This window comes from Bacillus cereus group sp. BceL062 (assembly GCF_051780025.1).
Classification (GTDB): Bacteria; Bacillota; Bacilli; order Bacillales; family Bacillaceae_G; genus Bacillus_A; species Bacillus_A toyonensis.
In genome coordinates, this window is the sequence record NZ_JBPWGY010000008.1 from 115343 (window position 1) to 173013 (window position 57671).

The window sequence follows — 57671 nt, forward strand, 5'->3', positions numbered from 1 at the left end:
AATCTCTGGACTATCACATGGTACGGACGTATGGCTCGGTAATGCAAACGAGTTAATTTATAACGGTACATGTACGCTGAGTGAAGTTATCGGTTGTCGTGATGACATCATGGTATATTTAATCTATCAAGGTTTAGATCCATCATTAGCCTTCAAAATTATGGAGTCGGTTCGTAAAGGTAAAGGTGTACCGGAAGAATGGGAAGAGGACATGAAAAGTAATAATGTACCAGGTTGGTATATTGATTCATGTAAGAAGATTAAATACATGTTCCCTAAAGCCCATGCGGCAGCTTACGTACTTATGGCTGTACGTATCGCATATTTTAAAGTACATTTTGCACTTTTATTCTATGCGGCATACTTTACGGTTCGTGCAGATGACTTTGATGTAGAGGCGATGGCAAAAGGTTCAGCATCTATACGTGTAAAGATTGATGAAATTGCGCAAAAAGGATTAGATGCAGCGCCGAAAGAGAAGAGTTTATTAACGGTACTAGAAATGACACTTGAAATGTGTGAGCGTGGATACTCATTCCAAAAGGTTGATTTATATCGCTCGCATGCAACAGAATTCATTATTGATGGAGACTCATTAATTCCTCCATTTAATGCGGTGCCTGGTCTTGGTACAAACGCAGCTTTAAGTATCGTAGAAGCTCGTAAAAATGGAGATTTCTTATCAAAAGAAGATTTACAGCAGCGCAGTAAGGTTTCTAAAACGATTATTGAGTATTTAGATAGTCAAGGTTGCTTAGGTGATCTACCTGATCAAAACCAATTATCACTGTTCTAGCAGGTAGGAAAAGTCTTTGCAAATCAGTATTTGCTATGGTATACTATTAACCGAGATAACCATGTCATGTATATTGTGTGAAAAAAAGAGTGGGGAAACCCACTCTTTCGTGTTACTATCTACGTTTTATTGATGTAGAGAGGTAAGAAATTTCTGTCGTATATACATATTTTGTTACAAGTTTTACTTCTTAAATTTGGTAATACTAAGACAGATATTCCCTGCTTAACGGCAGGGGCTTTTGTTAGCTAACGAGAAAGAATAAGATAGACCGTTTTTATGGACGGAATCTTTTCTTGTAAATGGTACATGGCGGCAGGAAGGAGGCTGTTTATGGATAAGAAAGTCACAGAAGTTGTAGAAGCATTTGCGCAGCCGATCGTTGAAGAGTTAAATCTTGAACTTGTAGATGTAGAGTATGTGAAAGAAGGACAGGACTGGTTCTTACGCGTATTCATCGATTCTGAAAAGGGAGTCGACATTGAAGAATGCGGTGCGGTAAGTGAACGTTTAAGCGAAGCTTTAGATAAAGAGGATCCAATTCCTCATCTTTACTTTTTGGATGTATCATCTCCTGGAGCAGAACGCCCATTAAAGAAAGAGAAAGACTTCCAGCAAGCGGTAGGAAAACAAGTGGCAATTAAAACATATGAGCCGATTGATGGTGAAAAAATGTTTGAAGGAAAGCTACTTTCCTACGATGGTACTACAATTACACTATTATTAACAATTAAAACACGTAAAAAAGAAATCCAAATTCCAATGGATAAAGTTGCAAATGCGCGACTTGCTGTTACGTTTTAGTTAGAAGGGGGATCTTCATGAGCACTGAGTTGTTAGATGCCTTGCTCGTATTAGAGTCAGAAAAAGGAATTAGCAAAGATATTATTATTGATGCGATTGAAGCAGCATTAATCTCTGCTTATAAACGCAATTTTAACCAAGCACAAAACGTTCGTGTGAGCTTTAACCCAGAAGTGGGAACAATTCAAGTTTTAGCACGTAAAGACGTTGTTGATAATGTGTTTGATCCACGTCTTGAAATTTCTGTTGAAGAAGCAAGACAAATTAATCCAAACTATCAAGATGGTGACGTACTAGAAATTGAAGTAACACCAAAAGATTTCGGTCGCATTGCAGCACAAACTGCAAAACAGGTTGTAACACAACGAGTGCGTGAAGCAGAGCGTGGTGTTATTTACTCTGAGTTTAGTGACCGTGAAGAAGACATCATGGTTGGTATTGTACAACGTCAAGATGCTCGTTTCATCTATGTAAGCTTAGGGAAAGTAGAAGCTTTATTACCTGTAAGTGAGCAAATGCCAAACGAACAATACAAACCACATGATCGCATTCGCGTATTCATTACGAAAGTAGAAAAAACAACGAAGGGACCACAAATTTACGTATCACGTACACATCCTGGTCTTTTAAAACGTTTATTCGAAATGGAAGTTCCTGAGATTTATGATGGAACTGTTGAAATCCGTTCTGTGGCACGTGAAGCAGGCGATCGTTCTAAAATTTCTGTACATGCAGAGAACATTGATGTTGATCCAGTAGGCTCTTGTGTAGGACCGAAAGGACAACGTGTACAACGCATTGTAGATGAATTAAAAGGTGAAAAGATTGACATCGTTCGCTGGTCAAATGATCCAGTAGAATATGTTGCAAATGCTTTAAGCCCATCACAAGTTGTTAAAGTACTTGTAGATGAAGAAGAAAAAGCAACAACTGTTGTTGTTCCAGACCACCAACTTTCATTAGCTATCGGTAAGCGTGGACAAAACGCACGTCTTGCAGCTAAATTAACAGGTTGGAAAATTGATATTAAGAGTGAGTCTGATGCGAAACAACTAGGTATTGTAACAGAAGAAGATAGCGTAATCGCATTCGGATTCGATTCAGTTGAAGACGAAATCGAATAGAGGTGATGAGTATGAGCAATCGAAAAGTTCCGTTACGAAAATGTGTTGCAACGCAAGAAATGAAATCAAAACGAGAGCTCGTTCGCATTGTTCGTTCCAAAGAGGGAGAAGTGTCCATTGATTTAACTGGAAAGAAATCAGGACGAGGTGCTTATTTATCAAAAGATAAAGAAAGTATTCTTCAAGCTCAAAAGAAAAATGTTTTGGAACATCATCTAAAAGCGAAAATCGACGGTTCTCTATACGAAGAGCTTCTTGAGCTTGTTGAGAAGGAGTCGAAATAAGTGTCCGATTGGAAATCGTTTTTAGGACTAGCAAACCGGGCTCGGAAAATTATTTCGGGTGAAGAACTTGTTTTAAAAGAAGTACGAAGTGGCAAAGCAAAGCTTGTGTTGCTATCTGAAGATGCGTCAGTGAATACAACAAAACGCATGACGGATAAAACGACGTATTACAACGTACCAATGAGAAAGGTCGAAAATCGACAACAATTAGGGCATGCGATTGGGAGAGATGAGCGAGTCGTTGTAGCTGTGTTAGATGAAGGCTTTGCGAAAAAGCTGCGTAGCATGCTCGATACAAATTACCGGGGGTGAAGGTATGAGTAAAATTCGAGTGCATGAATATGCAAAACAACATAATATCTCAAGTAAAGATCTTATGACAAAACTAAAAGAAATGAATATCGAGGTTTCGAATCATATGACAATGTTAGACGATGAAGTAGTAAACAAATTAGATAATGAGTACCAAGAAGAAAAACCTTCTGTTGCAGATGAGTTTGAAGTAGAAGAGAAAGTTGTTCGCAGTAAAAAGAACAGTAATAAGAAGAAGAAAAAAGGCAAAGATAACGAAGACAAGCGTCAAGATAACTTTGCTGGAAGACAACAAACGCAAATTGTAGAAACACCAGATAAAATTACTTTCTCTGGAAGCCTTACAGTGGGTGAGCTTGCTAAAAAATTAAGCAAAGAGCCGTCTGAAATTATTAAGAAGCTCTTCATGCTAGGAATTATGGCAACAATTAACCAAGACTTAGATAAAGATACAATTGAGTTAATTGCTACTGATTACGGTATTGAAGTAGAAGAAGAAGTAGTTGTAAGTGAAACTGAATTCGAAACATTCATCGATGAGCAAGATGATGAAGAAAACTTAAAAGAGCGTCCAGCTGTTGTTACAATTATGGGACACGTTGACCATGGTAAAACAACTTTACTTGACTCTATTCGTAATTCAAAAGTAACTGCTGGCGAAGCTGGTGGGATTACTCAGCATATTGGTGCATACCAAGTTGAAGTAAACGATAAGAAAATTACATTCTTAGATACGCCTGGTCACGCAGCATTTACAACGATGCGTGCTCGTGGTGCACAAGTAACGGATATTACAATTCTTGTTGTTGCAGCTGATGACGGTGTTATGCCACAAACAGTGGAAGCAATTAGCCATGCGAAAGCAGCTGGAGTACCAATTATTGTTGCTGTGAATAAAATGGATAAACCAGCGGCAAATCCTGATCGCGTAATGCAAGAATTAACAGAATATGAATTGGTTCCAGAAGCATGGGGCGGAGACACAATTTTCGTACCAATCTCTGCAATTCAAGGCGAGGGAATTGACAACTTGCTAGAAATGATTCTTCTTGTGAGTGAAGTAGAAGAATATAAAGCAAATCCAAATCGCTATGCAACTGGTACTGTAATTGAAGCGCAGCTTGATAAAGGTAAAGGAACTATCGCGACATTACTTGTTCAAAACGGTACACTTCGAGTTGGAGATCCAATTGTTGTTGGAACATCATTCGGTCGTGTTCGTGCAATGGTAAGTGATATTGGTCGTCGAGTAAAAGTTGCTGGTCCATCAACTCCTGTTGAAATTACAGGTTTAAATGAAGTACCACAAGCGGGAGATCGTTTCATGGCATTCGCTGATGAGAAGAAAGCTCGTCAAATCGGTGAATCACGTGCACAAGAAGCGTTAGTTGCTCAACGTGGTGAAAAATCTAAATTAAGCCTTGAAGATTTATTCCAACAAATCCAAGAGGGCGATGTAAAAGAAATTAACTTAATTGTGAAAGCAGACGTACAAGGTTCTGTTGAAGCAATGGCTGCATCACTTCGTAAGATTGATGTTGAAGGCGTAAAAGTAAAAATCATTCACACTGGTGTAGGTGCGATTACAGAATCTGATATTATTTTAGCTTCTGCATCTAATGCAATTGTAATTGGATTTAACGTACGCCCTGATGTGAATGCGAAGCGTACAGCTGAATTAGAGAACGTTGATGTTCGTTTACACCGTATTATCTATAAAGTAATCGAAGAAATCGAATCAGCAATGCAAGGGATGCTGGATCCAGAATTCGAAGAAAAAGTAATCGGTCAAGCGGAAGTACGCCAAACGTTCAAAGTAACAAAAGTTGGAACAATCGCAGGTTGTTACGTAATAGATGGTAAAATCACACGTGATAGTGGCGTTCGTATTATCCGTGATGGCGTAGTAATCTTCGAAGGACAACTTGATACGTTAAAACGTTTCAAAGACGACGTAAAAGAAGTTGCACAAAACTATGAGTGTGGTATTACAATTGAGAGATATAATGATCTTAAAGAAGGGGACATCATTGAAGCATACATTATGGAAGAAGTGAAGCGATGATTATCGCTTCACTCTCATTCGAGTGTATGATTTACGATGTGCATTCTTTAAAAGAGAAACGAGCAATTTTGCAAAGGGTGCTCACTCGTGTGAAGCAGCGTTATAACGTAGCTGTTTCAGAAGTAGGGCATCAAGATGTATGGCAACGTACAGAAATTGCAATTGTTTCCGTATCCTCAAATCGTGTTATCTGTGAAAAAGAAATGAATCGTGTACTTGAGTACATTGATTCATTTCCTGAAATTGAACGTACGATAACACAATTGGAATGGTACTGAATGAGGTGAAGAGTTATGAAATTACGTGCAAACCGTGTAGGCGAGCAAATGAAAAAAGAATTAGGCGACATTATTAGTCGTAAAATTAAAGATCCACGTGTCGGATTTGTTACAGTAACAGATGTGCAAGTGAGTGGAGATTTACAAATCGCTAAAGTGTATATTTCTGTTTTAGGTGACGATGAACAGAAAGAAAGTACATTAAAAGGTTTAGCGAAGGCAAAAGGCTTCATTCGTTCAGAAATAGGCCAACGTATTCGTCTTCGTAAAACACCGGAAATTTCTTTCGAATTTGATGAGTCTATCGGATATGGTCATCGAATTGATACACTTTTACATGAAATTAATAAAGACGGTAAACGTGAAGAATAATGGATAGACATTTGTCTATCCATTTTTTCAATGAAAAATAAGTTTGGATAATTATTATGAAAGAATTATGATGAGGTGAACATATATGGAAGGTGTAGTATTATTACATAAGCCAAAAGGCATGACATCACATGATTGTGTATTTAAATTAAGAAAGATATTACGTGAGAAACGAATTGGTCATACGGGAACATTAGATCCAGATGTAACAGGGGTATTACCGATTTGTGTTGGACGAGCAACGAAGATTGCACAGTTTTTAACGAGTGAAACAAAAACATATGAAGGTGAAGTAACATTAGGATTTTCAACAACAACTGAAGATGCTTCTGGTGAAGTTGTGGAAACGACAAATGTCGATCGTAGTATTACTCGTAAGGAAGTAGAAGGAGTTCTCGCAGCATTAACAGGTACGATTGAACAAACGCCTCCAATGTTTTCAGCTGTAAAAGTTAACGGAAAAAAATTATATGAATATGCAAGAGCGGGACAAGAAGTTGAACGTCCAGTTCGTACCATTACAATTCATGAATTCGTATTACTTGATGACCGTGAAATGTTTGAAGGGGAAAACATTTCATTCCGTTTCCGTGTAACGTGTAGTAAAGGGACATATGTAAGAACGCTAGCAGTAATGATTGGTGAAAAACTAGGTTTTCCATCACACATGTCCCATCTTGTAAGAACGGCATCTGGTGAATTTTTACTAGAAGATTGCATATCATTTGAAGAAATTGAAGAAAACGTGCAAAATGGAACAGTAGAGTCTATCTTCATTTCAATTGATGAAGCGTTAAGTAAATTCCCAAAAATGGTTGTAGATGAAAAGCAAGCAGAAAAAATAAAAAATGGTATGTTCTTAAAGAATGAATTAGAAATAACAGCACCATTCATTACAGTATTTGATAAAAATGACCGTTGCTTAGCAATTTATGAGCATCATCCAAAACACCCTGGTATGCTAAAGCCAATGAAAGTACTTGTGAATAATCAAGAACTAAAGCTATAATGAATTATTGGAAGGATTATTACAGAAAAAGGTGAATTCAAGCGTGAAACTTATTCATTTAACTCATCCACATGAACAAAATAAATTAGAATTACCACCTACTGTAATGGCATTAGGATTTTTTGATGGCATTCATTTAGGGCATCAGTGTGTGATTCGAACTGCGAAACAAATAGCGGATGAACGCGGATATAAAAGTGCAGTTATGACATTTCATCCCCATCCATCTGTTATTTTAGGGAAAAAGGAAGCGCATGTGGAGTATATTACACCGATGCGTGATAAAGAAAAAATAGTCGAAAACTTAGGAATCGATATATTATATGTTATTAAATTTGATGAATCGTTTGCAGGTTTATTGCCACAGCAATTTGTAGATGATTATATTATTGGTTTAAATGTAAAGCATGTAGTAGCAGGGTTTGATTATTCATATGGACGTTTAGGAAAAGGGAAGATGGAGACTTTACCATTTCATGCAAGAGGGGAGTTTACACAAACTGTGATTGAAAAAGTTGAATTTCAAGAAGAGAAGGTAAGTTCTACAGCATTACGAAAGTTAATTCGAAATGGTGAAATGGAACAAATTCCATCTATTTTAGGTAGAGCCTATACAGTGGGAGGAACGGTTGTACATGGCGATAAACGTGGACGACAAATTGGTTTTCCAACCGCTAATGTAGGTTTAAGTGATGAGTATTTATTGCCACCTGTAGGTGTTTATGCAGTGAGATTAAAAGTTCACGATGAATGGTACGATGGTGTATGTAATATTGGATATAAACCAACTTTTAAAGAAAATGAGCGTCAATTATCTATTGAAGTACACTTATTTGAATTCAACAAAGACATATATGATCAAAGTGTTACAGTTGAGTGGCATATGCGTATAAGAGAAGAGAAGAAATTCAATGGTATTGATGAGCTAGTTGAACAAATCGCAAAAGATAAGAAAACAGCACAAGAATATTTTGCGAGTGAAAAGAATATACTTGCTTTTTCAAATGAAAAGTAGTATTCTATGTTATGTACTTTATGACAACCATTGCTTGGCATTGCGACTCACCGACGCTTGCTCGGTAATTGGGGGTTTAATTAATAGGAGGTGAAATAGGATGGCTTTAACACAAGAACGTAAAAATGAAATCATTGCACAATTTAGAACTCATGAGACTGATACTGGTTCTCCAGAGGTTCAAATTGCTGTCCTAACGGAGCAAATTAACACTCTAAACGAGCACTTACGTACTCACAAGAAAGATCATCATTCACGTCGTGGTCTATTAAAGATGGTTGGTAAACGTCGTAACTTACTAACTTACCTTCGTAATAGCGATATCACACGTTACCGTGAATTAATCACAAAGCTTGGCTTACGTCGATAGTCAAAGAAGCGGGAATATTCCCGCTTTTTTGTTAGGTAAAAATATATCTTCTACGCTTTATAGCTTACTTAATTTTCGGCAATACTAGAGGTAGAATATTGTGATATACTATCCATTTACATAGAAGAATTGAATACTTTAAATTGAGAGGGGTACTTAAATGAGTCAAGAAAAGCAAGTCTTCTCGATAGATTTAGCTGGTCGCCAGCTAACAGTTGAAACTGGTCAGCTTGCAAAACAAGCGAACGGGGCAGTATTAGTAAGATATGGCGATACAGCGGTTCTATCTACAGCAACTGCATCAAAAGAGGCTAAAAATGTAGATTTCTTCCCACTTACAGTAAACTATGAAGAGCGTTTATATGCAGTCGGAAAAATTCCAGGCGGTTTTATTAAACGTGAAGGTCGTCCAAGTGAAAAAGCAATTTTGGCAAGTCGTTTAATCGACCGTCCAATTCGTCCGCTTTTCGCAGATGGTTTCCGTAACGAAGTACAAGTTGTCAGCATTGTAATGAGTGTTGATCAAGATTGTTCTTCTGAAATGGCAGCTATGCTTGGTTCTTCATTAGCGTTATCGATTTCAGATATTCCATTTGAAGGCCCAATCGCTGGTGCAACAGTTGGTCGTATTAATGGCGAATTCGTTATTAATCCAACAGTAGAACAGCAAGAACAAAGTGATATTCACCTTGTTGTAGCTGGTACAAAAGACGCAATTAACATGGTTGAAGCAGGAGCAGATCAAGTACCTGAGGAAACAATGTTAGAAGCAATTATGTTTGGACATGAAGAAATTAAACGTCTAATTGCATTCCAAGAAGAGATTGTACAAGCTGTAGGTAAAGCGAAATTAGAAATAAAACTATATGAAGTTGATGCTGATCTTAACCAAGCTGTACGTGAGATGGCTGAGAAGGATATGCATTCTGCAATTCAAGTACATGAGAAACATGCACGTGAAGATGCAATCAACGTAGTGAAAAAGCGTGTAATTGAGCATTACGAAGCTGAGGAAGCTGACGCTGACACATTAGGACAAGTAAATGAGATTTTATATAAAATTGTAAAAGAAGAAGTACGTCGTCTTATTACAGTTGAAAAAATCCGCCCAGATGGCCGTAAAGGTGATGAAATTCGTCCTTTAGCATCAGAGGTTGGTATTTTATCTCGTACACACGGTTCTGGTTTATTCACACGTGGACAAACACAAGCATTAAGTATTTGTACATTAGGCGCTTTAGGCGATGTGCAAATTTTAGATGGTCTTGGTGTAGAAGAATCAAAAAGATTCATGCACCATTACAATTTCCCATCGTTTAGTGTTGGTGAAACAAGACCGATGCGTGGACCAGGTCGTCGTGAAATTGGTCACGGTGCACTAGGAGAACGTGCTCTTGAGCCTGTAATTCCATCTGAAAAAGATTTCCCATATACAGTACGTCTTGTATCTGAAGTGTTAGAATCAAATGGTTCTACTTCACAGGCAAGTATTTGTGGTAGTACTTTAGCAATGATGGATGCTGGTGTTCCACTTAAAGCCCCAGTTGCTGGTATTGCAATGGGTCTAGTTAAATCTGGTGAGCATTACACAATTTTATCTGATATTCAAGGTATGGAAGATCATTTAGGTGATATGGACTTTAAAGTAGCAGGTACAGCACAAGGTGTAACTGCACTGCAAATGGACATTAAAATCGATGGTTTATCTCGTGAAATTTTAGAAGAGGCATTACAACAAGCAAAAGTTGGTCGTGTGCACATTCTAAATCATATGCTATCTGTTATTGCAGAGCCACGTACTGAATTATCAGCTTACGCTCCAAAGATTATTACAATGACAATTAACCCAGATAAAATCCGTGACGTTATTGGACCGAGCGGTAAACAAATTAATAAAATTATTGAAGAAACTGGAGTTAAAATTGACATCGAGCAAGATGGTACAGTATTTATTTCTTCAATAAATCAAGAAATGAATGACAAAGCTAAGAAAATTATCGAAGATATCGTTCGCGAAGTACAAGTAGGTGAAATCTACGAAGGAAAAGTGAAACGTGTTGAGAAATTCGGTGCTTTCGTTGAATTATTCAGCGGTAAAGATGGATTAGTTCACATTTCTGAACTTGCACTTGAGCGTGTAGGTAAAGTAGAAGACGTTGTGAAAATCGGTGATGTAATTACAGTTAAAGTTATCGAGATTGACAAGCAAGGTCGCGTAAATCTATCTAGAAAAGTATTGCTAAAAGAAGAGCAAGAAAAAGAAGCTGCTAAAGAAGAAAACAAACAAGAGCAGCAATAAGTAAAAGCCAGTTCAACTGGCTTTTTTGTTATGTAAAAAACATGATGTACACATATTTTTATGTCAGTATAGGTATAGTTTTCATTATAACGCTCAAATTAACAAAGATAAGAAGAAAAATATTTTTTATTTAGTTAATGGGAGGGTTTATATGAAAGTTCGTATATTGGCATACATATGTGTATTTTTTTTATATGTCAGTTTAGGCTCTTATTCCGTTTTTGCACAGGATAACTTGTATGAAGAAATTCAAAAACATGCAAAACAATATGAGATTGCACCTCAAAATGCGATCATTGATAAGATATGGAAAGCAACACCTGGATATAATGGAAGACAAGTCGATATTGAAGCATCCTATAACAATATGAAGAAGCTAAAGAAATTTGATCAAAAACATCTTGAATTCAAGGAAGTATCACCGAGTGTCCATTTAGCAGATTTATCACCAGCCCCAATTTACAGGGGACATCCAAATAAAAAGATGGTTGGATTAACAATAAATGTGGCATGGGGAAATGAGTATTTGCCTCGTATATTAGAGATATTGAAAAAACATGATGTGAAGGCAACTTTCTTTTTGGAAGGACGTTGGGTGAAAGAAAATTTACGATTTGCAAAAATGATTGTCGATGCAAATCAAGAAGTTGGAAATCACTCTTACACACATCCTAATATGAAAACATTATCGTCTGATGAAATACGAGAACAGTTACAAAAAACAAATCGAATGATAGAAGCAGCCACGAATCAAAAAGTAAGATGGTTTGCCCCGCCTAGTGGAAGTTTTCGAGATGAAGTCGTACAAATTGCAGATGATTTCCAAATGGGAACGATTATGTGGACAGTAGATACAATTGATTGGAAGCGACCAGAGCCAGACGTATTATTGCAGAGAGTAATGAGAAAAATACATTCAGGTGCCATTGTATTAATGCACCCTACTTCATCTACAGCAGAAGCATTAGATACAATGATTACAAAATTGAAGGAACAAGGATATAGAGTGGGGAATATAACAGAATTACTGGATGAAAAACGTGTGGATTAAATACATTTGCATGACATTCATCCTTAAACTTGTTATCATTAAATAATAGCGTTAATTTAGAGAAACTGGTAGTAGGAGGAAAGTTTTTGATTAAAAAATATACTTGTAAAAATGGTGTAAGAATAGTTATGGAGAACATACCAACTGTAAGATCGGTTGCGATTGGTATTTGGATCCATGCAGGATCAAGAAATGAAAATGAAAAAAATAACGGGATTTCCCACTTTTTAGAGCATATGTTCTTTAAAGGGACGGAAACACGTAGTGCGCGCGAAATTGCGGAATCATTTGATAGCATTGGTGGGCAAGTAAATGCTTTTACTTCAAAAGAATATACATGTTACTATGCAAAAGTGTTAGATGAGCATGCTAAATATGCTTTAGATGTTTTAGCAGATATGTTCTTTAATTCAACATTTGATGAGGAAGAACTGAAAAAAGAGAAGAATGTCGTATGTGAAGAAATTAAAATGTACGAAGACGCTCCAGATGATATTGTGCATGATATGTTAACGAAAGCGACATATGAAACGCATCCGCTTGGATATCCTATTTTAGGAACAGAAGAAACGCTTGATACGTTTACAGGTGATACACTACGTCAATATATAAAAGATCATTATACACCTGAAAATGTAGTTGTTTCAGTTGCAGGAAATATTGATGAAGCATTTTTACAAACAGTAGAGCAATATTTCGGTAGTTATGAAGGAACAACAAACCGTGAACAAGTACATAGCCCAATTTTCCATTTTAATAAGGTAGCACGTAAAAAAGAAACAGAACAAGCTCATTTATGTTTAGGATATAAAGGCTTACAAATGGGACACGAAGATATTTATAACTTAATCGTATTAAATAACGTTTTAGGCGGTAGTATGAGTAGCCGTTTATTCCAAGAAGTACGTGAGCAACGTGGGTTAGCTTACTCGGTATTTTCTTACCACTCTTCTTATGAAGATACAGGTATGTTAACACTGTACGGTGGAACAGGTAGCCAACAATTAGATACACTGTATGAAACGATGCAAGAAACACTAGAAACATTGAAAAATACAGGTATTACAGAAAAAGAGCTTATGAATAGTAAAGAGCAATTAAAAGGAAACTTAATGTTAAGTTTAGAAAGTACGAATAGTCGTATGAGCCGTAACGGTAAAAATGAATTGCTGCTTCGTAAGCATCGTTCACTTGATGAGATTATTGAAAGTGTAAACACTGTAACAAAACAAAATGTAGATGAGTTAATCCGCAATATGTTTACGGATGAATTCTCTGCTGCACTTATTAGTCCAGATGGAAAACTTCCAAAAGGAATAAAACTATAATTGATTTTTGTGATGTACTCGAAAATAACCGTATCTCTTTTAAATGAGATACGGTTATTTTTTTTAGACATACAGAATAGGTACTAATAATGGATAACTTAAATTGAAAATTCGGTAGGGGGAGAGTGTATGCGATTAAGTGAATTAAGTGGTAAAGAAATTGTAGATTTAGAAAGAGCGGAAAAAATGGGGATTTTAGGGCATCTAGATTTAGAAATTAATGAGAGCGATGGACAAATACAAGCGCTTATCATACCTGTTACAAAATGGGGAGGTTTTAAAAAAGGACAACAAGAGGTAAGGGTGGAATGGAGAGATGTTAAGAAAGTGGGGCATGACATGATACTTTGTGATATATCTGACCATTCAAATTCGGAGTGAAAGATGGCCATTTCGGCCGTCTTTTTTTTGTATATATAAAGCTGATAAATCATATGTGCTTTTTGTTTTTCAATCACCTCAAACTCGTACATTACATATGATGTGGAGGAAAAAGAAAAAGTAGGCACTTTTCTTATAAATGACAGAAAAAGAAGGTGAATTAGGGAATGTTGACTGAGATGCATATTGCTGTCATAGGAGGAGATGCAAGGCAGCTAGAAGTAATTCGTAAACTAGTTGAATTGGATGCGAAACTTTCATTGATAGGGTTTGATCAGTTGGATCATGGCTTCACAGGGGCAGCAAAAGAAAGTATACAAAATTTAGATTTTACTTCTGTAGATGCAATCATTTTGCCAGTTGCAGGTACAAATGCCAAAGGAGAAGTAGATACTATTTTTTCAAATGAAAAAGTTTCTATAACGAAAGAACAAATTGAAAATACACCAGAACACTTTACTATATATTCAGGTATTGGTACGCCTTACTTGGAAAATCTCGTATCTACTACAAACCGAAAACTTGTTAAATTATTTGATCGTGATGATGTGGCAATCTACAATTCTATTCCGACTGTAGAAGGCACATTAATGATGGTAATTCAACATACCGACTATACAATTCATGGGTCCAATGTAATGGTTTTAGGATTTGGTAGAACAGGGATGAGTGTTGCCAGAGCATTTCAATCATTAGGAGCCCACGTCAAAGTTGGAGCAAGACGATCGGAACATATTGCACGTATTACAGAGATGATGTTTTCTCCTTTTCATATGCAAAACATTGAGAAAGAAGTAGGAAATATGGATATTGTGATTAATACAATTCCACATCTCGTTGTGACAGCGAATGTTATTTCAAAAATGCCAGCTCATACGTTAGTAATTGATTTAGCTTCTAAACCAGGTGGTACCGACTTTAGATACGCAGAAAAAAGAGGAGTTAAAGCGCTATTAGCACCTGGATTGCCAGGGATTGTTGCTCCGAAAACAGCAGGACAAATTTTAGCGAACGTTCTTTCTCAGTTATTAGCAGAAGACGTAATAGCAAGAAAGGAGAATGGGGAATGAATTTAAAAGGGAAAAGAATTGGATTTGGGTTTACAGGTTCACATTGTACGTATGAAGAAGTGATGCCTCATTTAGAGAAATTAATTGCTGAGGGAGCAGAAGTACGTCCCGTTGTTTCTTACACTGTTCAATCAACAAATACGAGATTTGGTGAGGGAGCAGAGTGGATTAAAAAGATTGAAGAAACAACAGGATTTAAAGCAATTAATTCAATCGTTGGCGCAGAACCGCTAGGACCTAAAATTCCATTAGACTGTATGGTAATTGCACCACTAACAGGAAATTCGATGAGTAAATTTGCAAATGCAATGACAGATTCTCCAGTATTAATGGCAGCAAAAGCGACGCTGAGAAATGGTAAGCCTGTCGTATTGGCGGTTTCGACGAATGATGCTTTAGGGCTTAATGGAGTAAATCTAATTACACCAACAAGGTGACGACAAAGCATGAACGCTTATATGTCGCCATCTTGAGGGAGCTTAGGGTAAAGCACAAGTTCGAAATCATCAAGCCTTTGCCACTTTTCCTTTTTATAAACAGCCTTTTCTAAGACCGACTTTAGGAGGCTGTTTTTCTTTTTGGGATCATCTGTTTTAAAGTACAGATCAAGAACATGCTCCACTTGAGGTATTGTATCTTTCTTCACTTTTTCCTTCTTAATTTCTATTTTAATTTCTTTCTTTAAGTTTTCCATCGTGGAAGTAATTTCAGTAATGCGATCAGAAACTACATTCGAACGTTCTAAAAACATATCGACTGTGTAAACACCACGCTCTAATAAATCATGTAAATTATTTTTTTGTTTTTGGACATCCACTAATTCTTTTTTAAGCTTACGTAATGCAGCTTCATTCATTTGAATAACTTGTGTTTCTTTTAATTTGTCATCTTGCTTATGTTTTTCAAAATCAGCTTTATAATTGATGTACCATTCTTTTAATGCCTCGAGTAAACGTTTCTCAATTAATTCCGTATAGCTTGATTTGTTTTCGCAACCGCGATGCTTACAATCCATCGTTTCTTTTCGGTTCTTCGGATAACGTTGGACCATACTATAACCACATTTACTACATTTAATAATACCAGCTAGTGGATTTTTAATTCCATTCGTATTGTAAGGAACGTGATACCTTGAATTTAATTTTTCTTGTACTTGTTCAAACAAGCTTTCGGGTATGATAGGCTCATGTTTTCCATCAGCGATAATCCAATCTGATTTATCTTGTCTTGCACAGCTACGTTTTACAGCATCAGGACGTTTTACTTCTTTTCGTTTTTGCCACGTTACTTTTCCGATGTACACATTGTTTTTTAATATATCCAAGATGCTATAAGGATTCCATTCATTACCTAACTTACTTTTGTAGCCAAGATCATTTAACTTGCTTCTAATTGCATTCGCACCCATATCCTCATTTGCGTACCAATCAAATATCATTCTTACAACAGAGGCTTCTTCTGAATTAATTGTTAAAGTACGTTCTCGTTTATTTAAACGGTGTATATCATATCCGAATGGTGCATGTGTACCAAGGTAATTACCAGCCTCTACACTAGCAACACGACCTCGTTGCATACGACGTGTAATAATCTTTAATTCTTTACGTGCCATAAATGCTTCAAATTCGCTATATTCTTCATCCCACTCATCATTAAGGTCATAAGTCTTCCTAGGCGTCATAATCTTCGTATTCGAGCGTTTAAACGTCTCTAAAATGATTCCTTGCTCTTTCATACCACCACGACCTAAACGGTCCATATCCATGCAAAGAACAACATCATATTTATTATCTTCAATTTCCTCAAGCAGAGCTAACATCTCAGGGCGTTTCACTAAGCTCTCACCAGAAACAATTTCCTCACGGACAGCTAAAACATTTAAGTTCATTTCCTTGGCAATTTTCAGCAGGGTAGTGCGGTGTTTTGCTAATGTTTCGCCTTCGCCGCGTGCCTCGGCTTCGAGGTCAGCACGGGATTTACGTAGGTAGATTGCGGTTTTCATAGCGGGAAAACCTCCTTTGTATTATTAATTATATAAAAAATCATAAGAATAAATATATATTTTTTGAGTTCGGAGTAAAACGTACGTTCGTTTTTTATGTGGAAATAAAAGGCGTGAGGATATCAGCCTTTTATTTTGGCATATATTAGTGATATTAGATAAGGAAAGGTTTTTTAAGGGAAATATTATTGTATAGTAACAAATTTCATAAAGAACGCCTTACGTTTTGCCTTATCATACACGTATGGATCGTTAAACTTTTTGACCCAAGATTTGTCTTCAACTTTTAAATCTTCAATTTTAAAGCCTAAGTATGTATTTAAAGATTTTCTATCTAAGTTGATACTGTATGTTTTGCCCTCAAATGGAACAGCCATTTTTACAGCATCTAAATCTGGAAATTGTCTTAGTAATCTTGCAGGCTCACTTACAAGCATTTTTTCAATAGCATCTCCAGTTGAAAAATATTCTTTATATAGTTTTTCGGGTACACCATTAGGTTTTGCAGAATTATAAGATGCAAAAGAATCATAGTATGTAATTTCTGCTTCTTTTGCATTCAATTTAATATCTTTAATAAAAGTACCGCCCTTAATGTTTTGAGCATAAGCAACAAAAGTATCTTCATTGATTTCTACCTGTTTTGGTTGTTCTTGTTGTGTTGTTTCTTTTTTCTTTGTTTCAGTATCTTTATTGTTTGCAGTTGTTTTTACATTTTCAGTAGAAGTTGCTTCCTTCTTTTCCTGTGGCTTGTAAGTTGAAACTGCTACAATAAGAAAAATGATAGCTAAAATAGAGGCAATACCAGCGAATTTGAAAAACTTTTTGGCATTTTGTTTTTTTCTAATAAGAAAAACAAATGATGTGACTAGTAAAACTAATGCAGCTAAAATTGTTAATAAGCATAATGTTGAAAATAGAGCGTTCATTTTTAGTTCTCCTATTCTTAATTTATGTATTTGATTATTTTAATGTATTAAATGATTTTAAGCGAGAAAAATTTCCTGGAATTCCATAAATTTCTGCTATTTCTCGAATTGAGAGGGTAGTATTTTGATGTTCAGAAACCAATTCATCAGAGAGTAGGAGTTCGACTGCAAATGTATTTGCTTCAATTTCTAATCGATCTACAGAAAATAGAGTTTTATTTCTTAAAAATGGAGTATTTGCTTTGGGGTGTAATAGAGCATGCCCTAATTCATGAGCACACACAAAGCGTTGGGTATTTTCGTCAATTTGATTATTAATATGAATGAATTTAAAACGTTTATATGTGTTGTAAAAACCAAGAGTATTCCCAAGGTCTTCAAACAACACTATAATATTTTTTCGTCTAGCAATTTCAAATGGATTTGTTGTTTCGTGTTTTTCTACGATTTTGAGTGCGTATTCTTTAATGTCCATTTCGTGCTCCATTCAATCTTTTTTGTACTTGTTTGGAGTGAATTTTTGTTTTGCTAGTTGTTTTGCCATTCGCATTGAGTTCTCAAGAGAGATGCGAATCATTTCTTTTGTATGTTCATCAATGGGTTCTCCATCGAACATAAGAGCATCCTCACTATTCTCTAGGTCTTCTAAAGTTTTTTCTAAATCACGTGCAATATCACGTTCTTCTTTGGAAGATAGGGATATTTGGCTTGTTTTATTTAGATAACCAATCTCTTCTAATAATTCATTTTTACTTTTTTTCATCGCTTTAGCAATCTTTTCAATCATTAATAAAGTAGGTTCTACAGGCTTCCCGCTTCGGGGATCTACTCCTTTTTCAAGCTTATTTATATACGAGTGGCTAACATCACAAAGTGTAGCGAAGTCTCTTTGTGAGAGTTTATTTTTTAAACGATAATCTGAAATGGCTTTTCCGAGTGTATTCATATGTACACCTCCTAATATAATATTGTAAACAATAGTTTACAGTAAATCCATAAAGTTTTTGCATTCCATGGTTGACAGTTTTGCGCACTTTGGTTTACAATTAACTCATGAATAAAATCGAGGTGGTGATTGAATGAATCTTTTAGCCCAGACTAGAAAGAATATTGGGATGTCCCAAGAAAAATTAGCAAAAGAAGTTAAGATATCAAGACAATATTTATCAGAGATTGAAAATGAAAAAAAACAACCAAGTGTTATTATTGCAATCAAAATTGCTAAAGTGCTAAATATTAAGGTAGAAGATATTTTTTTTGAATGTGTGTAAACCATAGTGCGCAATAGACTGGGAGAGGGTGAGAAAATGCCATCAACTAATATGGCAGTACCAACAGATCCGTCGCATAAACATATAAAAAGCACTTCAAGAGGTGACACCATGAGCCAACAAGAAGAATATGCGGCGACTTATGAATTTGGAAAAACGAAAGTCCATGTTGTGGCTCCTGAGCCAAAATCACAAAAGGATATTGATAAAATCCGTCAAGCATATTATAAGGCTGGTTGGGCCATCATCAAAGAAATACAAGTGAAAGAAAACATTGAGGAATAGTTCCTCTCTTTTTACATGAAAAATAGACAAGTTACATATGTACTAAATACATTGTAACCATTTGAAAACTAAATATGGAGGCGAACAGATATGGGAACAAGCATATACTGCAATTCAGCAATAGGGGAATTATTACAGAATGCTAGAGAATGTTGTGATAATGTTCAGCTGAAAACGAAGAAAGGGTTATCTAAGTACCTTGGTATTACACATGAAAGATTAACCCGTATTGAATCTGGACTTTCTAAACCAGAATTTGAGCTTGCGATGGATTGGTGCCATGCAACAGGAGCAAAGTTAAATCAACAAGCGATTAAACATATTTATGGTGTTGGATTACCGCCTACCGATCCACGTTTAACTCAAGATGTAAATCTACAATTGATGAACTACATTAAACAAGCTGAAGAGGGAATTGCAGCAGCGAAGGAAATCATGAACTTACAAGTTGCAACCAGGTCATGGAAGTTGGATGAAAAGAAGAAACATGAATACACAGTTCATGCAAAAGAAATCTTCGATACAATCCAAGCTACGCAATGTGTAGTACAAGCTCTTGAACAAGTACACTTTGGCATTATGGAACAAATACAAAGAAGTTGGTTGCAAAAGGCTATGGCGGAGAACGTTATTATTCAATCGGTGGATAGCTTAATGACCTTAACAAAGGCGCTGTAAAGGAGGAAGGAAAATGACAGTAGATTATAAGAAACCAAGTTTAAGAGAATATAAGGAACTAATACGCTATGACGCAAAGCTAACTGGTGAAATTAAAATAGCAGAATTACTTAATGAGGATTCAAAATCAGTTGAGTTAAAACAAGAGAAGAAATTGTTGGGGATTCGAATCAAAATTATTGAAGCATCATTTATTTTGAAACATAAATGGGCAAAAGAAAAAGCTACCGCCTAGACAACAGTAGCTGACAATATATTTTACAAAATAATTATATCATTATATTAATTTTTTTGGTGAATTAATGAACTTGTAGTTTCTACCATTAAATTTAAAGTGTACCAAAATAATAGATTTTTAATATTTTTATAAAAAATAGAAAAGTACTGTGCTTGTCGTTATGACCAGAAAGGAGATGTAATTCATGAACGGTAAATACGATTGTCTTCATGATCTAGTTCTTCCGGGAGACTTTTCGTTTGCGGATAAACTTCATAATTGTATGGTTGAATGCGTTCATAACATGTTTAATGCAGAATCAACTGAAGAATCAAATCGCTGGGAAGAAGAACTGGAGCGATGTATGAAAGAATTTAAGATGCTTCGTGATACAAAAGAAGAACATGAGGCTTCGATGAGCTATCGTGTAGTGATTAAGGATTTAAGAACAAGGGGAGTTAACGCCTCATTAGTAAGACGTAGAAAATAAAAAATCTATCACTTAGCAGAGTGATAGATAAATGGTTTTGCAAAAGATCTTAGGATTAATTATATCAAATTAGTATTCGTATAACAACGGGGTGTGTTGCATGCTTTTAGACAAGTCATTACATAGAGTGTTGTTGAATTCTAAAGTGTTTCAACAAGCAACATCAGAGCAACACCTAATTTACTTAGTAAAACAATATCTCAAAACAGGATACAAGAATTATCGCTTATTACGTGTAGAGGACGGATTCGCGATATGTAAACGGGAGGATGAATAATATGGCAGTTTATAGACCAGTACACGTTTCATTTTGGCAGGATTCATTTGTTTTAGATCTTACACCGGAGGAGAAGTATTTCTACTTATATTTAATGACGAATAGTAAGACGTCTCAATCAGGAATCTACGAGCTTCCACTTCGTATCATTGAAACTGATACAGGATACAATCGTGAAACGGTTATGAAGCTATTAGAGCGTTTTGCTGAGTATGGAAAAATTAATTACAACCAAAAAACAAAAGAGTTGTTCTTAATCAACTGGTTAAAATTTAATCCAATTAAAAATGTAAACATTGAAAAGTGCGTTTTAAAAGAGATTCAATCTGTGAAGGACCAGGATTTTTTAGTTGATTTCTATGAAACTTGTTTGCAATTAGAGCGAGAGCAAGATTTCAAAATCCCTCGTATTAAGGAGTATTTATCAGTCCGTTTGGAGGGGCTTATAAGGGGCTTCCAAGACCCTAGCAAGGAAGAAGAAAAAGAAAAAGAAGAAGAAAAAGAACAACAACAACAAAAAGAACGCGCAGGCGTGGAAGAAGTTGTTGAGGTTAATCCAATTTCTTTTTACGAGCAAAACTTCGGACTGATTACACCTTTTATTGCAGACGGTATTCATGCATGGGTAGATGATTTAAATGCAGAGCTTGTTGTAAAAGCTATGGAAATCGCTTTAGAGAAAAATACAAGAAACATGAATTACGTTAATACAATTTTAAGAGATTGGCATCTTAAGGGATTGAAAACAATAACGGACGTTGAAGCAGCTGATAAAGCATTTCGTGATCAACGATTAGCGAAGGGACAGCAGCAAACTCAAGCACCTTATCAAAATAAAGTTCTATCAGCATCTACTAAAAACGTAATACAGCAGCAACAAGCATGGGAGCAGAACATTCCAACAGAAGAAGAACTTGCAGTACTTAACCAACAGAACGCGTGGTTGGCCCAATGAGTAACGATATGATTCGTAATGTAGAAGCCGAACAAAGTGTTTTAGGTAGCATTATCCAAGAAGGCGATTTAATTAAAGATTGTCAGCTAAAGGTAAAACAGTTTTCTTCACCAACGCATCAAGTGATTTTCAAGGCGATGAGAGAATTAGAGGATGCTGAAGTCCCGATAGATCTTGTTGCTCTCATGGGGAAATTTGAAGACAGTTTTATGAATCAAATAGGTGGTATTGCGTTCTTTGTAAACTTAACTGAAGTTGTTCCAACGACGAAAAACTTTTCGTATCACGAAGGTTTAATTATCGAAGCTTGGAAAATGAGACATGCTCAAGAGGTTGCTGGTAATTTATATAATCGTCTTCAGCAAGAAAGAGATATGAGCGCTATTAGTACTTCGATTGATGAGTTAAGCGCCATTGAGGAAACAGGTTATTCAGATGAATTTAATTTAAAGGAAACCTTAGTTGATCTGTATAAGAACATGCAAATTGATGTAGGGGATTTAACCGGTATACCAACTGGTTATGACGACTTGAACAGAATGACAGCTGGATTACAAGAAGGCGATTTAATTATTGTTGGTGCCCGGCCTTCAATGGGGAAAACAGCATTTGTATTAAACGTCGCTTTTCATGCAGCAAGCGCTCATACAGCAACAGGAATCTTTTCACTAGAGATGGGAGAAGAGCAGTTACTGAAACGTATGATTTCAAGTACTGGAAATATAGATGCTACGAAATTGAAGAATCCTAAGAAGCTATGTAATTTAAAGGATTGGGAAAAGATTAGTCAAGCGATGGGATTAATCAATGATTTGCCATTAGAAATTTATGATAAAGCAAATGTAACAATGCAAGAGATATACGCAAAGACTAGGAAACTAAAGCGTAAGTACCCTGATAAAAAAGTTTTAATTGCAATTGATTATTTGCAGCTTATTGTAGGGGATCCGAAGCATAGAGGGAACCGCATGCAAGAAATAGGTGAGATTAGTCGTAAGTTAAAACTGATGGCCAGAGAATTAAATGTGTGTGTAGTTGCATTATCACAGTTAAGTCGTGCTGTAGAAAGTAGGCAAGATAAGAGACCATTGCTATCAGATTTACGTGAGAATGGTCAAATTGAGCAAGATGCGGATTTAATAGCATTCTTATACCGTGAAGATTACTATGACCGCGAGACAGAAAATAAAAACATAACGGAAATTATTTTAGCAAAACAGAGGAATGGCCCAGTTGGTGTTGTTGAACTAGCATTCATTAAAGAATTTAGTAAGTTTGTAAATTTAGAGAGAAAGTTCAATCATCAACAGGAGGCTTAATTATGTTGTTACGTCAGGAAGTAGAACGTAGGAAACTAGCAATCATTCGTAAATTATTGAGATTAGGATTAGCTGAAATTAACGGGAAAACATTAGATCAACTAACGTTAACGCAGCTTGAAGGAATCTTAGTTGCAAGCTTGCAGGTATTGGAGGGGAAAAACAATGCCAAAGCAATTAACAATTTTTGATGTGGAACCAGTTGTATCATTTGATCTTAAGAAAGCTCATATTCAACGTTTGAATTCAAAATTAAGGTATGCAGATGTGGTTGTGCAAATACCAAGTCAAGCCAAAGCGATTGATGAATTAAAACCAACAACAGCGCCTGATGAACGTTATGAGTTGTTTGAGGATTATACAATTGGCATTTGGCGTTATAAGCGAGTGGAGGATAAACAATTTGTGTGGGAAGAAGCTGAAGAGATATGTAAGCGAGCACGGGATAGCAAAGAGCCGACTCCAATACGACTTCATCTATCCTTGGAACAATCATTTGTTCCGGAGAATGTTGTGCAATATCTATAGACAAATAAAAAAAGCTGAGATCACTCTCAACTTACTTCGACAAAGTAATTATAACATATGGGAGTGATCTTGGTGGGAATTAGAAAAGAAAATCTTGTAGAAATGACAGCTGAAATAGATTTGAAAACAAACGGAATATATATAGTTAAAAATGGTCAGGTTCAGCTAATAGAACCACCTCAAAGTGGATTTGGTGAACAATCATTTGTATATCAAAGTGGAAAAGTAATTCGGATGGAAGAGCGGAAAACACAGTTACTTTAATAAAATTTGAATTTTGTATGAAAATTAAAGAAGCCTATACTTCAATATAGTATAGGCCAGGCGATTATAATTAATCGGTTATTAATTTCGAATAAATATTTAAATCGATAAGCTTTTCAGCTGATTTTTCGCTTTTTCTTAGAGTCCCTTCAAAAATGAATTGTAATTTTTGTAATACTTTTATGGAATTCACATTTTCAGGTTCAACTTTTGCTTCGACACGATTTAGTTTCAGATGTGTAAAAGCATAATCTAATAGCGCAGAAATAGCTTCAGGGGCATATCCTTTGCCCCAAAATGCTTTCGAAATATCATAACCAATCTCTGTTTTTGAGTTTTCGAAATCCAAGGAATTATAGCCACATGAACCGATAATTTGATTAGATTCTTTTTCAATAATAGTAAAACGGAGAGCTTTATTATTTTGAGCAAGTTCATTGAGAAAATGAATCATATCTTTCGCTTGGTTTTCATCAGTGAAATTACTTATATTCATGAATTTTGTAACGTCAGGATCAGACCATATTTTAAACATGTTTAATGAATCAGATTCCTTCATTTGTCTTAAATGTAATCTTTGTGTCTGTAATTCTGTAATCAATACTTTTACCTCCATTATGTTGTTGTGACGGATAGATTAAAAATATTGATATCTGTGCATAATTCAGTCCCTTCTAGATTAGTTAACTTTTATTATATAAGAAATTATTAAATTGAACAAAAGTGTTATTTGAATAGAAAAGGGCAGCTGAAAATTCAAGGATGAATCAGCTGCCAATAGAGTAGTTATTAAATCTTATTATTAAGCTTTTAATTTGGATTTTTATTCTTATTTCGAGAAGAAATTATACCGAAAATTGCACCAGACATTGCACCAATTAAAGTTGGTAAGAGTATACTCCATGCTGCAAATGACATAATTATAACTCCTAATAATAAAATGTTTTAACTATATATTTCATTATATCCCAATTTAAGGATGTTATGTGAATAAATATCAGGTAATCAAACAAAATAGTTATTTTATAACGAATAAAGGAAAGAACCCTTTTTGATAAAAAGATTCTTTCCTCAAGGTCTGCAAGAAATTCAAGGTAACTGGACCAGAGAAACCTGTGAATTTCTTTGTGATAATACTGTATGCAAAGGAATCAATAAGGTTAATGAATTTTAAACAAAATTCTTATTTTAAATGAAGAAGCCCTAGAGTTAGGGCTCTAGGGCTTCTTGTTTTGGTATTCTCACATGGTTCTACAAAAAGAAATGAACATACTGAAGATAACATATGAATGTTTCATAAATGTATCGAAAAAGTGAACAAAATTGCTATTGCAGAAGTAGCAGAAATGAAGTTTCTAATAGTTAAGTACGAAAAAGGTGTTATTTCCAGTGGATAAAATGCGCGTGGGGCACCTAATCATTATTTTATCGGAGGAAAAGAATATGTTATGAACTTGGTTGAATGAAAAAATGAAAATTTTACTTTAAGCGAAGTTAATGAAATATATTTTGGGGGTTATATCAATGATTGTTATCTCGATGGACACTTTAAATTTATAAAAGTCCTAGAAGAAAAACACAACTATGAGGAATAGCAAGCTATAAAAGTGAACAAAATCGTTATTTAGACATAAAAAAAGAGCCCCACGAGTAGGGCTGCAGGACTTCATAAGTTCGAGTTATGTCGTACTCACTAGGGATTTTAACATGAATGTTGTGGTAAACATACTGGTAAATGTATCTAATTTATTTAGAGCTGTTATTTTAAATAAAAACGCTATTGTAATAAAAAAAGAGCTTGCAAGGAAACAAGCTCTAACGTAATTGAGATGTCTATATATTACCATTCATTTCAGTATAATTCCATAAGTCGTGGTTGAGAAATAAAGTATAAGCAATTTAATAAAAATTTCATTTTGTAGAAATAAAAACCCTAGTTTCCTAGGGTAATGGTATAACAGCTCAATATATTCTACTCTTTATTTATAAAAATAATCGGCCATATTTATGTTACTCTCCTTTTTGGGGAATATCTACATATTTTATTCATCAGAAAGGAGAACTGCTTGTACAGAAAAATAAAATCCGCTTTATAAATTTGGACCAAAACGATATTTTAATAGCGGGGGAGCGGAATAGTGCACCTAAAGGAGTATACCGCTTACAAAGGTGAATCACACATACGTATTGGGACTATACAGGAGTATATAGTGATTCTTAATATGAAAAAAGAGCCCAAAGGCTCTCCTTAATAATTATGGGATTCGCTAGCAAAATGAAAACCTTCAAGTACATCAATACATTAGAAATTTTGTGAACATGAAGTACAAGGTCCACCTGTAGGCTGAAATACAACATTATCAATAAAAGCTGTTGCGCCTTCTCCACCTGTAGCAATATTTTGAAAAGCAACACATGCCATAGTAACACCAGGAGGTATACAAACAACAAGAACATAATGTTGGAAACCAGATTGCGGTTGATTCATAACTGGTATAATATGTGGAATATTTAATGGGCCAAGAGTTGAAGAAAGAGGCGGACATCCTTGCCCAACAAGTTCTGGAAAAGATACGGAAGCTATAGGAAATGCGCCATCCCTTACATCTGCAGCAAAAGAAAACGTATAACAACAACCTTCGTCAACATCAACTAATTGATTAATACTTCCACCTGGTCCAATTGCTGCAGCTAAGAGACTAAGTGTCCCATTTGAAAGAATACGACCACTATGAACGTTTGGAACTCCTACTTCTGCAACATTCCCAACTTGATTCCAACCTGGAACTAAATCGCCTATTAATGGTGGTTCGTCAAATCCAGGGTTGTCAAGAACATTAGTACAAGGACAACACCCTACTGCTGTTGGACCTGTTGGACCTGTTGGACCTGTTGGACCTGTTGGACCTGTTGGACCTGTTGGACCTGTTGGACCTGTTGGACCTGTTGGACCCGTTGGACCTGTTGGACCTGTTGGACCCGTTGGACCTGTTGGACCTGTTGGACCAATTTCAGGTGGAGGTTGAGGGGGGCCAAAACATTCACATGGAATATGAAATTTCTTTTTAAATTTACTCACTTTCACACCATCCTTATCATTCACCCGCTTACACAATATAATTTATGAATTATCTAACACATACGTATAAGGTAAAAGCCTTTAAAAATAAAAATAAACAAAAGCCCTTATGTCACAAATATAAACCCATTCCATAGTATATAAGGAACATGGATTCACTCTAAATAGCTTTCAAAATATATGTGGTTCCGCTTCCGGAGTTAATACCGTTTGCTCCTGTTGTTCCTGTTGTTTCTGTTGCTAAAGTGAATGACGAAAAATAGATGGGAGTGTTGAACCGATTAAATTTGATCCAACAGCAGTTCCATGTAAAGAATTTCTTCATTCATATCTTCACCTCCTATGGTTACTCGTCATAAGAGGTGAAGATAGTGAAAAGTAAATCATGAAGCTGGAAAGCAATTAAAAAAAGCACGGGGATCATTAAGAAAAATTAAAGAACGTATCGAAAGTGAGAAGTGAAGTAACAAGAAAATGTAAGGAGAATTGTACGATCATGATAGTTGGATGGTATACGATGGTGAATGAGTTGAAGTGGACAAGCAATAAAAAAACAGCTAGCAAAAGCTAACTGCTCCAAACAGGGATGTGTCTCTAGATGTAGTTATAGTATGAACGGAATATTGAGTTTTATTCAGGGGGTAGAGGGAAATGATTAATGAAAATGAAAATTTAATAAAATAATCCTTTTCTAATAAGAAAGTTACTAAAATATGAGAAAATGATATAATAATATCTATAAATTTAGTCCTACTGGAAGAACCAGCGGACATCAAACTATAAAGAGCATTAGTGATATTGCTCTGTAGTTTGGTGTCCGCTTTTTGTTTTTTATTAACAAAATAAATAAGGGGTGTTTTTATATATGATGCAATTAACTTTCTTACCTAAAATTGACCGAAAAGCAACACAAGTTCGTTTAGAAGAGATTCTTGAAAATGTTCGTATTTATAGACAATTTGGGATGATTAGAAATGAGATGAAGGTCACGGCCTCTAGCGAAGTAAGATATCACGGTCCAACCAATATAGTAGGAAAGCCAGCTGAAAATATTGCTTTAGCAAATGTTGCTATGAGTGAAAGAGAAGTGAAACTACAACGTTTATCTTTTCAAATTGAAAAGGTATTAAGTCGTTTTAGTAAAAACCAAAGGGATATTATTGTAAAACGATATTTGGAAGATGAAGAAGTCTTTGATTACATGGTTTATAACGAGATTGGTATGAGTGAACGTACATATAGACGAAATAAATCTAATGCTTTTTATAAACTAGCTTTTGCTCTTAGATTAGAAGTATATGAGACAGAAGAGTGTGAAGGAGGGGATGAACTATGAATTTTGTTCAGCCGATACGTGATGCAGAGCAAATACAACAGATTAAAGAATACCTAAAGGGAACCAATGAACGTAATTACATTTTGTTTGTGGTGGGAATTAATACAGGGTTGCGTATAAGTGATATCTTAAGGCTTAAAATAGGTGATTTAAAGGGAAGTCACGTTTCAATGCGTGAAATGAAGACGGGTAAGCAGAAACGTATTCAAATTACCGCAGCATTAAGAAGAGAATTGAAATGGTACATTGAAGAGATGGAAGATCATGAATATTTAATCAAGAGTAGGCAAGGAAAGAATCGGCCAATAGGAAGAAGTATGGCATATAAAATACTTAGCACCACAGCAGCAGAATTTGGATTAGACGAGATTGGGACACATACATTACGTAAGACATTTGGGTATCATATGTACATGCAGACAAAGAATATAGCTTTGCTAATGGAGATATTCAATCATTCAAGTGAACGGGTAACATTAAGATATATAGGAGTAAACCAAGATGCAATGGATAAAGCAATGACTAGGTTTAAAATCTAATCATTGCTTTTTCTTTTTAGTTCGAGGATAGCATCACATACCTATCGACTTAAGAACAGAAACTTACGCTTGAACATAATATCAAATCTAGATGAGCAAAGCTATTTCAAGTGAATAGAATTCACTCTTTAAGAATACATAAAATATATACATACAAGCTTAGTCTGATCACTACATCATTAGTGAAAGTAGAATTCTATAAATTTTGGAGGAAGAGATATGCAAAAAAAGGTGCTCCTGTTCACAGATTTGGGGATTGATGATGCGTTTGCTATACTGTACACCTTTTTTCGTAAAGACATTCAACTTGTAGGAATTGTAGCCGATTATGGAAATGTATCAAGAGAAAATGTAATAAGGAATATTAACTATTTGAAGTACATTGCGGGAAGAGAAGAGATACCTGTATTCCTTGGTGCTTCTGTACCGTTGACTGGTATATTAATTCAGTATTTTCCTGAGGTACATGGGAAAGTCGGATTAGGACCTATTATTCCCCCTGAAATTCCATATCCAGTCTATCCCTTAAATGATATTTATCAAATTATAGAATCAAATTTAGAAGATCTTACAATTATCAATTTAGGAAGGCTTTCTTCGCTAGCTACGACTTTTGTATTGAATTTAGAAACAATGCGAAACGTAAGAGAATGCATTTGCATGGGGGGAGCTTTTTTCTATCCAGGTAACGTAACTGCTGTGGCTGAAGCTAACTTTTACTCAGACCCTTATGCAGCAAACTTAATTCTGCAGCATGCAAAGAACTTGACGGTTATTCCTTTAAATGTGACTCAACATGCGATTGTTACACCCGAAATGGTCCAGCAAATCGATGCATTTCATCGGAATACACAGGATCTTGCAGGACTTATCATCAAACCTATGTTAGATTATTATTATAATTTCTACTCCAAGTCTAATCCTGGTATAAGTGGAAGTCCTATGCATGATTTTGTAACGGTGTGGTATTTGCTGAATCAAGAGGCTGTTAGTCTTTCAAGGGTACCCATTAAAGTAATTCCTGATCAAGGGGAAGGATTTGGTCAAAGCATTGCAGACTTTCGTTTTGTTACTAATCCAGGCTATAAAACGCATAATGTAGCTTTTCATTTTGATTATGAAAGCTTCAAGAAGGATATTATGGAAACGTTCCTAAAGAAGAGAGTGTAACAGACTTTATTAACTTCAGATAATACGGATTATATGAATGAAATATCACTGCACTTCACGTACAAGAATTCGACTTTTTTAGGTTAAAATTCGTCTAACATACAAAGCTTCCGAAATGTTGGCTGTATCCTATCACTATCAACCTTACAGAATAAAATCTTCCTAATTGCTGGTACATTAAACCTTTAACTTGATGACCATGTGGTGCTATCCTATTCTATACGGTTACTCATTTTTATTATGTTGTGTAACTCAAAAGAGAAAGTGCTATGAAGCTATCAATATCAAGGGCTGTAACGTTTGGCTTAGTTACACAAAATATAAGATATGGGTAACTGGGAAAAGAATTTATATGATGAAATTACGATGGTAGATATGGAATTGCACTATTTAATATGTGAGAAGTAACGTGAACATGATAATAACTAAAGTTGCACCGATTTTAGGATTTATAGGAGTGATTATAGCATTGGTAGTCAATGCACATTTTATTAATACAGGTAAAAAAGCAGAGGTAAGACAGCACGCCCATCAACTTAAGAAATCAGGACAAAAAAGTCATTTTGGAGTCGTCTGTTTGGTAAAGAACTCAAAATTTAATGCTAAAGAGAATTTCGCTTTTGATCTTTTATTAATAATGATATATAATTTGAAATTTTTAACACTATAAATGTTAGTCAAGCATATAATATAGTATCGGAATAGGTTTCACTCACTTATTTCAGTTTACTTTATTTTATAGTTTTCTTTTTCAAGAACACCAAAATGGACATTGGTGTTCTTTTTAAGTAGGTTAATTTTGAACGTTTAGAAGTTCTCTTATTTACAAATTTATAAAACAAAGAAGCACTCAATTTGAGTGCTTCTTTGTTTTATACTTGTACTTGTTGTACTTGTAAAACTTTTAAAGTAAGATCTAGTACAATTTTTTCACGAAGAGTTTCAAATGGCTCGTTTAATTCTGTTGGACAAGGAGAAAAGTCTAATTCGAAAAATTGAGCGCTGACTAATTCGCAATACGGTTGTTCATTATAAAACACTGTATTTTCGAAGAAGTATTTGTCTAAACGTGGTAAATCACCATTTTTAGGATTAATAAAGTGAGATGTAGTATCTGAGGAAGAAGCTACTAAAGCTTGTGATAGAAAATCACCAGCTGTTAAATCCGCAAAACCGGAAAATGGAACATTTGCAATGCGATCATATAGAACTCCATTACACTCATCATTTGCGTATTCAATGTTTTTACGAATATATCCTTGTACAAATAATTTTGCTCTTGTAACTCGGCGGTAAGGTGTACCTGGTACTGGAGTAAATGCTACAGGAACTAACTTACATTGTGTTAAAAATGCATTTTTTAAAATGCGTTTGATTTCAACTGCTGGAGGATCTAATGAAATATCAGATTCTACAACAATTTGAATCGTTCTTTCTGCTAAAACAACTGGGATTTTTACAATGGGTGCTCCTGGAGTAAGAATTGGTGTTGCAGCTGCATCACTTAATGGTGTTTGAGTTTGTCCATTTACCTCACAAGGTACGTTAATTGGGCATTGTTCACTCATATTATCTAATCTCCTTTTTAAAATAAATTTAGATTTTTAAAATCTTTCAATGTCAATATATTCGTTTTTTTCATTTATGTATAAGCATGTATACTAGTTTTTGAAATTTATTTATAGAAATTTATTTATAAAAATTTATTAATAGGAGATATTTTTATAAGGTGTATACTTCTATGAAATTTTATTGTGCTCAATATACGAATTTAATAATATATTATTCTAATAAGATTTACAGAAAGAGAAACATGAGTTTTTTTATTGAAGTTGTAGGAAAAATCTAAGGAAGAAGAGGGCGAGATACCTGGCGGCTTAAAATGGTGACGATGGATTATATATTCCTATAAAAACTATCAATAGTCTTGTATATCCTGCTGTAATTGTAGAAGTAGAATATACAACATTGGCAAATAAAAAATGATATATAGGAGTAAAACAACACTCGATAAGGAAAAAGAGCTAGAAATCATTCAAATTATTTATGTTGTTAAAAGATGGTGTGAAAACGAAAAAGTAGTTCAAACTATAGTTTCAAATACAGAATAGAAAGATGTGGAAGTAGTGGCAGAGTTGTGACCGCTTTTTGGCAGTATATGTGCCGGTTGTTTTGGAATTAGCGTGTTATATTTGTATTGTGAGAAGTGGCGGAAAACATAACTCATAAAGATTCCTTTATAATCTATATGTTGTCTAAACGGTTTCATAATGACGGCACATAAAATCCGAAACCAGCAGATGGTAACGATTGAATGATTCCGTTATTAAGGAGAGCTTTTGCTCTTCTTCCAGTTACTTAATATTGTTGGAGCGAATGAATGTAGCGACATTAGGTGATTGGAAGAGGAATAAAACTTCACGTACCACAATTGAAACATAAATAAATGATTGATAGAAAAGCATCCATTCGGGTGCTTTTTACTTTGGAGGGATGAATGATGAATCAATTAAAGCTAAATAAACAAGAACATGCGGTTGTAATTGGTACATTAATTCCATTGCTTGGACAAGATCTTGTAAACGAACGAATCGATAAACAGAAATTAGAAAGTGCAATCCCAGTCTTTAATGCAATGGAGGATAATACGACGCCAAAGCAAAGAAGAGAAGCGATGATTAGTTTGCTTGATAAAATTATGGATGCATTCCTAGAGAGTAAGGAGTGATATAGATGTGTGAGCATAAGTATCAAATGTTAGATAGTGAGACTACTTCTTTTTATTCTGATGTTAATCGTTATGGTGTAGATGTTTCTGTTACTTTCTACTGTGAGAAGTGCCTTGATATTCAACATAGAGAGAAGCGAATTGATACAGGTGTGATTGAGGTAACGGATAGTGAATGAATATAAAACCAAACAACAGAAGCGTAAGTTCTATGACAGTGGTGAGTGGAAGAGTATACGTGAACAAGTAAAGAAGCGTGACAACTATGAGTGCCAAGAGTGTAAACGAAACGGTCGTGTACAAACTGATACCAATGAGTACAGTGAGAGTGCAAAGCGTAAGAAGATACAACTCGTTGTCCATCATATAAAAGAAATCGAACATCATCCAGAACTTGCATTAGAAATAGATAATCTCGAAACAGTATGTGTGGATTGTCATAATAAAGAACACGGAAGAACATTCAAAAAGAAACAAAATAAATGGGAACACGATGAAAAGTGGTAAAAATGAATCGATGATAATAATCCCCCCCTTAAAATATTTCAGCAAAAATTGCTCAAAGGGGCACCGGAGGAGGGGGTTAACTGTCAGGTTTTTTTCGATTTTACGCACGTAAGGGGGGTGAGGAGATGGCTGTTAGTATTGTGAGGTTAAAAGAACAGCTCATGAATAGCATTGATATCACAGATTTAGTCGAAGTTGAAAAAGTAGAAAGATACATTGATCTGGTCAAAGCATTTAGAAAAATAAATAAAACCATTAATAAAGAAGGCGAATCTGTAACAGTAAAAAATGGTTCTCAAGTTTTTGTTAAAGCCCACCCTCTTATAAGTGAGAGGAATAAAATTAACAGTTCTTTAATTGCTTTAGGAAGAGATATAAAATTCGTTCCTAAAGTGGGTGCTTCTAATACGGGATACAGTCCAAGTGATTTAATATGATCAGGCAAAAGTATGTAGATGAATATATTGAGCTTTATAGGAGTGGGAAAATAAAGTTCAACAAAGAAAGAGAACTGTTAATTGACTATCTAGAAAAATATGTTTTGAACAGAGACGATTTGTATTTTGATGATGAAATGATTGAGAAGTGTATCCGCTTTGGAGAGAAATGGTACTTCCCGTTGCAAGCATTTCAGAAATTCTTAATAGCATTCGTTTTTTTGTTTTATAAGAAAAACGGACGTGTATTTTATCGTAAATTCTTATGGATGCTTGGACGTGGTGGTGGTAAAAACGGATTAATATCAGTCATCATTCATTTTTTAATTAGTGAAATGCATGGTATCCCGGAGTATAACATTTCCGTTGTTGCAAACAGTGAAGAGCAGGCGAAAACCAGTCCAGATGAAGTTCATAAATGCGTCAAACGAAATGAAATATTGCAACGAGCATTTAAAACTACATTAACTCAAACTGTCTCTAAAGCTACAGGAAGTATATTGAAGTTTAGAACGTCTAATGGAGATACAAAAGATGGTTTGCGTGATGGCGCGGTTGTATTTGATGAAATACATCAATATGAAAGCAATAAAGATGTTCGAGTCCACATTAGTGGCTTAGGGAAAAAGAAAAATCCACGCGAATTTTACATTGGTACAGACGGGTATGTACGAGACGGATTTTTAGATAAGCAAAAAGAAAAAGCAATGAAAGTTTTAAATGGTGAAGCCCGTCCAAATGCTATATTTCCATTCATCTGTAAATTAAATGATGAAAAAGAAGTCGATGATATCGATAATTGGGAAATGGCGAATCCAATGTTATCTCATCCTTTAAGTGAGTATGCTGAAGGATTACTTGAAACGATAAAAGAAGAATACGAGGATTTAGAGGATGATCCAAGCAACCGAGAAGAGTTCATGACAAAACGAATGAACTTGCCGGTTACAAATTTGGAGCGATCTGTTGCGAAATGGTCAGAAATTCTTGCTACAAATCGTCCATTTCCTGATTTATATGCTCAAGAATGCATAGGGGCATTAGACTTTGCAAGTATTCGAGACTTTGCAGCATGTGGTCTTTTATTTAGACAAAATGGTGAATACATTTTTAAAACTCATTCCTTTGTTCGAAAAGAATTTGTTGATATCTATTATGGATATTCTAAAAAAGCGGGTGAGTTTAAAAAACAAAAATTTGCTCCAATAAAAGAATGGGAAGAGCAAGGTTTACTAACAGTTGTGGATGAACCAACTATTAATCCTCAACACATTGTTGATTGGTTTGTAGAAATGAGAGAACAATATGGGGTTAAAAAGATTATAGCTGATAACTTCAGAATGGAAGCAATAAGGCCATTATTAGTAGCAGAGGGGTTTGAAATAGAAGTTATACGAAACCCAAAAGCAATTCATAGTTTATTAGCTCCACGTATTGAAATGGCATTTGCAAATAAACAAATTGTTTTTGATGATAATCCGCTAATGCGTTGGTATACGCAAAATGTATTGGTTGTTATCAAAGCTGATGGAAATAAAATATATGAAAAGAAAGAGCCCGTTCGTCGAAAAACAGATGGGTTTCAGTGTTTCGTTCATGCTCTTTATCGGGCGGATGAGATACAAGAAGCAACTGATTTTGTTATAGGTAACATTAAATTCTAATAAAAGGGGTGATAACCATTGGATGGTTAGGCTCAGTATTTAAAAGAAATAAAGAACTAGAATTTATGCTAGATCTGGATTTGATTGCTGATACAGCAAATAGGCTTCACATGAAACGATTAGCACTTGATACATGCGTATCTTTTCTAGGAAGAACGATTAGTCAATCTGAATTCAGGGTAAGAAACGGTAAAACATTTGAGAAGAATGAACTTTATTATCGACTAAACGTTAGACCGAATAAGAATATGACCGCAAGTACCTTCTGGGAAAGATTTATTCGTAAACTTATTTATGATAATGAATGCTTAGTCATACAAGCTGATGATGGTGATCTACTTATTGCCGATGGATTTCAGCATAACGAATATGCTGTATATGAAGATACTTTCACAGATGTAACAGTAAAAGATTACACGTTTAAGAGAAGTTTTAAACAAAGCGAAGTAATTCACTTAAAGTATCGAAATGATAAATTATCTCCACTTATCGATGGATTATTTGCGGATTACGGAGATTTATTTGGTAGGATATTAAACTCACAGAAGCGTAAAAATCAAGTTCGTGGCACGGTTGATATGGATATGATTGGTGCTAAAACAGAAGAACAAATAGCGAAGTTACAAGAGTTTATAGACAACATGTATAAGTCGATTGGCTCAAAAGATATAGCTATTGTCCCACAACAAAAGGGTATTAATTATAACGAGATATACAACGGTGTTGCGAATGGCCCAAGTGTGGAAGAAATTAATAAAGTAACAAATGGTTTCTTAAATCAAGTAGCTATGGCATTTGGTATTCCAACAGCTCTGATATATGGGGAAATGGCTGATGTAGAAAAGCAAACGAAAAATTATATGCTTTTTACAGTACGGCCATTATTAAAAAAGCTATCTGATGAAGCGAACGTTAAATTCTTTGAAATGAGTGAATATCTTTCGGGACGAAGAATTGAGGTTAAGGCTGTTTCCTATCAAAGTATATTTGATCTTGCGACAAGTATTGATAAACTTATTTCTTCAAGTGCATTTACAGGAAATGAAATTCGATCAGAAGTAGATTATGAAGATTCTGATGATCCAAACCTAAATATCCACCATATTACGAAGAATTATACAAAATTAAATGAATCTGAAGGGGGTGAGAAATAATGGATCATGTGAATATGAATAAGCTTTTGAATTTAAAACGAGATATTCGTTTTGAAGCTAAAGGTGAAAATGAATACAAATTAACTGTTTATGGGTCAATTGGTGGATGGTTTAGTGAAAATAATGCTGAAGCAGTAAGAAGAAAAATTCAAGATGTTAAAGCAGAAAAAATTCACGTTCATATTAATTCGGGTGGAGGTTCCGCGTTCGATGGTGTAGCAATCTGTAATCAGTTAAAGCAGCATAGTGCAGAAATTATAGTTCATATTGATGGTTGGGCGGCTAGTGCCGCATCTGTAATTGCAATGGCAGGAGATAGAATTATTATGCCTAGTAATACTATGATGATGATTCACCAAGCAAGTACCTTTGAATATGGAAATGCAGATCTTTTTGAAAAAACAGCACGAGATTTACGAAAGATTGATTCAGCTTTAGCAGGATCTTATAAGAAACGTTTTGTTGGAACAGATGAAGAATTAAAACAACTTTTAAAAGACGAAACTTGGCTAACAGCAGAGGAAGCGGTTGCTCTTGGTTTAGCTGATGAAATTGCTGATGAAATTGAAATTGATGATACGCAAGAAGATGAAGAAGTAGAAGTAGTAGAAAATTTCAAAGAAGATTTAGTAGCAAAGTACACGAAACAACCAAATAATCAAAATCCAAAAGAGCCTATTCAAAAGCCTGTTAATACAAAACAGAATTTGAGTACGCTCTTTTTAAATTTAGGGGGAAAATAGAATATGGTTATTAAGTTTGATAATTTCGAAGAGAAAAAAATAGCTTTTGCAAAAGCGACACAGGAAGGAACTCCAGAAGAACAAACAGCAGCATTAAATTCTATGATTGGAGCACTTGCTACAGATGTACGAGCAGATATTTTAAATCAAGTGAATGAATCAATGGTAGATCGTTCTATAATGCAATCTCGCGGTGCTAATGTACTAACAAGTGAAGAAATGAAGTTCTTTAATGCTGTTGTTGAAGAGGGTGGTTTTAAATCTACTGAAACTTTACCTAAAACAACACAAGAGAGAATTTTTGATGATTTAGTTCAAGGTCATCCGTTGCTAGATCATATCGGTTTAGAGAATTTAGGAGCCGTGACAGAATTTATTTATGGAGATCCAGAGGGTGCAGCTGTATGGGGACCATTATTTGGTGATATTAAAGGGCAATTAAATGCTACATTCCGAAAAGAATCAATCACTCAACTGAAATTAACAGCATTTATTCCATTAGCAAATGATATGTTGAAGCTTGGTCCAGTATGGGTGGAACGATATGTTCGTACTATGATTACAGAAGCGATGTCAGTAGGTTTAGAACGTGGTTTTGTAGTAGGGACAGGTAAAGAAGAACCTATTGGCTTATTAAAAGATCCTAGCGGAAGTGTAGTGAATGGAGTATATCCAGATAAAAAATCAGCAGGAACTTTAACGTTTGAACCAGGTCGTAAAACAATTAATGAATTAAAAGGCGTAGTTAAATTATTGGCTAAAAAATTAAATCCTGATGGTAAAACAGATGCAGACAGACCTAAAAATATTGCTGGGAAAGTAGTTATGGTAACAAATCCATTCGATACTTTTGACATTCAAGCAAATGCTACAATTCAAAATGCGGCAGGTGTATATGTAACGAGCTTGCCTTTTAATCCAATCCCAACAGAATCTGTATTTGTACCCCAAGGACAAGTGGTGTTCTTTGTTAAAGGGGAGTACATTGCAGCAATGGGTGGAACAGAGCCAATCAAGAAGTATGAAGAAACATTAGCTTTAGAAGATGCAACACTTTATATTGCCAAACAACATGCTACAGGTAAACCAAAGGATAAATATACTTCACAAGTTTATACATTGAAACTTGGAGAAGTAACGCCACCGACACAAGGGTGATGTGAATGGATACAGTAATTTCAAATGAAATATTACAGCAATTCAAAGATAGGATGCGTTTGGGTGATGATGAAGACGATAACCTGAGGCGTATCCTTTTTGCATCCAATGAGGCTTTAATAAAAGACTGTGGATCGTATGACATAAACACAGATGAGACGTTCAAAGAATTAGTATTTGAACGTTCTCGTTATGCTTATAATGATGCACTAGAGTATTTTGCCGAAAACTTTTTGACAGAAATTAATAGTTTTGGCATTCAAAAAGCTTTAGAAGAAATAAAATTGGGCGGTGATTAATATGCGTCCTTTTCAGTATAAAAAGCCACTAAATACAGGTGATTTTAGAAATCGTATTATTATTGAACAACCTGAAGTAATAAAAGATGAATTGAATCAAGAAGTTGAAACAGGTAATTGGCAAGAAGTTAAAAAAGCATGGTCGATGATAAAAACGGTAAAAGGGTCTGAGTATATTGAAGCTTCAGCTTCACAAGCTACTCGGATTTATCGGTTTGTAATTCCTTATACAAAAGGCATTACAGAATTAATGCGAATCAATATGAAAGGTCGTATTTTTGATATTATCGAGCCTCCAATGAATGATGATGAAATGTATCAAACATTGACTATTATCGCAAAGGAGCATACTTGATATGAATGATTTTGCGAGTGATCTTGCTAAAGAATTACAAAGATATGCAAATGTTGTGGAAGAAGAATTGTTGACAGCACAAGAAGAAGTAGCCGATCTTGCTGTAAGTAAATTAAGACAAAGTGGTCCTAAAAAAACAGGTGCTTATCGTAAAGGGTGGCGTAAGAAAAAAGAAGGTAATAGCGTTGTCGTCCACAATACAAAAGGACAATTAACACATCTTTTAGAAAAGGGACATGCGAAAGTTGGTGGCGGACGTGTTCCAGCTCATGTGCATATTCGTCCAGTTGAAGAGTATGTAATTGATGAATTTCCAAGACGTATCGAAAGGGCGGTTCAACAATGACATTAGGTGAACTAACAAAAATTCTTGAGGCTACAGGTTATCCTGTGGTTTATTCGCATTTTACAGCAACGCCAACCACTCCAGTTCCAGCGCCACCTTATATTTGTTTCCTTGTGGATGGTTCAGCCAATCTCATGGCTGATAACAAGGTCTATCACAAAATAAATGATTTAAATATAGAGCTTTATACAACTAAAAAAGATTTAGTTGCAGAAGCCAAGCTTGAACAAGTCCTAGACGATCATGAAATTCCTTATGATTCGTATGGGACTTTTATTGAATCTGAAAAGTTGTATCAAAAAAATTATGAAACGAGGTTGATGTAAATGAATGAAAACAAAGTAGCCTTTGGTTTGAAAAATGTCCATTATGCACTCTTTGATATTAAAGATGGTGTCGTTACATTTAGTACACCAATTCCATTGCCAGGTGCGGTTGAATTAACGTTTGATCCGCGGGGGGATTTAATTGAATTCTACGCGGATGACATGCTTTACTATGCAGCGAGTAACAACCAAGGGTATGACGGAACGTTATCTATTGCGACTATTCCGGAACAATTTGCTGTTGATGCATTAGGTGAGGAATTAGACGAGGAAGATGGCGTGTTAAATGAGTTAGCTGATGCGAAAGGAAAATCATTTGCATTATTATTTGAATTTGATGGTGATGTACGAGCAACGCGCCACGTTATGTTTAACTGTTCAGCAAGTCGCCCAACACTTGCATCTAAAACGAAAACAAATTCAGCGGAGCCAAATACAAATGAACTTAAATTTGTATCAAGTCCTATTGATATTAACGGAAAACGTATGGTTAAAACGAAAACTACAACTAAATCAAAACAAGCGATTTATGATAATTGGTACAAAAAAGTGTATACAAAAGTACCTGCATTACCGAAAGGAGCATAAGTAGATGGAAAAGACAATTTCAATAGATGGAAAACAAGTCAGATTAAAAAGTACAGCAGCAACAGTTAAACGATATAAAGCACAATTCAGACGTAATTTATTTGCAGATATGATGGGATTAGGAGCAATTAGTACATTAACTTCATCAGATGGATCACAACAACCTATCGATACATCTAATCTTGATTTAAGTAAAGTGGATTTTGAGCTTGTTTATGATTTGACCTGGTTATTCGCTAAAACGGCTGATCCAAGTATTCCTGATCCTATAGTTTGGCTTGACGGTTTTGAAGAATTTCCCATTGAAGAAATCATGCCAAACATAATGGAACTAGTTCAAGTCACTATGGGAGCAAAAAAAAAATAAAAGAAAATAATGGAGAGCAAGGGACATTCAGTGATGAAGAATTAACCACTGATTTGTTCCTTGCTCTTTGTTATAAAGCAAAATTAACGCATTGGGACTTAGAAACCATGACAATCGGTGATTGTTTTGATTACATCGCAGAGTTTGCTGAAATGGAGAATCCAGACAAAGAAAAAGTTAGAAAAGCAAACCAAAAAGATTACGATGCATTCTAAGAAATGAGGTGAGAGAATGGCAGGAAGAATTAAAGGGATTACGATAGAAATCGGCGGAAATACTCAACCGTTACAAAATGCTTTAAAAGATGTAAATAAACAAAGTGATGCCTTGGCTAAAGAATTAAAAGATGTTGAACGCCTGTTAAAGTTTGATCCAGGTAATGTGGAAGCATTAGCACAAAAACAAAAATTACTTACACAACAGATTGAAAATACAACGCAAAAGCTAGATAAATTGAAAGCAGCGGAACAACAAGTACAAGCTCAATTTCAAAACGGTAAAATTTCTGAAGAACAATATCGTGCATTCAGGCGTGAAATTGAATTTACAGAAGGGTCACTTAATGGTCTTAAAAATAAGCTAGGAAATATGAAGGCTGAACAAGAGAATGTAGCGAGTTCCACAAGGCAATTAGAAACATTGTTTAGAGCTACAGGAAAAAGCGTTGATGATTTTGCAGGAGCATTAGGAAATCGTCTTGTGAATGCAATTAAAAGCGGAACAGCTACAAGTCGCCAACTAGAACAAGCGATTGGAATTATTGGTCGTGAAGCATTAGGAACTGAAGCAGATATTGAAAAATTACAACGGGCGCTACGATCTGTGGATGCTGGCAATTCAATACAACAAGTGCGAAACGAATTACGAGACTTACAACAAGAAGCCCAAAGGACAGAAAGAGAATTTCAAGAATTAGATATAGGCTTAGAAAACGTACTTGGTGCAATGGTAGCTGGTGGCGGAATTGCCGGGACAATCGAAAAAGCACTTGATATGTCCAAATTAAAAACAAAGATTGATATCACTTTTGATGTCCCAGAGTCTTCGAAGAAATCAGTAGAAGAAGCTGTGAGAGGCGTTACCGCTTATGGCGTTGATGCTGAGGCATCTTTAGAAGGTGTTCGTAGACAATGGACATTAAATAAAAATGCTAGTGATGAGGCGAATGCAGCGATTGTAAAAGGAGCGGCAGTTATTGCTAACTCTTATGAAGGAGTAGATTTTACTGAGTTAATTCAAGAAACAAATGAAGTAGCTGCGGGTATAGGAGTATCAAACGATCAAGCTTTAGCTTTAATGAATTCTCTATTAAAAGCAGGATTTCCACCAGAACAATTAGATACAGTAGCAGAGTACGGAATGCAAATGCATGAAGTTGGGTTCAGTGCTAAAGAAATCCAATATATTTTTGAACAGGGAATAGATACGAAAACTTGGAACATCGATAATCTCAACGATGGGGTTAAAGAGGGGCGATTAAATCTTAAAGGCTTTAGTCAAGAGGTTCCAAAAGCAATGACTGAATTACTAGAAGGTACAGATGTCTCTGCTGAAAAAATGAAAGAGTGGGGAAATGCAGTTGTTAGCGGAGGGGAAGCTGGCTCGAAAGCTATGTCTGAAGTTGCGCAATGGATAGACGGGATTAAGGATAAATCGCTTCAAGATGCTATCTCAATGGAAATCTTTAAAACAAAATGGGAAGACCAAGGGAAAAATTTACTCGCGGTTTATAAAGGCGTAGACAAAGCACAGGATAAGACAAAGCAAAACCAAGATCAATTAAATGAATCTGTTCAAAAGATGGATGCTAATCCAGCTGTGAAATTTCAAAAAGCTATGCAAGATTTACAAGTTGCTCTCGAACCATTGCTAGGCGTTGTCGCCGATGTTATTTCTAAATTCGCTGAATGGATTTCTAACAATCCAGAGTTGGCAGCGACATTAGCAGCAGTAGCAACCGCTATTGGTATAATATCGGGTGCAATCATGGCACTCGCGCCTATAGTTGTAACCGTTATGAGCTTTTTAGAAGTTTCAGCATTGGTAGCAGCTGGGATTGTCGCCATTGTTCCAATTATCATAGCCGCTATTGTTGCTCTAGGTTTTGCTATTTATAAAAACTGGGACGATATCAAAAATTGGACAATAGAAACCTGGAATTCTATTAAAGAATATTTGATAGAACTTTGGGACGGTATGGTTCAATCATCTAGTGAAGCGTGGAATTCATTTTTAGAAACAATGCATGCATTGTTTGATCCAATAGGTCAATTTTTTAATGATTTATGGACAGGCATAGGCGAGATATGTAGTAGTATCTGGAATTCTATTGTTGAATTTTTCTCAGGAGCTTGGGCTTCATTCACAGAAATGATGCATAGTTTCTTTGATCCGATAGGCGAATTCTTCAGTAGCTTGTGGTCTGGAATTGTGGAAACAGCATCTTCCTGGTGGAATTCTTTAGTTACAACAGCATCCGAATTATGGGGAACACTCGTACAAGCTTGGCAAGATACCTGGAATACAATTCTTACTGTTTTAGATCCAATTATTTCATTAATTTCTACCTTGTTAGAAGCAGGGTGGCTATTAATACAAGCGGGGGCGCAAATTGCCTGGGCGGCAATCTGTCAATATATTATTCAACCGATTCAAGAAGCTTACAATGGGGTAAGTGCACAAATCGGCGAAATGGTCACTTGGCTTGGTACACAATGGGAAATCGCAAAAGCGGTGGCACAGGTAGCATGGGGATTATTTAAGCAGTTTATCATTCAACCAGTCGTAGACACTTGGAACTTAGTAAAAGAAAAATTCAGTGATTTAGTTTCATGGCTAAATTCACAATGGGAGACAATAAAATCATATACATCAGCAGCTTGGAATCTGGTAAAACAGTATGTTATCCAACCAGTGCAAGAATTGTGGAATGCAACAAAAGAAAAGTTGAATGATTTAGCAAATTGGATATTAGGAAATTGGGCAAAAATCCAATCTTATACACTTGCAGCATGGCAGTTAGTTTATAAATATGTTATTGATCCGGTTATTTCAGCCTATAATTCTACGAAAGAAAAATTCGGCGAAATGTATAACAGTGCGAAAGAAAAATTTGATGCTATAAAAAATGCAGCACATGAAAAATTCGATGCGGCTAAACGTAACATCATCGATCCAATCAAAGAAGCGGTTGGTAAGGTAGAAGAGTTTATTGGGAAGATTAAGGGATTCTTTAGTGATTTAAAATTAAAAATCCCTAAACCTGAAATGCCACCAATGCCACACTTTAGCTTAGAAACTAGTACAAAAAATGTTTTAGGTAAAGACATTACTTATCCGTCAGGAATTGGCGTGAAATGGAATGCAAAAGGGGGTATTTTTACTCGTCCAACTATTTTCGGAATGAATGGTGGACAACTTCAAGGTGCTGGAGAAGCGGGACGAGAAGCGGTGCTTCCCCTTAATAAGAAGACACTTGGAGATATTGGTGCAGGCATCGTAGCAGCCATGCCTCGAGAACAATTTGCTATGCCAGGAGAAATAAATCAATTAATGAATGATATGAGTCGTATGATGGCTAGCTCTGTCAGTCAATTATCAGGATTAAAGACTGTCATGAGTGGTGTGTATGGGAACATGTCAAATAGCAAACAGGCTATGACAAGCAGTGTATCAAATCAAGTATTTAATAACTCATTTGAATCATCTGACGGTGGAACAATTCCGATGCTTGGCGGTGATTTAGTTGTTGAAGTTCCTGTTGTTATAGAGGGGCGAGATGTGGCGCGTGGTACGTATCGATATACAACCGAGTACCAAGAAAGAGAAAAACAAAGAGACTCAGCCTTTTAGGTTTGGTTTTTTTCTTACGATTAGTCAAGCTATGTTTATTTGGAACATCTGCGTATGAAGGTGCATTATATAGGGTGGAAGTATTTTCATTCCGTAAAATTTACCAGACCTTGGTCGATTGAAGAAGGTTGCGGAAACAGTCGTTCTTCAAATGAATAATGAATTTAAGTAAAAGCACTCCTTAGGGGGTGCTTTTACTTTATAGAAAAATGAGGTGTCAACATGAGTTCTTTTAGATTTAACAAAATGCGTAAAGACTTTATTCAAATTGCGAAAGGATGGAAAAGACCTACTTGGGCACCATTGAAACGAAATTTTCTAAACGTTCCAGGATATCCAGGCGCAAGATTGTTAAACACACAAACAGAAATGCGCGTTTTATCTATTCCGGTAGGAATTATAGTGCCTAATGGATCTAACTTAGAAAAGCTGAAAGAAGAAATTGCAAGTTGGCTAATAACAGATCAACCAACAGAACTTATTTTTGATGTAGAACCAAACAGAACGTATGTAGCAATTGTGGATGATAGCTTTGATCCAGATGAATTTGTAACACTTGGAATAGGAACGCTTAAATTTATTTGTCCAATGCCTTACAAATTAGGACCGATTCGAAACGCAAAAGCAAAACTAGAACCAAATAATATGATTAAAATGGATGCTTTGAATGAGGGAAGTGTATTTTCAGAACCGAAATTCAAGATACAGGTAGAGAATCCGTCCACATTCATCGATATTATAAATAAAAATGGCGATCAACATTTTCGTATAGGATATCCAGTTAAGGTAGATGAAACACCAATAAGTCGATATGAATTGGTTATGCATGATAAGGCAAATTCTCTAGTAGGTTGGACGGAAGTCGGGAAAGATTTTGTTTCTGATTACGGAAGCGTAGCAGGGAAGATGATAGCGGATGGTGCACGTATCATGCCATCTGATTACGGTCAAGGGCAATTTTGGCACGGACCAGCAGTAAAAAGAAGCATTACAGGTGGACCGCTACAAGATTTTACACTTGATGCAATAGTTGAATGCCGAAACTTAAACCCCGCAACTATGGGACGTGTAGAACTTTATTTATTAGATGAAAGCAGCGTTGTGGTCGGAAAAGTAGGTATGTTTGATGCATATAGAGATTCTAGTGAGAATTTTGGTGAAGTTATGGCGGGAAACGGTGACTACAATCATCTGATTATAGCGGAAACTGGTTATTATCGTTCAACTTGGAATGATTTTTATGGACGTCTACACATTGCACGAGTCGGAAATTATTGGCAGGGTGATATTGCTTTAATCGATGAAAAAGGAAATTACCATACAGAAAGATTCGCCCAATGGTGGGACACGGGCAATAGCTTTATGAAAAAGGTGGCTCAGATTGTTGTGCATATATGTTCGTTTAATGATGCACCGTCATTAATTGCAGCCGTGCACGATATTAAAGTGCAAAAAGTAAATAGCAATACAGAACGTCAAATACCTTATATTGTTCAAAAAGGAGATCTTGTAGAAATCGATTCATCGGATGCAAGTATTCGTATTAACGGAGCAGATGCGATAAATATAAAGGATTTTATGAGTGACTATATACGAATTGAAAAAGGAAAGAATGAAATAGAAATATCCCCAAACAACATTGGACAGGTAGATGTCACATATAGGGAGCGTTACAGATGAGTAAAGCAAATAATCTATTACACATTGTGGATTTTAAAACAGAGCAAATTATTGGAGTTTTAAAAGAACAACATTACTGGGATGATAAGCGTCAGTGGGAGCTTAAGAATAATGTAGACAAGCTTGAATTTACTGTATCTGATGGTACAAAAGAATCTGCCAAACTCATGCAACAAAATCTTATTGTTAAACAAACTCGTGATGGTACTTTTGTTTCATACATCATTACAGAAGTAGAACAAGATACAACAGGTCGTCCGAAAAAGGTTTATGCACTTGGTGAACATACAAAACTAAAGAAAGCGACTGTAATTAAACCACAGACCTTACAAGCATCCACAATTAATCAGTCTGTTGACTTTGCTTTGGAAGGGACTGAGTGGAAACGCGGAAATACTGAGTATAGCGGTATACGTACTATTAATATTAAGGATTTTACAAATCCACTTGATCTCTTAAAACAAATTGCATCTACGTTTGAACTTGAGATTCGTTTTAGAATAGAAATACTGGGGTCTTTTATTGTTGGTCGATATGTTGACTTAATAAAAAAGGTTGGACGTGACAACGGAAAAGAATTCTTGTTAGGAAAAGATGTACAAGGCATCCGGCGTATTGAGAATAGTCAAGATGTAGTAACCGCTCTTGTAGGTGTTGGTCCACAAAATAGTGAAACTGGTGAATTCCTCACATTCGAAGAAATAAACAATGGCAAACTTTATGTAGGAAATAACGATGCGTTACAACGTTGGTCGAAAGATGGAAAACATTTATTTGATATTTATTCACCGCAAACGGAAGATCAAGGTATGACGAAACAACGACTCAAACAGTTAACTGAAGCAGAATTAAAGAAGCGAATTGATAGTTCCACTTCATATGAAGTAAATGCAGTAGCACTTGAAGAAGTATTTGGTTTATCTCATGAATCGGTTCGTAAAGGAGATACGGTACGAATAAAAGATACAGGGTTTAGTCCACCACTTTTCTTAGAAGCTAGGTTAATAGCAGCAGATGAATGTGACACTGATCCATCGAAAGATAAATATATCTTTGGTAATTATCGTGAAATTCAAGATACACGAAGCCTGATCGATAGGTTATACGCACAAATCATAGGTAGCTTATCAAATAAAGCATCTAAAGAATTACTAGATATGTTAGATAAAAAGCTTCAAGAAAACGTAAAAGAAACAGAAACCATTCGAAAAGAATCGGAAGCAGCAAAGAAAATCGCTGAACAAGTGGCTGAAAACTTGAAGAATAATACCGTTGATATTATTGAAGGCGTAAATCCACCAACAGAAAACTTAAAGGATAGAAAAACTTTGTGGCAAGATATCAGCAAAGGTAAGCCTGGTATTCTGAAATTGTGGAAGGATGGTAAATGGGATCCTGTTGTTCCTGATGTGGAATCAGTTAAGAAAGAAACATTGGAACAGGTGGGCAAAGATATCGAGACCACAAAAAGTGAATTAAATCAAAAGGTTCAAGAAGCGCAAAAACAAGCAACAGGGCAATTTAATGAAGTGAAAGAAAGCTTACAAGGTGTTAGTCGTACCATTTCTGATGTGCAAAATAAACAGGGCGAAATTGATAAGAAGGTAACGAAGTTTGAGCAGGATTCCAATGGGTTTAAATTATCTATTGAATCGTTAACTAAAAAAGATACTGATATCAGCAATAAATTAAATACAGTCGAGCAGACTGTGGAAGGCACAAAAAAGACAATGTCTGATGTGCAACAAACTGCAAATGATCTGAAGAAAACAACAACTGAAATTAAAGAGCAAGCAGGCAAGATTAGTGAGAAGTTAACAAGTGTAGAAAAGAAATTTGATGAGCAAGAAATAGGAGTGCGTAATTTAATATCAGACACGAAATATTGGGAAACAACACAAGTATCTTCAAATTCAGCGTATGGAATATTTAAATATGACTTAAATTCATTGTTTAGTACATTAGTTGGGCAAACTGTTACTTTCAGTTTCGAAGTGAAAATTATCACGAATGATAACACAGAGGGAAGGGTTCAATTTTATGGTGCTAATGGTTCTCCAAAATATACTTTTGCTCAAAAAGTTTATACAGGCATAAATAAAGATTTTCAAAGGGTTACTTACACTACTAAAATTCAGGAGACTCCTAGTAACGCTGGACAAGCAAGAATAGAGTTTTGGGGAATAGATGCTAAAACAACAAAAATCATTATTCAAAACTTTAAACTTGAAAAGGGGGACAAAGCCACTGGGTGGACACTAGCACCAGAAGATCAAGTAACAAATGATGAATTCACTAAGAAAACAACTGAGATTGAAAAAAGTGTGAATGGAATCAAAGAAACAGTAACGAAAGTAGAAAATAATCAAAGCGGATTTGATAAACGTGTAACAGCAGTAGAAAAAACCGCTGAAGGTATATCTCAAAACGTTAGCAAGTTACAAGAAACACAAACGACACAAGGTAAACAAATTACTGAAACACAATCTACAATCAAACAACATTCTGATGCGCTGAATTTAGCTGTGAAAATGAAAGATGTTGAAGATTATGTTGGTGGAATTGGTAACCAAACGGTTTTACGCAATGTCTTGTGGAAGAACGACACGAAATATTGGCAATTAACTTCAAACGCAGCAAGAGATACACAAGTCACTTATAAGGGATGTAATTCACTTAGTGTTATTACTACAGGTAATGCGAGTAATTTGTATAAAGGAGCATCACACGATTATATAAACGCTGGGCCTGGATGGAATTATGTTTTTTCCGCTTACTTTTATACAGATAACAAAGCAAGTATAGATGCCGGAGCTGCTATCGAGCTTCAATGTTACGATGTAAACAATAAAATGATTAAAAATTACTTGCAAGAAATAACTATTTCACAAGGTACCTGGATTCATACACATGTAGTAGGACTATTAGTCGAAGGCACCAAAAAAGTTAAAGTGCTGTTTTGGGCTCGTAAAAATGGTCGTCTATGGATGGCGCAACCCATGCTGCAAATTGGCGAGAAACCATCATCATTTATGGAAAATCCAGCTGATATTGCTGGTACTGATGAATTAATCGAAGAAATGGGAAAGAAAGTAGCTACGCTAGATTACAATCAGAAAACAACTGAATTAGAGCGTCTTATTTCCGCCAATGCGCAGGGGATTAGTCTTGCTGCAGTAAAAAACGAAGTATATACGAAACAACAGGCTGACGGCAGATATGCGGATAAAGCGTATGTAGAAAAACAAGCGGGACGTATTGATGTAACTGAAAAAGCGATTACTAGTACCGTCCAAAAAGGCGATATTATCTCGGCTATTAACCAGACAGCAGAACAGATTCAAATTGATGTTGCGAAGTTGAAAATCAATGCGGATACAATCGTACAATGGCTAACAGCGAAAGGAATCGACGCTGATGTCATTAAAATCAGTGGTGATAAAGTAACAATTGATAAAAATGGTATTACAGCGAAAATGGCTGACTTCTTTTTTGAAGATGAGCTTGGGCAGAAATTCTCAGTAACACCAAGGAAGAATCTCATTCCAGATCATGACTTTTCACACATTTCTTTTAATACTTTTAATAGTAATTTTTTGAAAATCGAATACAGTCCTACATGGACAATTATGTCTAATCCATATATTGAAAAACCAGTGGTTAACAATTATGAGCCAATGGTTAATCCGATGCGGATAGATTTAGGAAACTGGATTCGATTTACATTATTTGAAGGGGTAAAACCAGGTAAGAAATACACATTGTCGGCTCATTTTAGAGCAACTACCAATGATAATCGTGTAAACATTACAAACAAGCCAATCATGAGAGCGGTATTCGGTAAATATAACGGTGACACTCCCGTGGAGCTTGGACGAGCATCAAAAACTTACGATGCACCAAGCATTCAAACTGGGAAAATAGTAAGATACGCTTTAACCTTCACTGTGCCGAGTAACTATGTAGAAGGAAATGGTTATGTTTATATTGATTTATTTGGCGAGGGGCTCTTAAATAATATGCAAGCAATTGCTGTATCAGGTGTTCAGTTGGTGGAAGGTGACGTTCCTTCCGTTTATAACTGGGATACAACACATGGACAACTCGTAAACGGAACACTGCCTTTTTCTACAATTGCACTTGGTACAAAAGATAATGTTATTTATCACAATCATGTGAACAAATGGAACTATATGAATGCGCCGCTTGAACTCATAAGCAATGGTGAAATGATGGCACTCGTTGGAACTGATCGTGCGGGACTCAGTTTTTATCCCCGTGGCGGTGGAGAACGTAGAAGTTACATCGGTCACATTTATAACAATGAGAATAGATTCCGAATTGAATCAAAAGATCCAATTGCGACGACACAATCGATTGAATGTAATGGGATTAACGTATGTGGTGGATACTTTGGTGCTAATGCAGGTTCTATTCATTATACAAATGGTAGCTTAGGTTTAGGGTGGTATTTCCATGATGGTAGATGGAATTATGTTGATTTCACAAAAATGACTTCTAGAACATAGAGAGGGAGATGGGTATGAATCCAGACAAATTTATGCGTCCCATGCCACCTAATGAACAGTCACCATTCTTAGGTAGAGTAGTTGATTTGAAGAAAGGTGAAAATCAAGTCACCGTTAGCATTCCAAACGATATGCTAGAATTTTGCGGTATCAAGGAAGATACAAAAGTTGAAGTTTGGGGACTTCCTGATGGCACGTTGAATATGCGCATTGCTACTGCATGTGACTTATGCAATAAAGGTGGCAAAGTTTACGAGATTGAGCTTTTTGGTAAAGTAAGTCTTATCTGTGCCGAAGATTATGTAAAGCTAACCGGAAAGAGCCCAGGGGCTTCTGATGAAGTGATAATTGAACATGTGGAAGAAGTAGAAAATAGAATGATAGAAGGAGCGTTATCTGCAGATCAGTATTAACTAAATACATGTAAACAAGTAGGGCAGCCATGAGCTGTTTTTAATTTTAAATAAAATACGGTTTTTATAACAAAGAGGAGCGATTTCGCTGCTCTTTTTATTTTGAAATGAGGTGGTCAAAATGGACAAATGCAAAGAGTGTGAAGAAAACAAAACAAAAATGCAAAACGTTGAGATACGCCTTGCAGTGGTAGAAAGCAAAGTGGCAAAAATCGAGGAAAATATTGAAAAGATACTTAACAATACAAATTGGCTTGTTAAAAGTATTGTTGGTGGTATTATCGCAGCTATTCTTGCCTTCTTATTGAAAGGAGGTGGTATGTAATGTTTGAAATTACAGTAATGATTGGCATTGTAGTAGGTCTTTCGCAAATCGGAAAAACAATTGGATTACAAACAAAATATGTTCCGCTATTGAATGTAACGCTTGGCATTGTGCTAGGCGTTTTATTTTTGGGCGGAGATATCAAAACAAATGTATTTCAAGGAATCATCGTTGGACTGTCAGCAAGCGGATTATTTGATCACACAAAAATTATGAAAAAGGATGTTGATGAAAAATGAAAAAGACATTAAAACATATTTCTTCTGTAGTCTTTGCGGTTATTTTAGTTTTATCTATTGCAACAAGCGCTTTTGCTGATAGAACACTTATTATTCCTGATTTACCTAAACAACCATACCGTTATGGCGTGGGTGCATATGAGGGCGTTGTAGCCCATTCTACAGCAACTCCAGAAGCTCCAGCTATTAACATTCAAAAATATGAGTCTCGTACATGGAGAAACGCATTTGTTCACTATGCAGTCGATTGGAACGAAACAATCCAAATTGCGGATACAAAGTACATTGCTTATGGCGGTGGACCTGCTGCGAATAAGCGCTTTGTCCACGTTGAATTATGTGAAACAGCAGACTATACAAAATTCAAGCGTTCTTATGAAAAGTATGTAAAACTTCTAGCGAAAATTTTGAAAGATAACAAGATATCTGTAGAAAAAGGATTATGGACACATAGCGATGTAACTCATCACCTTGGCGGTACAGACCATGAAGATCCAATTGATTACTTAAAGTCTCATGGTGTTTCAGAAGCTCAATTCAGAGCAGATGTGCAACGCGCATATAATAATGCTAATGTGGATGTTTCTGTTCCTGAGAAGCCATCTAAACCAGCAGAAGTACCAACAGCTGTAACAGACGGTATCGCCTATATTGGAGGTTACAACGTTAACTTACGTAAAGGACCAAGTACAAGCTATTCTAAGATTCGTCAACTAAACAAACCAGAATCTTATATTGTGTGGGCGGAAAAGGATGGCTGGTTAAATCTTGGTGGAAATCAGTGGATTAAGAACGACCCATCTTATGTGAAGTTTAATAAGAAAAGTACAGTGGATTCTTCTATTGTAGGGAAGCGTGTTGTTTCAAAAGTTAACAATCTACGTTTCTACGATGCTCCATCTTGGCAAGATAGAGATGTTGCTGGTATGGTAAATACGGGTGAAGGATTTATAGTTGATACAAAAGTAAGTGTTAATGGTTCGCCACAATATAAAGTACACAATAGCAAAGGTAAAACATACTATGTAACTGCTAATGAATTTTATATAAGTATACATTAATAGAAAGTAAAAAGGGCTACTCGTAATGAGTAGCCCTTTTTTTAGCATCTCTTTATGCATAACGAGAATTATATATCATAGTTACAACTTCAGCTCTTGTTGCAAACTCATTCCCGCGTGTACCATCAAAAATACCAAGTTTCTTTGCACGTCTATCTGACCCGCTGAATCCGGTTGCTGGATTCCATAAATTTTTATATCCGGCCAATGATGATGCCATTGCAGCAGCCTCGCTACGAGTCACCCAGTTTGTCCCTCTAGAACCATCTGAATAACCATGTACAACAACAAAAGCTTGTGCGGAATTAAAATTATAGTCACTATGATATTTGAACTCTTTACGCATCATCATTAACCACATGTCTTGTCGAGTTGCTAGGCTGTCCCTCATATCAGCAGTAATAATTTTATTTTGAAGAGCCCAATTTATCTGTGGGTCTGCCCAATGTGCAGATGCTTCTTTTGGAGCAATTGTTGCGTAGCCTACTGATAGCGTAACAGCTGCAGCAGTAACAACCATAATTTTTTTGATTTTTTTTAACATCTTTTCCATTCCTCCCTATGTGTTTATGACATTTGTTATATTAATACATCTGTTTTTTTAAGTAAATAGATATACTGAGATTTGTGATATTCTTTTAGGAATAATTTGTGAAGCTCACACCAAAGTGGAATGAAAGGTTTAGGGTATGAAGGTAATATATTGCATAACGAGGATTCATTATGTATGTATGTGAAATAACAAGAAAAAGGGAGCTGCTCTATGAGTAGCTCCCTTTTTTATAGTTCTATTTTTATATTTTACCAAGGTGCATTATAAAGCATAGTCACAACTTCAGCTCTTGTTGCAAAGTCATTTCCACGAGTTCCATCAAAGATACCCAATTGCTTTGCACGAAGATCTGAGAAATAGAATCCGTTTTCTGAACTCCACATACTATAATGTCTCATTTGTGATACCATTGCAGCAGCTTCGCTACGTGTGATCCAATTGGTTCCACGAGAACCGTCTGATATGCCATTGTTTATTACATGTCTACGAGCATCGTCATAACTTACATTAACTGCTCCTCCATGGTTATAACGAGTGATCATTAACCACATATCTTGTCGAGTAGCTAGGCTATCTGCCATATAAGCAGTGATAATTCCGTTTCTCATCGCCCAGTTCATTTGGGTATCTGACCAATGCGCTGATGCTTCTTTAGGAGCGACTGTTGCGAAACCAGCAGATAACATAACAGCTGCAGCAGCAACAACCATAATTTTTTTTAGTTTTTTTAACATCTTTTCCATTCCTTCCCTATGTGTTTGTGACAAGTGTTATATTATTATATTAAATTTTAAAAGTAAATAGAATTAATTGAATTTACGATATTCTTTTAGGAATAATTTGTGAAGTTGACAAGAAAAGATGGAACCATATGTGATTTGAATTATAAGTTTGCCAAAATTTGAACCATAATATTGCCAGAAAGCATAGTTTTTAGAGAACATCCTTGTAATATTTGAAACATTAAATTGCCATAAATCTTTTATTAACTTATAAACTTGCCCCAAAAATAGTAGTAGTCCATCTCCAACATTTAAAACCAAATATTTTTTCATTAGAAATACCTTGTACAATAAAAGTTATTGTATTTGTTGTAATTACCATTAACTAGGATAAATATATGTTATTATATATTTGCAATTCACAGAATAATGAGAAAGAAGGGGTTGTTGTGGAAACAAGGATCATAGAAACGGAGAAGAAAATTGATTCAAAAGCTCTTTTGGCTTTGGGTTTATTAATCATTTCAGGGATTGTATATCAACTTTTTTCATTTGTAGGAGGTATACCTGGATTATTAAGAATGATTATTGAAGCTTTATGGAATCTTGTACTATGTGGAATTATTGGATACTATTTTTTAGGGAAAATATCGTTAGAGCAATTTAAACATTTTAATTTTAAGACATTACTTTGGGGTATACCTTTAACAATTGTCGTGGGTATGGGTTCCACCTCAATATTCAACTACATTTTTGAACCAGCAACTCAAAATTCTGTCGCTGGAGTAATAAGTATTTCTATGATTTTATTCCGTGTACCATTTATGTTAATGGGCGAAGAGTTGATTTGCACGAATATAATTATTGCATTACAAAAATTAGGATTGAAATTTGGTACAGCATCAATAATATGTAGTGTTCTGTTTGCTTTGTGGCATATTCCTGCTTATGGTTTCGTGCCAATGCAGTTATTAATAACTATAATCCCAGCTAGATTAGCACTAAATTATATATGGAAAAATTCAAAGAGTGTTTGGGTAAGTTGGATTTGCCACTTTGTCTTTGATATTTTAGGATTTTTGCCAATGCTTTTTAAATAAAAAAATAACTTTACTTATAAGTAACAAACAATAACATAAAACAAAAAAGAACCTTAGGGTTCTTTTTCTTATCCTTATTCAGAACATGTAGGGATAGTACCACAATCGCTATCAAGCTAATAAAATGAAGGTATGCATTTTCACTATTGGGCTCCTATTTTTGGAATCATAAGTTTGCCACGAATAAAAAGAACCATAACTTTGCCAAAGTGGCAAGGTTATGGTTTAAATCACACCATATATAAGAAGTTATTTTTTACAAAAGAATAGTTTGATTAACAAAAATAAGAGCCGTCCTGTTGGGCGGATTTTTTATTTAGCATCAATAATATCGATAAATTTCAACGTTATATTATTGTAAAATGCATCCGTACAAATTATAGATTTATTCAGAGGATCAATATCAACGACGGTTATATAGTTAGTAAGTAAAAAACCACTTTCGTAATATGTAATCATTATTTCTTCTTCAGAAAGCAACGAGCATAACAACATGTTCTCAATCAGTTCTTGTTCATCTTGGGTTAATGTCGGGCGTTCTACTTTCGTCTTTTCTTTAAAAATCTCACGGATACCAGCGAATTGCTCCGGCATCGCAGCAAATGGAGTCCATTTAACCATTCCTCTTCCTTTTGGCATATTAGCGTTGTTCATGCTTTATGTCCCCCTAACAATGTGTTTCTGTATCTTGCTGTTGCACTATTTGTATACGAAATTCCTCGTAATATGCTGTTCTTTCCAAATTTAGTACGTATTTCGTCCATTACTTTAGTTAGTTTCATTTCTTTTTCTCGTTGTACTATGTTATCGAATAGTGAGATTTGTTCTTCGCCTTCATTAATTAAGTTAGTTAAAGAAACATTGATAGATCTAATGGGTTCCCCAGTATAAAATTCGTGTAAAAAATATGTACAAATCTTATAAATATCCATTGTTAAATTTGTTGGTCGGTTCATAGTGTGAGTTTTTCTGAAACCATCAGAATAATTTTTGCTGTAACCAATGGAAAAATGAATAGTTTGAGCTAGTTTGTTTTGTCTTCGCATTCGATAACAAACTTCCTCGATATGCTCCAGCAAAATAATTGGGAATTCCTCTATAGTGTAATCACGCATAAGTATTTGGCTTTTACCAATAGAAGTAGTTGCTGGAACATATTTTTCTGATATACGGCTAAAATCAATGCCGTTGCTATGTAAGTGTAGTTCTTCACCAATAACGCCAAAACTTTGTTTTAAGTATTTAAGTGGGTACTGCGCCAAGTCTCCAATTGAATGTATACCTTTTCGATTTAACTTTGCTTCTGTCTTACCCGAAATTCCCCAAAACTTATTGAGTGGTCGTATTGGCCATAATTTTATGGGTACATCTTCGTACTTCCAGTATGCTATGCAATCTTTCGTTTTCTTCGCTTCCACATCTAACGCTACTTTGCTCATTAAAGGATTAGGACCAATTCCTATCGTGCATTCGATTCGTGTCTTCGCATATATTTCACGTTTGAATTTCAATGCGAATTCATACGGATCGTTAGCAAATAAATGAAGACTATCCGTAATATCCATGAAGAACTCATCGATTGAATATTGGTGAAAATCCTCAACAGGAACATATTGTAGAGCTAGTTTCGTGATGAAGTTGGAGCATTTTATATAGATGCTCATAATTGGATTTACCACAAGAATGTCTTTACGACGAGGTATTTCATACAACCGCGCCATTTTCTTAACACCTAACGCTTTTAATGGTGGCGTTGCAGCCAAAACAATGGAACCACTCCTATTCACATCACCAACTACAGCTAACTTTGTGTGAAGTGGATCTAAGCCCATTTTGATGCAACTGACTGAAGCATAAAAGCTACGAAGATCTACACATAAAACAATTCGGTTCGGCAATATTGAATAGTCATACACCGTTATTCCTCCTTAAAATACAGAACATCTGTTCTTATTATATACGAATATACGTTCTTTAATAAAGAGATTTTTGTAAAAAATAAAAAGCTGACTACAGTTAGTCAGCTACATTGATAATTTTATTTAAAATTAAAATAAACCTTTTGCATACCTAATGTTTTATAAACAAATTTGAAATCATTATTCTTTTTATGCTTCCACAAACTCATTATCGAAATAGAGCTTGTCCACAAAATTAATACAATACCGTAGAATTCATTTATTGTATTAATGAAGAATATGATATACATGCTTGGAAATGAAAATAAATTTACAGTCTGCGAAATGGACATATAATAGAAGGAAAAATACAATATACGATTCTCTTTCTTGGTAGAGTATGTATATACAGGTGAGGAATTTACAATTGATGAGAAGGTAAATATGAATGGTTCAATACGGTTTAAGATACACAATAGCAAAGGAGAAACATATTATATAACGATAAATGAAACTTATGTATATGTATAGTAACTATATATATTACTACAATACAGTATACTCATAGGAGGTAGGTATGTGTTTGATAAAAATGAAATAAAAAAAATAAATGAGGTACTTCAAGCTAATGCGTTAGATCCAAATCTAATTGGCCCTACACTTCCCCCTGTTCCACCATTTACTTTACCAACAGGCCCAACGGGAGCAACAGGTCCAACGGGTCCAACAG

64 protein-coding genes and 1 pseudogene (2 of these 65 running past the window's edge) are annotated in these 57671 nt (G+C 35.4%); 54 read left to right on the forward strand and 11 right to left on the reverse strand.

The features are described from left to right. From ACS2MN_RS19225 to dpaB, 17 genes and pseudogenes are all read left to right on the forward strand, one after another. Positions 1-796 carry the final stretch of a PolC-type DNA polymerase III gene (locus ACS2MN_RS19225; RefSeq protein ID WP_087969808.1) on the forward strand. 3506 nt of this gene lie to the left of the window's left edge, so 796 of the gene's 4302 nt are visible here — the last part of the coding sequence; the start codon falls outside the window, past its left edge; it ends in the stop codon at positions 794-796. 333 nt (positions 797-1129) lie between these two features. After that, entirely contained in the window at positions 1130-1600 is a 471-nt protein-coding gene (gene rimP, locus ACS2MN_RS19230; protein WP_000359095.1) for a ribosome maturation factor RimP, read from the forward strand. 17 nt (positions 1601-1617) lie between these two features. Further along, a complete protein-coding gene (nusA, locus tag ACS2MN_RS19235; RefSeq protein ID WP_000102596.1) occupies positions 1618-2724 on the forward strand; it encodes a transcription termination factor NusA in 1107 nt (368 codons plus the stop codon). An 11-nt stretch (positions 2725-2735) separates the two neighbouring features. Next, on the forward strand, positions 2736-3008 hold the full coding sequence (gene rnpM, locus ACS2MN_RS19240) for an RNase P modulator RnpM (protein ID WP_000071127.1): 273 nt from the start codon (positions 2736-2738) through the stop codon (positions 3006-3008). Next, positions 3009-3320: a YlxQ family RNA-binding protein gene (locus tag ACS2MN_RS19245; RefSeq protein ID WP_001286525.1), complete on the forward strand. Its 312-nt coding sequence runs from the start codon at positions 3009-3011 to the stop codon at positions 3318-3320. It abuts the gene before it with no gap. 4 nt (positions 3321-3324) lie between these two features. Then, the gene (gene infB, locus ACS2MN_RS19250) at positions 3325-5385 is read left to right on the forward strand and encodes a translation initiation factor IF-2 (RefSeq protein WP_000036352.1); all 2061 of its coding nucleotides are present in this window, start codon (positions 3325-3327) and stop codon (positions 5383-5385) included. Further along, positions 5382-5663, forward strand: a complete 282-nt coding sequence (locus ACS2MN_RS19255) for a DUF503 domain-containing protein (protein WP_000582364.1) — start codon at positions 5382-5384, stop codon at positions 5661-5663. Before infB ends, ACS2MN_RS19255 begins: the two co-directional genes overlap by 4 nt. 15 nt (positions 5664-5678) lie before the next feature. Continuing rightward, on the forward strand, positions 5679-6035 hold the full coding sequence (gene rbfA / locus ACS2MN_RS19260; RefSeq protein WP_000776439.1) for a 30S ribosome-binding factor RbfA: 357 nt from the start codon (positions 5679-5681) through the stop codon (positions 6033-6035). Positions 6036-6120: 85 nt separating this feature from the next. After that, a complete protein-coding gene (gene truB / locus ACS2MN_RS19265; RefSeq protein ID WP_000399360.1) occupies positions 6121-7044 on the forward strand; it encodes a tRNA pseudouridine(55) synthase TruB in 924 nt (307 codons plus the stop codon). Positions 7045-7087: 43 nt separating this feature from the next. Then, the gene (gene ribF / locus ACS2MN_RS19270) at positions 7088-8059 is read left to right on the forward strand and encodes a bifunctional riboflavin kinase/FAD synthetase (protein ID WP_000766713.1); all 972 of its coding nucleotides are present in this window, start codon (positions 7088-7090) and stop codon (positions 8057-8059) included. A gap of 100 nt (positions 8060-8159) precedes the next feature. Continuing rightward, a complete protein-coding gene (gene rpsO / locus ACS2MN_RS19275; protein WP_001229392.1) occupies positions 8160-8429 on the forward strand; it encodes a 30S ribosomal protein S15 in 270 nt (89 codons plus the stop codon). A gap of 160 nt (positions 8430-8589) precedes the next feature. Then, on the forward strand, positions 8590-10728 hold the full coding sequence (gene pnp / locus ACS2MN_RS19280; RefSeq protein ID WP_000076756.1) for a polyribonucleotide nucleotidyltransferase: 2139 nt from the start codon (positions 8590-8592) through the stop codon (positions 10726-10728). Between the two features lie 151 nt (positions 10729-10879). Continuing rightward, the gene (locus ACS2MN_RS19285) at positions 10880-11779 is read left to right on the forward strand and encodes a polysaccharide deacetylase family protein (protein WP_000868234.1); all 900 of its coding nucleotides are present in this window, start codon (positions 10880-10882) and stop codon (positions 11777-11779) included. Between the two features lie 86 nt (positions 11780-11865). Beyond that, positions 11866-13107, forward strand: coding sequence for a M16 family metallopeptidase (locus ACS2MN_RS19290; protein WP_000592990.1), 1242 nt, complete (start codon positions 11866-11868; stop codon positions 13105-13107). 129 nt (positions 13108-13236) lie between these two features. Next, the gene (locus tag ACS2MN_RS19295; RefSeq protein WP_001239739.1) at positions 13237-13488 is read left to right on the forward strand and encodes a YlmC/YmxH family sporulation protein; all 252 of its coding nucleotides are present in this window, start codon (positions 13237-13239) and stop codon (positions 13486-13488) included. A 167-nt stretch (positions 13489-13655) separates the two neighbouring features. Further along, a complete protein-coding gene (gene dpaA / locus ACS2MN_RS19300) occupies positions 13656-14558 on the forward strand; it encodes a dipicolinic acid synthetase subunit A (protein ID WP_000954741.1) in 903 nt (300 codons plus the stop codon). Continuing rightward, positions 14555-14980 (forward strand): annotated as a pseudogene (gene dpaB / locus ACS2MN_RS19305) (dipicolinate synthase subunit B); the annotation flags it as partial. The gene dpaA and the pseudogene dpaB, both read left to right, overlap by 4 nt. 32 nt (positions 14981-15012) lie before the next feature. On the opposite strand, the gene ACS2MN_RS19310 reads toward dpaB, so the two are convergent. The 4 genes from ACS2MN_RS19310 to ACS2MN_RS19325 all read right to left on the reverse strand — a co-directional run bounded on the left by ACS2MN_RS19310 (position 15013) and on the right by ACS2MN_RS19325 (position 18435). Then, positions 15013-16560 carry a recombinase family protein gene (locus tag ACS2MN_RS19310; RefSeq protein ID WP_346994740.1) on the reverse strand — a complete coding sequence of 516 codons (1548 nt, stop codon included), beginning with the start codon at positions 16558-16560 and terminating at the stop codon, positions 15013-15015. Positions 16561-16745: 185 nt separating this feature from the next. Continuing rightward, positions 16746-17489: a hypothetical protein gene (locus tag ACS2MN_RS19315; RefSeq protein ID WP_224992986.1), complete on the reverse strand. Its 744-nt coding sequence runs from the start codon at positions 17487-17489 to the stop codon at positions 16746-16748. 34 nt (positions 17490-17523) lie between these two features. After that, complete coding sequence (locus tag ACS2MN_RS19320; RefSeq protein WP_346994742.1) at positions 17524-17964, reverse strand: ImmA/IrrE family metallo-endopeptidase; 441 nt, start codon at positions 17962-17964, stop codon at positions 17524-17526. A 12-nt stretch (positions 17965-17976) separates the two neighbouring features. Continuing rightward, positions 17977-18435: a helix-turn-helix domain-containing protein gene (locus tag ACS2MN_RS19325; protein ID WP_224992988.1), complete on the reverse strand. Its 459-nt coding sequence runs from the start codon at positions 18433-18435 to the stop codon at positions 17977-17979. 133 nt (positions 18436-18568) lie between these two features. Between ACS2MN_RS19325 and ACS2MN_RS19330 the strand changes: the two genes are divergently transcribed. The 10 genes from ACS2MN_RS19330 (at position 18569) to ACS2MN_RS19375 (ending at position 23773) form a co-directional block, all read left to right on the forward strand. Then, a complete protein-coding gene (locus tag ACS2MN_RS19330; protein ID WP_064472687.1) occupies positions 18569-18760 on the forward strand; it encodes a helix-turn-helix transcriptional regulator in 192 nt (63 codons plus the stop codon). 36 nt (positions 18761-18796) lie between these two features. Continuing rightward, positions 18797-19045, forward strand: a complete 249-nt coding sequence (locus ACS2MN_RS19335) for a hypothetical protein (protein ID WP_078994015.1) — start codon at positions 18797-18799, stop codon at positions 19043-19045. 90 nt (positions 19046-19135) lie between these two features. Beyond that, positions 19136-19723 (forward strand): sporulation sigma factor-processing peptidase, encoded by a 588-nt coding sequence (locus ACS2MN_RS19340; protein ID WP_346994743.1) that lies wholly within the window; start codon positions 19136-19138, stop codon positions 19721-19723. A gap of 13 nt (positions 19724-19736) precedes the next feature. Continuing rightward, the gene (locus ACS2MN_RS19345; RefSeq protein ID WP_000215313.1) at positions 19737-19958 is read left to right on the forward strand and encodes a hypothetical protein; all 222 of its coding nucleotides are present in this window, start codon (positions 19737-19739) and stop codon (positions 19956-19958) included. Between the two features lie 187 nt (positions 19959-20145). Further along, positions 20146-20430, forward strand: coding sequence for a hypothetical protein (locus ACS2MN_RS19350; RefSeq protein WP_346994744.1), 285 nt, complete (start codon positions 20146-20148; stop codon positions 20428-20430). Between the two features lie 278 nt (positions 20431-20708). Further along, entirely contained in the window at positions 20709-21662 is a 954-nt protein-coding gene (locus tag ACS2MN_RS19355; RefSeq protein WP_346994745.1) for a DnaD domain-containing protein, read from the forward strand. After that, entirely contained in the window at positions 21659-22981 is a 1323-nt protein-coding gene (gene dnaB, locus ACS2MN_RS19360) for a replicative DNA helicase (RefSeq protein ID WP_224992991.1), read from the forward strand. The genes ACS2MN_RS19355 and dnaB overlap by 4 nt, the downstream gene beginning before the upstream one ends. Positions 22982-22983: 2 nt before the next feature. Then, entirely contained in the window at positions 22984-23172 is a 189-nt protein-coding gene (locus tag ACS2MN_RS19365; RefSeq protein WP_173780843.1) for a hypothetical protein, read from the forward strand. Then, positions 23147-23509: a cell division protein SepF gene (locus tag ACS2MN_RS19370; protein WP_224992992.1), complete on the forward strand. Its 363-nt coding sequence runs from the start codon at positions 23147-23149 to the stop codon at positions 23507-23509. The genes ACS2MN_RS19365 and ACS2MN_RS19370 overlap by 26 nt, the downstream gene beginning before the upstream one ends. A gap of 72 nt (positions 23510-23581) precedes the next feature. Then, positions 23582-23773, forward strand: coding sequence for a DUF3954 domain-containing protein (locus tag ACS2MN_RS19375; RefSeq protein WP_088059459.1), 192 nt, complete (start codon positions 23582-23584; stop codon positions 23771-23773). Positions 23774-23843: 70 nt separating this feature from the next. On the opposite strand, the gene ACS2MN_RS19380 is transcribed toward ACS2MN_RS19375, so the two are convergent. Beyond that, entirely contained in the window at positions 23844-24374 is a 531-nt protein-coding gene (locus tag ACS2MN_RS19380) for a GNAT family N-acetyltransferase (protein WP_200203320.1), read from the reverse strand. 1701 nt (positions 24375-26075) lie between these two features. Then, on the reverse strand, positions 26076-26852 hold the full coding sequence (locus tag ACS2MN_RS19385; protein WP_438894744.1) for a collagen-like protein: 777 nt from the start codon (positions 26850-26852) through the stop codon (positions 26076-26078). Between the two features lie 865 nt (positions 26853-27717). Here ACS2MN_RS19385 and ACS2MN_RS19390 point away from each other — a divergent pair. The 4 genes from ACS2MN_RS19390 (at position 27718) to ACS2MN_RS19405 (ending at position 30567) form a co-directional block, all read left to right on the forward strand. Continuing rightward, complete coding sequence (locus tag ACS2MN_RS19390; protein WP_103590980.1) at positions 27718-28188, forward strand: ArpU family phage packaging/lysis transcriptional regulator; 471 nt, start codon at positions 27718-27720, stop codon at positions 28186-28188. Continuing rightward, positions 28185-28727, forward strand: coding sequence for a site-specific integrase (locus ACS2MN_RS19395; protein ID WP_103590979.1), 543 nt, complete (start codon positions 28185-28187; stop codon positions 28725-28727). Before ACS2MN_RS19390 ends, ACS2MN_RS19395 begins: the two co-directional genes overlap by 4 nt. Positions 28728-28946: 219 nt before the next feature. Further along, positions 28947-29897 carry a nucleoside hydrolase gene (locus tag ACS2MN_RS19400; RefSeq protein WP_438894745.1) on the forward strand — a complete coding sequence of 317 codons (951 nt, stop codon included), beginning with the start codon at positions 28947-28949 and terminating at the stop codon, positions 29895-29897. A 415-nt stretch (positions 29898-30312) separates the two neighbouring features. After that, positions 30313-30567, forward strand: coding sequence for a hypothetical protein (locus ACS2MN_RS19405; RefSeq protein ID WP_438894746.1), 255 nt, complete (start codon positions 30313-30315; stop codon positions 30565-30567). A gap of 202 nt (positions 30568-30769) precedes the next feature. On the opposite strand, the gene ACS2MN_RS19410 is transcribed toward ACS2MN_RS19405, so the two are convergent. Then, positions 30770-31465, reverse strand: a complete 696-nt coding sequence (locus ACS2MN_RS19410; RefSeq protein ID WP_103590977.1) for a CsxC family protein — start codon at positions 31463-31465, stop codon at positions 30770-30772. 929 nt (positions 31466-32394) lie between these two features. On the opposite strand from ACS2MN_RS19410, the gene ACS2MN_RS19415 reads away from it, so the two are divergent. The 21 genes from ACS2MN_RS19415 to ACS2MN_RS19515 all read left to right on the forward strand — a co-directional run bounded on the left by ACS2MN_RS19415 (position 32395) and on the right by ACS2MN_RS19515 (position 52668). Beyond that, the gene (locus tag ACS2MN_RS19415) at positions 32395-32625 is read left to right on the forward strand and encodes a hypothetical protein (RefSeq protein WP_015000875.1); all 231 of its coding nucleotides are present in this window, start codon (positions 32395-32397) and stop codon (positions 32623-32625) included. Positions 32626-32630: 5 nt separating this feature from the next. Beyond that, on the forward strand, positions 32631-32804 hold the full coding sequence (locus tag ACS2MN_RS19420; protein WP_438894747.1) for a hypothetical protein: 174 nt from the start codon (positions 32631-32633) through the stop codon (positions 32802-32804). After that, positions 32797-33132 carry an HNH endonuclease gene (locus ACS2MN_RS19425; RefSeq protein WP_438894748.1) on the forward strand — a complete coding sequence of 112 codons (336 nt, stop codon included), beginning with the start codon at positions 32797-32799 and terminating at the stop codon, positions 33130-33132. The genes ACS2MN_RS19420 and ACS2MN_RS19425 overlap by 8 nt, the downstream gene beginning before the upstream one ends. A 125-nt stretch (positions 33133-33257) precedes the next feature. Further along, positions 33258-33569, forward strand: coding sequence for a P27 family phage terminase small subunit (locus ACS2MN_RS19430; RefSeq protein ID WP_000301149.1), 312 nt, complete (start codon positions 33258-33260; stop codon positions 33567-33569). Then, complete coding sequence (locus ACS2MN_RS19435; RefSeq protein WP_438894749.1) at positions 33566-35233, forward strand: terminase TerL endonuclease subunit; 1668 nt, start codon at positions 33566-33568, stop codon at positions 35231-35233. Before ACS2MN_RS19430 ends, ACS2MN_RS19435 begins: the two co-directional genes overlap by 4 nt. A gap of 8 nt (positions 35234-35241) precedes the next feature. Further along, on the forward strand, positions 35242-36387 hold the full coding sequence (locus tag ACS2MN_RS19440) for a phage portal protein (RefSeq protein WP_346994752.1): 1146 nt from the start codon (positions 35242-35244) through the stop codon (positions 36385-36387). Then, positions 36387-37130, forward strand: a complete 744-nt coding sequence (locus ACS2MN_RS19445; RefSeq protein WP_099003542.1) for a head maturation protease, ClpP-related — start codon at positions 36387-36389, stop codon at positions 37128-37130. The genes ACS2MN_RS19440 and ACS2MN_RS19445 overlap by 1 nt, the downstream gene beginning before the upstream one ends. 3 nt (positions 37131-37133) lie before the next feature. Then, positions 37134-38288: a phage major capsid protein gene (locus ACS2MN_RS19450; protein ID WP_438894750.1), complete on the forward strand. Its 1155-nt coding sequence runs from the start codon at positions 37134-37136 to the stop codon at positions 38286-38288. Positions 38289-38293: 5 nt separating this feature from the next. Next, on the forward strand, positions 38294-38587 hold the full coding sequence (locus tag ACS2MN_RS19455) for a hypothetical protein (RefSeq protein WP_438894751.1): 294 nt from the start codon (positions 38294-38296) through the stop codon (positions 38585-38587). 1 nt (position 38588) lies between these two features. Continuing rightward, entirely contained in the window at positions 38589-38942 is a 354-nt protein-coding gene (locus tag ACS2MN_RS19460; RefSeq protein WP_098806549.1) for a phage head closure protein, read from the forward strand. A gap of 1 nt (position 38943) precedes the next feature. Beyond that, entirely contained in the window at positions 38944-39288 is a 345-nt protein-coding gene (locus ACS2MN_RS19465; protein ID WP_438894752.1) for an HK97 gp10 family phage protein, read from the forward strand. Then, positions 39285-39614, forward strand: a complete 330-nt coding sequence (locus ACS2MN_RS19470) for a hypothetical protein (RefSeq protein ID WP_103590972.1) — start codon at positions 39285-39287, stop codon at positions 39612-39614. The genes ACS2MN_RS19465 and ACS2MN_RS19470 overlap by 4 nt, the downstream gene beginning before the upstream one ends. Further along, positions 39615-40202 carry a major tail protein gene (locus tag ACS2MN_RS19475; RefSeq protein ID WP_001004909.1) on the forward strand — a complete coding sequence of 196 codons (588 nt, stop codon included), beginning with the start codon at positions 39615-39617 and terminating at the stop codon, positions 40200-40202. A 4-nt stretch (positions 40203-40206) separates the two neighbouring features. Continuing rightward, complete coding sequence (locus ACS2MN_RS19480; protein ID WP_103590971.1) at positions 40207-40569, forward strand: hypothetical protein; 363 nt, start codon at positions 40207-40209, stop codon at positions 40567-40569. A 231-nt stretch (positions 40570-40800) separates the two neighbouring features. Next, positions 40801-44421 carry a DUF2207 domain-containing protein gene (locus tag ACS2MN_RS19485; protein WP_438894753.1) on the forward strand — a complete coding sequence of 1207 codons (3621 nt, stop codon included), beginning with the start codon at positions 40801-40803 and terminating at the stop codon, positions 44419-44421. Positions 44422-44643: 222 nt separating this feature from the next. Beyond that, a complete protein-coding gene (locus ACS2MN_RS19490) occupies positions 44644-46101 on the forward strand; it encodes a distal tail protein Dit (RefSeq protein ID WP_438894754.1) in 1458 nt (485 codons plus the stop codon). Next, positions 46098-50630, forward strand: coding sequence for a phage tail spike protein (locus ACS2MN_RS19495; protein WP_438894755.1), 4533 nt, complete (start codon positions 46098-46100; stop codon positions 50628-50630). Before ACS2MN_RS19490 ends, ACS2MN_RS19495 begins: the two co-directional genes overlap by 4 nt. Positions 50631-50644: 14 nt before the next feature. Further along, entirely contained in the window at positions 50645-51043 is a 399-nt protein-coding gene (locus ACS2MN_RS19500; protein ID WP_098188559.1) for a hypothetical protein, read from the forward strand. 121 nt (positions 51044-51164) lie between these two features. Next, complete coding sequence (locus ACS2MN_RS19505; RefSeq protein ID WP_085450198.1) at positions 51165-51368, forward strand: hemolysin XhlA family protein; 204 nt, start codon at positions 51165-51167, stop codon at positions 51366-51368. Then, positions 51368-51607 (forward strand): holin, encoded by a 240-nt coding sequence (locus ACS2MN_RS19510; protein WP_098126548.1) that lies wholly within the window; start codon positions 51368-51370, stop codon positions 51605-51607. The genes ACS2MN_RS19505 and ACS2MN_RS19510 overlap by 1 nt, the downstream gene beginning before the upstream one ends. Continuing rightward, the gene (locus ACS2MN_RS19515) at positions 51604-52668 is read left to right on the forward strand and encodes an N-acetylmuramoyl-L-alanine amidase (RefSeq protein ID WP_438894756.1); all 1065 of its coding nucleotides are present in this window, start codon (positions 51604-51606) and stop codon (positions 52666-52668) included. The genes ACS2MN_RS19510 and ACS2MN_RS19515 overlap by 4 nt, the downstream gene beginning before the upstream one ends. A 52-nt stretch (positions 52669-52720) precedes the next feature. Here ACS2MN_RS19515 and ACS2MN_RS19520 read toward each other — a convergent pair whose 3' ends face one another. After that, positions 52721-53221, reverse strand: coding sequence for a protein phosphatase 2C (locus ACS2MN_RS19520; RefSeq protein WP_098106217.1), 501 nt, complete (start codon positions 53219-53221; stop codon positions 52721-52723). A 248-nt stretch (positions 53222-53469) separates the two neighbouring features. Then, positions 53470-53955 carry a protein phosphatase 2C gene (locus ACS2MN_RS19525; protein ID WP_438894757.1) on the reverse strand — a complete coding sequence of 162 codons (486 nt, stop codon included), beginning with the start codon at positions 53953-53955 and terminating at the stop codon, positions 53470-53472. 437 nt (positions 53956-54392) lie between these two features. On the opposite strand from ACS2MN_RS19525, the gene ACS2MN_RS19530 reads away from it, so the two are divergent. Beyond that, positions 54393-55043, forward strand: coding sequence for a CPBP family glutamic-type intramembrane protease (locus ACS2MN_RS19530; RefSeq protein ID WP_140154027.1), 651 nt, complete (start codon positions 54393-54395; stop codon positions 55041-55043). A 312-nt stretch (positions 55044-55355) separates the two neighbouring features. On the opposite strand, the gene ACS2MN_RS19535 is transcribed toward ACS2MN_RS19530, so the two are convergent. Together ACS2MN_RS19535 and ACS2MN_RS19540 are read right to left on the reverse strand one after the other, a co-directional pair. After that, positions 55356-55697, reverse strand: a complete 342-nt coding sequence (locus tag ACS2MN_RS19535; protein WP_346994973.1) for a YolD-like family protein — start codon at positions 55695-55697, stop codon at positions 55356-55358. Continuing rightward, entirely contained in the window at positions 55694-56959 is a 1266-nt protein-coding gene (locus ACS2MN_RS19540) for a Y-family DNA polymerase (protein ID WP_346994974.1), read from the reverse strand. The genes ACS2MN_RS19535 and ACS2MN_RS19540 overlap by 4 nt, the downstream gene beginning before the upstream one ends. Before the next feature lie 561 nt (positions 56960-57520). Here ACS2MN_RS19540 and ACS2MN_RS19545 point away from each other — a divergent pair. Further along, on the forward strand, positions 57521-57671 hold the 5' portion of the coding sequence (locus ACS2MN_RS19545) for an exosporium leader peptide-containing protein (protein WP_346994975.1). The gene runs 695 nt beyond the window's last position; 151 of the gene's 846 nt are visible here — the first part of the coding sequence; its start codon is at positions 57521-57523; its stop codon lies off the right edge, out of view.

Excerpts from the sequence above, each read along its gene's own strand:
- ACS2MN_RS19515 (WP_438894756.1), top strand. The coding sequence starts at position 51,604 with ATGAAAAAGACATTAAAACATATTTCTTCTGTAGTCTTTGCGGTTATT.
- ACS2MN_RS19350 (WP_346994744.1), top strand. The coding sequence starts at position 20,146 with ATGAACGGTAAATACGATTGTCTTCATGATCTAGTTCTTCCGGGAGAC.
- rnpM (WP_000071127.1), top strand. The coding sequence starts at position 2,736 with ATGAGCAATCGAAAAGTTCCGTTACGAAAATGTGTTGCAACGCAAGAA.
- ACS2MN_RS19285 (WP_000868234.1), top strand. The coding sequence starts at position 10,880 with ATGAAAGTTCGTATATTGGCATACATATGTGTATTTTTTTTATATGTC.
- ACS2MN_RS19445 (WP_099003542.1), top strand. The coding sequence starts at position 36,387 with ATGGATCATGTGAATATGAATAAGCTTTTGAATTTAAAACGAGATATT.
- pnp (WP_000076756.1), top strand. The coding sequence starts at position 8,590 with ATGAGTCAAGAAAAGCAAGTCTTCTCGATAGATTTAGCTGGTCGCCAG.
- truB (WP_000399360.1), top strand. The coding sequence starts at position 6,121 with ATGGAAGGTGTAGTATTATTACATAAGCCAAAAGGCATGACATCACAT.
- nusA (WP_000102596.1), top strand. The coding sequence starts at position 1,618 with ATGAGCACTGAGTTGTTAGATGCCTTGCTCGTATTAGAGTCAGAAAAA.
- dpaA (WP_000954741.1), top strand. The coding sequence starts at position 13,656 with ATGTTGACTGAGATGCATATTGCTGTCATAGGAGGAGATGCAAGGCAG.
- ACS2MN_RS19325 (WP_224992988.1), bottom strand. The coding sequence starts at position 18,435 with ATGAATACACTCGGAAAAGCCATTTCAGATTATCGTTTAAAAAATAAA.
- ACS2MN_RS19295 (WP_001239739.1), top strand. The coding sequence starts at position 13,237 with ATGCGATTAAGTGAATTAAGTGGTAAAGAAATTGTAGATTTAGAAAGA.
- ACS2MN_RS19475 (WP_001004909.1), top strand. The coding sequence starts at position 39,615 with ATGAATGAAAACAAAGTAGCCTTTGGTTTGAAAAATGTCCATTATGCA.
- ACS2MN_RS19370 (WP_224992992.1), top strand. The coding sequence starts at position 23,147 with ATGCCAAAGCAATTAACAATTTTTGATGTGGAACCAGTTGTATCATTT.
- ACS2MN_RS19430 (WP_000301149.1), top strand. The coding sequence starts at position 33,258 with ATGGCTGTTAGTATTGTGAGGTTAAAAGAACAGCTCATGAATAGCATT.
- ACS2MN_RS19310 (WP_346994740.1), bottom strand. The coding sequence starts at position 16,560 with ATGAAAACCGCAATCTACCTACGTAAATCCCGTGCTGACCTCGAAGCC.
- ACS2MN_RS19330 (WP_064472687.1), top strand. The coding sequence starts at position 18,569 with ATGAATCTTTTAGCCCAGACTAGAAAGAATATTGGGATGTCCCAAGAA.
- ACS2MN_RS19480 (WP_103590971.1), top strand. The coding sequence starts at position 40,207 with ATGGAAAAGACAATTTCAATAGATGGAAAACAAGTCAGATTAAAAAGT.
- ACS2MN_RS19500 (WP_098188559.1), top strand. The coding sequence starts at position 50,645 with ATGAATCCAGACAAATTTATGCGTCCCATGCCACCTAATGAACAGTCA.
- ACS2MN_RS19320 (WP_346994742.1), bottom strand. The coding sequence starts at position 17,964 with ATGGACATTAAAGAATACGCACTCAAAATCGTAGAAAAACACGAAACA.
- rpsO (WP_001229392.1), top strand. The coding sequence starts at position 8,160 with ATGGCTTTAACACAAGAACGTAAAAATGAAATCATTGCACAATTTAGA.
- ACS2MN_RS19485 (WP_438894753.1), top strand. The coding sequence starts at position 40,801 with ATGGCAGGAAGAATTAAAGGGATTACGATAGAAATCGGCGGAAATACT.
- dnaB (WP_224992991.1), top strand. The coding sequence starts at position 21,659 with ATGAGTAACGATATGATTCGTAATGTAGAAGCCGAACAAAGTGTTTTA.
- ACS2MN_RS19490 (WP_438894754.1), top strand. The coding sequence starts at position 44,644 with ATGAGTTCTTTTAGATTTAACAAAATGCGTAAAGACTTTATTCAAATT.
- ACS2MN_RS19465 (WP_438894752.1), top strand. The coding sequence starts at position 38,944 with ATGAATGATTTTGCGAGTGATCTTGCTAAAGAATTACAAAGATATGCA.
- ACS2MN_RS19405 (WP_438894746.1), top strand. The coding sequence starts at position 30,313 with ATGATAATAACTAAAGTTGCACCGATTTTAGGATTTATAGGAGTGATT.
- ACS2MN_RS19410 (WP_103590977.1), bottom strand. The coding sequence starts at position 31,465 with ATGAGTGAACAATGCCCAATTAACGTACCTTGTGAGGTAAATGGACAA.
- ACS2MN_RS19495 (WP_438894755.1), top strand. The coding sequence starts at position 46,098 with ATGAGTAAAGCAAATAATCTATTACACATTGTGGATTTTAAAACAGAG.
- ACS2MN_RS19340 (WP_346994743.1), top strand. The coding sequence starts at position 19,136 with ATGGGAACAAGCATATACTGCAATTCAGCAATAGGGGAATTATTACAG.
- ACS2MN_RS19395 (WP_103590979.1), top strand. The coding sequence starts at position 28,185 with ATGAATTTTGTTCAGCCGATACGTGATGCAGAGCAAATACAACAGATT.
- ACS2MN_RS19450 (WP_438894750.1), top strand. The coding sequence starts at position 37,134 with ATGGTTATTAAGTTTGATAATTTCGAAGAGAAAAAAATAGCTTTTGCA.
- ACS2MN_RS19460 (WP_098806549.1), top strand. The coding sequence starts at position 38,589 with ATGCGTCCTTTTCAGTATAAAAAGCCACTAAATACAGGTGATTTTAGA.
- ACS2MN_RS19455 (WP_438894751.1), top strand. The coding sequence starts at position 38,294 with ATGGATACAGTAATTTCAAATGAAATATTACAGCAATTCAAAGATAGG.
- ACS2MN_RS19365 (WP_173780843.1), top strand. The coding sequence starts at position 22,984 with ATGTTGTTACGTCAGGAAGTAGAACGTAGGAAACTAGCAATCATTCGT.
- ACS2MN_RS19355 (WP_346994745.1), top strand. The coding sequence starts at position 20,709 with ATGGCAGTTTATAGACCAGTACACGTTTCATTTTGGCAGGATTCATTT.
- rbfA (WP_000776439.1), top strand. The coding sequence starts at position 5,679 with ATGAAATTACGTGCAAACCGTGTAGGCGAGCAAATGAAAAAAGAATTA.
- ACS2MN_RS19345 (WP_000215313.1), top strand. The coding sequence starts at position 19,737 with ATGACAGTAGATTATAAGAAACCAAGTTTAAGAGAATATAAGGAACTA.
- rimP (WP_000359095.1), top strand. The coding sequence starts at position 1,130 with ATGGATAAGAAAGTCACAGAAGTTGTAGAAGCATTTGCGCAGCCGATC.
- ACS2MN_RS19510 (WP_098126548.1), top strand. The coding sequence starts at position 51,368 with ATGTTTGAAATTACAGTAATGATTGGCATTGTAGTAGGTCTTTCGCAA.
- ACS2MN_RS19255 (WP_000582364.1), top strand. The coding sequence starts at position 5,382 with ATGATTATCGCTTCACTCTCATTCGAGTGTATGATTTACGATGTGCAT.
- ACS2MN_RS19420 (WP_438894747.1), top strand. The coding sequence starts at position 32,631 with ATGTGTGAGCATAAGTATCAAATGTTAGATAGTGAGACTACTTCTTTT.
- ACS2MN_RS19415 (WP_015000875.1), top strand. The coding sequence starts at position 32,395 with ATGATGAATCAATTAAAGCTAAATAAACAAGAACATGCGGTTGTAATT.
- infB (WP_000036352.1), top strand. The coding sequence starts at position 3,325 with ATGAGTAAAATTCGAGTGCATGAATATGCAAAACAACATAATATCTCA.
- ACS2MN_RS19520 (WP_098106217.1), bottom strand. The coding sequence starts at position 53,221 with ATGGAAAAGATGTTAAAAAAAATCAAAAAAATTATGGTTGTTACTGCT.
- ACS2MN_RS19525 (WP_438894757.1), bottom strand. The coding sequence starts at position 53,955 with ATGTTAAAAAAACTAAAAAAAATTATGGTTGTTGCTGCTGCAGCTGTT.
- ACS2MN_RS19470 (WP_103590972.1), top strand. The coding sequence starts at position 39,285 with ATGACATTAGGTGAACTAACAAAAATTCTTGAGGCTACAGGTTATCCT.
- ACS2MN_RS19335 (WP_078994015.1), top strand. The coding sequence starts at position 18,797 with ATGCCATCAACTAATATGGCAGTACCAACAGATCCGTCGCATAAACAT.
- ACS2MN_RS19390 (WP_103590980.1), top strand. The coding sequence starts at position 27,718 with ATGATGCAATTAACTTTCTTACCTAAAATTGACCGAAAAGCAACACAA.
- ACS2MN_RS19435 (WP_438894749.1), top strand. The coding sequence starts at position 33,566 with ATGATCAGGCAAAAGTATGTAGATGAATATATTGAGCTTTATAGGAGT.
- ACS2MN_RS19505 (WP_085450198.1), top strand. The coding sequence starts at position 51,165 with ATGGACAAATGCAAAGAGTGTGAAGAAAACAAAACAAAAATGCAAAAC.
- ACS2MN_RS19400 (WP_438894745.1), top strand. The coding sequence starts at position 28,947 with ATGCAAAAAAAGGTGCTCCTGTTCACAGATTTGGGGATTGATGATGCG.
- ACS2MN_RS19315 (WP_224992986.1), bottom strand. The coding sequence starts at position 17,489 with ATGAACGCTCTATTTTCAACATTATGCTTATTAACAATTTTAGCTGCA.
- ACS2MN_RS19535 (WP_346994973.1), bottom strand. The coding sequence starts at position 55,697 with ATGAACAACGCTAATATGCCAAAAGGAAGAGGAATGGTTAAATGGACT.